Consider the following 53798-nt stretch of genomic DNA (forward strand, 5'->3'; position numbering starts at 1 on the left):
GGACTGCCTATGAAAGTAGGAGGAAGGCGGGGATGACGTCTAGTCAGCATGGTCCTTACGACCTGGGCTACACACGTGCTACAATGGATGGTACAACGCGCAGCCAACTCGCGAGAGTGAGCGAATCGCCAAAAGCCATCCCCAGTTCAGATCGGAGTCTGCAACTCGACTCCGTGAAGTTGGAATCGCTAGTAATCGCGGGTCAGCATACCGCGGTGAATACGTTCCCGGGCCTTGTACACACCGCCCGTCACACCACGGGAGTAAATTGCAGCTCAAACCGCCGGGAGCTGAAAGGCAGGCGTCTAGGCTGTGGTTCATGACTGGGGTGAAGTCGTAACAAGGTAACTGTACCGGAAGGTGCGGTTGGATCACCTCCTTTAACAGGTCACATTCTTCAACACCAGATGCGTTCATAAGCGCCTCAAAACTGTAATGGTTTTGAGGCGCTTTTTTATTGTGTCTTGGTTGTTTGATTCTGGTAAGCAGCGAAATGCTTCCGCCCGTTAGCGAAGCATCTGTTCAGATTCACATATGCCCGAAAGTCTCATCGATACAAACGACACGCGGCAGAACACACACTCGTGCTCTGTCCCCGTACTGTAGTGCGTCAATCACGGTACAAACAAAGGAAGCAGGCAGCCGGGTAGCGGTGAGTCAACATTCCTTCATTCCTCACAACTGGTGGTTCTAGGCGCTCAGAGGCAGCACCAATGCGCGGGCTTTGACACCTTCCCGGCGGGGGTGCAGGGCCAGGGCCAGCATCTGGGTCTCCGGGTGCAGCAGATAGGGCAGCCAGGTGTGATGCAGCGTGTTCATGGCTGCTGGTACGTCCCCAATCGGGCAACCACGCAGGACCAGCACAGCGCGGCTGCCACTGACCGTGACCCACAGGTCTGCCTGGGCCTCGGCGTCCAGGCCGCCCGCCGTGCGGTACTCGAATGGATATGCCTGTCTCAGCAGATGCATGGATCACTGCTCCTCTGGGCCGTGGCCCGCCCTCTTTCCTCTATCCTGTCCTGATTTTGATTGCTTATATCCTACGCAGACTGCGTTCCAGCGTTTGTCCCACCGCCGTTAGAGTTGAGTAGACAGGATCTACAAATGAGGCAGTGGCGCAGGCCGGGCAACCGCGTGAAAATCACCATATGGGCCGCCACCGGACCGTTAGACTGCGCCCATGAGCGGTGTGCCGGTGTCGGAGATGTTGCGCGAGTATCAGGGCTACGTGCTGGCCTACCGCCTGCGCGCCGCCGTGGGTGGGCGGGTTACGCCGGGCGGCGAACAACTGACCCTGCCCGAATACGCCGTTACCCGCATCGAGCGGCAGGATCTGGCCCGTAGCCTGATCAAACAGGGAATGGGTGCCGCGCAGATGCGGCGGCTGGACAGCCTGTCGGACACGTTGATGTTCGGGTTCTGGCTTAATCCTGCCGAGGTGGCCGCCTTTCTGCGCGCCGCCATTGATGAGGGCAGCCACCCGGCGCTGGGCCATCCCGCCGCCTTTGCCGCGTTGCTGACGGCCAGTGAACGCTCGCGGCTGGGCGATAGCGGCGTGCAGCGGGTCTGCGCCCACCATCTGGCCTGCCTGACCCTGGCCGCCCCGATGCTGGACCCGGACGGGTTGTCGCGCGCGTGGCAGCGCATCGAGGACACCACGCCACCGCTGTTTCTGGACGAGCTGGTGGCCACAGGCGCAGCGTAATACGGATTCCGTTTGTAACGTGGAGGAATCGGAACAGCGCCGATCCCTTCACTCCACGCCCGGAACACGTTTTTCTCCTTCTCGCCATCGTCGCGAACAGACGCCCATGAGGACGCTGCTCCTCCCGCTCGGATTACGGGTGTTTTCAACACCTTCTAATCAGAGTCCGTATAAGTCCACAGGCTCAGGCCAAATACACGCGTGGCGTGGGTGAGCCGTTGTTCTGGCAGCTAGACTGACGGTCATGTTGGCTGGCCTGTGGCGAACCCTGCTTCCCCGCGCCTGCCCTGGCTGCGGCGCGCAACTGGGCCGGGAGGTGGGGCTGTGCCATCCGTGCCGGGCTGGGCTGCACGCCCATGTCGAGTCGCACAGTCCACTCCGCTCGCATCCTGGGCCGCATCTGGTCACCCTGGGCCGTTACCGGGGTGTGGGCCGCCGCGCCGTCCGCGCCCTGAAATTCGGCGGGGCGCGTGAGCTGGCCGGGGTACTGGGCGAGGCACTGGCGGCGGGCGTTCCCGCGAACTGGGCCATCGGCGCGGTTATTCCTGTCCCACTGCATCCCTCCCGCCAGCGCCAGCGTGGTTACAACCAGGCCGAATTGCTGGCCCGCGAGGTGGCCCGCTGCCTGGACACTGTCTGCGTGGACGCCCTGAGCCGCACCCGCGCCACACGTCAGCAGGCCCGCCAGCATGCCGCCGGACGCAACGAGATGGCCGGAGCATTCGCGGTCAGACCGGGCAGGCTTCCCCCCGGTCCCCTGCTGCTCGTGGACGATGTGATGACATCCGGGAGTACGCTCATTGCGTGTCAGGACGCCCTATACGCGGCGGGTGCAGGGGAAATTTACGTGGCTGTGATCGCCCGCTGAATCGGGGCAGCCAGATGAGGTCAGGCACAACAGTCAGACAGAGACGTCGATCTGTTCGCGCAGCCACAGCATCAATGCCTGGGCGCTGGCTGGGTTGGTCGCCAGCGGGATGTCATGCACGTCGCACAGGCGCATCAGGGCGCTGACATCCGGTTCGTGGGGCTGGGCGGTCAGAGGATCGCGGAAGAAGAACACCGCCAGCACCCGTTCCTCGGCCAGCCGCGCGCCGATCTGCTGGTCCCCGCCGAGTGGCCCCGACAGCACCCGCTCTACCTCCAGCCCCGTCTGCTTGTGCAGGATGGTCCCGGTGGTCCCTGTCGCCACCAGATGGAAGCGCGAGAGAATGTCGCGGTGGGCCAGCGCGAACATGGCCAGTTCCAGCTTCTTCTTGTCGTGCGCGATCAGGGCCACCTGCCGTGAAGTCGCCGTGGAAATGGGTGCGGTCATGGGCATAGTTTCTCATGGGCTGGACGTGGCGGTGTCTAGAGAAGCGGTATCCAGAGAAGCGGCATAGAAAAACGGAGACCGTCGTGGCCTCCGTACGTTCTGTATTCAATGTCTTCTGTCTTCAATCCACGCGATTCAATCCTCGCGGCTCAGGGCAATTCTTCCTCGAAGGCCGAGACGTCGTCCAGATAGTCCACCATCCAGGCTTTCAGCGCGGCCTTGGTGTAGCCGCCCCGAATGGGCATGGTGCTGTCCAGGTAATACGATCCTTCGTAGACGTAAGCCTGGGTGTAGTAGTTGCCGTTCCAGTCGTTGGTCAGTTCGGTGTCCAGGCTGCCCTCGTCGTCGCTGTAATCCCAGTAGGAGCTGGCCGTGGCGCGCGAGCAGATGCCCGCCTTGCAGCCGCTGAGCCACACGTCTACCTCGTAATCGCCGGTATCCACGGTCATGCTGGGATCGCTGTCGGGGTCGGTGGGATTCATGGTGACCTTGTACCCCGCTTCACGCAGGGCAGCGGCGATGGCGGCGGGGGTGGCCGCCTGGACCTGGGCGTTTGCGCCCGTTACGGGTGCGCCCGCCCCGCCTGCCAGGGCCGCGCCGGAGAGAGACAGCAGAAGCGCGCCAGCCAGAAATATTTTTTTGTTCATACGCTCACAATAGCGGGTCTGCCCCGATCCTATGCAAGAGGGTGGATTTAGCTGATATTAAATAATTCTCATCTTTGATTTATGGAAGATGAGTGGAATGTCAGACCCCGATCCTTCTTCAGTTGATGGCGCAACCCCCCGTGACCCCGCGCTGGTTTCGCCGCCCACGCGCCGCAAACGCACCTTTGGCGTGTATATCGGGCGCTTCGAGCCGCCGCACGCCGCGCACCTGCTGGTCATGCTGGAGGCCTTGAAAAGCGTGCAGAAGCTGATCGTGGTGATCGGCTCGGCCCGCGCGGCGCGCAATCCCAAGAATCCGTTCACCGCCGACGAGCGCCAGGACGTCATCACGGCCATGCTGCTGGAGGCCGGGATCGCCCGCGCGCGGCTGCTGTTCGTGCATGTGCGCGACTACTACTACAACGAGGCGCTGTGGCTTTCCGAGGTGCAGCGTGGCGTGCAGCACTTCACGCGCGGCAGCAGCGACGTGGCCCTGATCGGTCACGTCAAGGACGACAGCAGCTATTACCTGCGCTCGTTTCCGGCCTGGGAGTTCATTCCCAGCCATGTGGTCAGCCCGTTGAGCGCCACCGACGTGCGCCGGGCGTATTTTGGGGGCCATCTGGACACGGTGCGCGACATGGTGCCGCCTGCTGTCCACGCCTTTCTGGACGCCTTTCATGCCACCCCCGAATACGCCGAGCTGCGCGCCGAGTATGACCACCTGCGTGAGTACCGGGCGGCCTGGGCCGATGCCCCTTTTCCGCCCGTGTTCGTGACCGCCGACGCCGTCGTGACGCGTAGCGGTCATGTGCTGCTGGTCAAGCGCGGCGGGATGCCGGGACGGGGCCGTCTCGCCATGCCCGGCGGCTTTCTGGAGCAACACGAGACCCTGCTGGACTGCGCCGTGCGCGAGACCCATGAGGAAACTGGCCTGGGCGCGGGCGTGGACCTGCGGGCCGCCCTGCGCGGCAGCGCCGTCTTCGATTACCCCGAACGCAGCCTGCGCGGGCGCACCGTGACCCACGCCTTCCACTTCGATCTGGGCATCGGCCAGTTGCCACGGCTTCAGGGCGGAAGCGACGCCGCCGATGCGCTGTGGATGCCGCTGGGCGAGGCGCTGTCCTCTCCCGAACTGTTTTTCGAGGACCACCATGCGATCATCGAGAATTTTCTGATGCGTGGCTGAGGTTGGGTTTAACCCGGCGTGTGCTTCAGCGTGCGGCAGAAGAAGGCCAGCAACCGCGCCTCCACCTCGGCCCGGTGGGTGTCGTTGATGTAATGATCGCCGTCCAGTTCGACGAGTTCGCTCTTTGCTCCGGCATGCTGAAGGGCCGCGTGCATCCGCTGGGCCTGCGAGATGGGCACCTCGTCGTCATGGGTGCCGTGCAGATGCAGGAAGGGCGGTGAGTCGACCCCGGCATGGGTCAGCGGACTGGCGAGGGCGGCCCGTTCCCGGCAGTCGGCCAGCGCCGAGCCGAAGAGGGGCAGGGACTGCGGCCCGAAGTGAAACGCCGGATCGAGAAAATCCATCACGCCGCTGACGTTGCCCACCGCCTGCACGCGGGCGGAATGTTCAGCGTCTGGGTCCTCCAGTTCAGCCCCTGCCGCCGTGCCCAGCAGTCCGGCCAGATGCGCCCCGGCGCTGACGCCCCACGCGCCGATGCGCTGTGGATCGATGCCCAGTGCTGAGGCGTGCGCCCTCAGCCAGCGCACCGCCGCCCGCACGTCATGAAGCTGGGCCGGAAAAGTGGCTCCCGGCGCGAGGCGGTACTCCGCACTGACGGTCACGAATCCGGCCCGCGCCAGAAACACATTGGCGGTGGGCCATTTGCCGAACATTACCCACGCCCCGCCGTGCAGGTGCAGGACAGCGGGAACAGGCTCAGGACTTCTGATTCTGGGACGGAGGATATCCAGCTTCAGGCCGTGGGCGCTGAACGGGACATCCTCAAGCAGTTCCAGATCGGGCGGTGGGAACGGCTCCACACCTCTGCCCGGTTACAGCAGGGCGCGGTGATCGGCCAGCAGGCAGCGGTCCTGCACCACGTCGATGCCGCGCGCAGTCAGTTCGCGGGCCACGGCGTCGTTGCGGATGCCCAGTTGCAACCAGACCACTTTCGGCAGCGGGTGCATTGCCAGGATGTCCTCCAGATGGTCCGGCACCTTGTCGCTGCGGCGAAACACATCCACGATATCCACCGGAGTGGCAATTTCAGCCAGCGTCGCCACCGCCTTCTGGCCAAAATAACTCTCGCCGCGCGCCGCCAGCGAGGGATTGACCGGGATGATGCTGTAGCCCTGGCGGTACATGTATTCGGGGACGTAAAAGGCGGGCTTGGCGCTGTCGTGGTGAAAGCCCACCACGGCGATCACCTTGTTTTCGGTCAGGACGCGGACGATCTCCGGGTTGGATTGCACGAGGGTCAAGGCGAAACTCCTTCGGGGGCAGCGAGGTTGGTCTGGTTCAGATCAGCGAAGGCGGCACGAGCGGCCTCCAGTGTGGCATCCAGTTCGGCCCCCGTGTGTGAGGCGCTGACAAAAATACTCTCGAACTGCGAGGGTGCCCAGTAGATGCCGCGTGACAGCAGGCCCTGAAACCACCTGCCGAACCCCTGGGTGTCGCTGCGGGCCGCCTGGGCGTAATCGCGGACCGAACCGTGCGGCGCGCCTTGAAAGAACGGCGTGAGCATGGAGCCGATCTGGTTGACGCTGATCGCCACGCCCGCCCCTGCCGCCAGGGTCTTCAGGCCGTCTGCCAGTTGCGAGGTGTAGCTCTCCAGTCGCCCGTAGATCCCCGCGTCGGCCTCCAGGGTGCGCAGGGTCGCCAGCCCCGCCGCCATCGCCAGCGGATTGCCGCTGAGGGTCCCGGCCTGATACACCGGCCCCTGCGGCGAGACGAAATCCATCACGTCCCCGCGCCCGCCATACGCGCCCACGGGCAGCCCCCCGCCGATGATCTTGCCCCAGCAGGTCAGATCCGGCTTCAAGCCCAGCAGCCCCGTCGCCCCGTTCAGGCTCAGGCGAAAGCCGGTCATCACCTCGTCGGCGATCAGCAGCGCGCCCATTCCCTGGACGCGGTGCAGGGCGGCCAGGAATTCGGGGGTGGGAATCAGCACCCCGGCGTTGCCCACCACCGGCTCGAAGATCACGGCGGCCACCTCTGCGCCGCGCTCGGCCATCAACGTGTCCAGCGCTGCCGGATCGTTGTACTCGCTCACCAGCGTCAGGGCGGCGTATTCCTCGGGCACGCCCGCGCTGCTGGGGGCGGATTCGCCCAAAGCCCCATCCAGGTTGGTCATCAGGCCGCTGCCCGCCTCTACCAGCAGGCCGTCGGCGTGGCCGTGGTAATTGCCCCGGAACTTGACGATCAGCTTGCGGCCAGTAAAACCGCGTGCCAGCCGCAACGCGCTCATGGTGGCCTCGGTGCCGCTACTGGTAAAGCGCACCTTATCCGTGCCCGTCAGCCGCGTGACCAGTTCGGCCAGTTCCACCTCGCGTTCGCCGGGTGCGCCGAAGCTGGTGCCGAATTGCAGGGCGTCTGCAACGGCCTCGCGCACCGCCGGGTGGTTGTGGCCCAGGATCATCGGCCCCCACGAACCGATGTAATCGATGTAACGCGTGCCGTCGGCGTCGGTCAGGTACGCGCCGTGGGCCTCGCGGATGAAGCGCGGCGTGCCGCCCACACTTTTAAAGGCCCGCACCGGGCTGTTCACGCCCCCCGGCGTCACGGCGCGGGCGCGGGCGAAGAGTGCCTCGGACTGCGCGGTTTGAGAAGTCGCCTGGGTCGTGGTCTGGGTCATGCCCAGCACCTTAGCGGAGGTGGGGCGGGACGGGGGAGAGGAAAGAGACACTCGCCCGCCTCACAGCCCCAGCAACCCCACCGCTGCCGTGAGTTCCAGCTCCTTCCTGAAGGGGGCCACCAGTTCCTTCTCGCGGGCGCTGGCCGCCGTCACCGTGCTGTCCAGATTGGGCAACTGGCCGTTCTGGATGGCCTGGGCCGCCTGCGCAAAGTCGATATCGGGCACGCCCAGCGCGCGGTTGACCCCGCTGCGGACCTCGGCGTAACGTCCGGCGCTCATCTTTTCGCGGGCCAGTCCGGCATCCTGTGCGGTCCTGGCCTTGCCGATGCTGCTGCCCGCCTGCCGCAGCACGTTCACCACCTGGAGCAGATTGGGCGTCTGTCCGGCCTGAACCTCGGCCCACACCGATTGCAGCCCGGTGAAGCTCTGGCCCAGCGCGGCGCGCACGTCCCGGCGGATGCGGACAAACTTCTGCACGTCGCTCTGGGTCAGGGGGGCGGCGTTGGCGGTGGGCGTCGTTCCAGCAGTCTGATCCGGTGTTGTCGTCTGGCCCTGCGTCTGGCTCTGTGTCTGCGGCGGGTTCAGTCCGGCCACGAATTCGCGCACAGGCTGGATCACCACGAACCACGCCAGTGCGCCCAGCAGCGCCAGCACCAGCAGCCCGCCGCCGCCACAGCCCAGGCAGCCGCATCCCGGTCCTCGTCTTGGTCTCATGCCCCACTGTACGGGGCCAGGGTCCCGGAAGTTCCCCCTTCAGGGCCGAAAGAGGGCACGGAGGTTGACAAGTCCGCTGTCACAGGCGCTAAATGCGTGCGTTCAGTTCACACAATCCTCAGCCTGCGCCCCTGCCTGTCGCCTTGCCCGCGCCCGGTGCCGGGGGTCAGTGCAACGCCGATTCTACGCCCTGGAGGCCGCATGACTGCACATCAGAATGCCCACGAGAATGCCCACGAGAATGCCCAGACCCGTTCCAGCTTTTCCCGCGCCCAGACCCTGCGCAAGGCGTCCCTGCTGCTGACCGGGCTGACCCTGACCCTGGCGAGCTGCGGCAGCCCAATCGTTGATCCGCCCACGCCACAGCCCCAGACCCGTGAACAGGACACGCGCACCTTCACGGCGGTCACCCCAGCCTTCAAGCCCATTGCTGGCGCGCAACTGTATCAGGGCACCTACGACGGTCTTCAGGGCAAGGCGGGTTACGCCCTAGAGGTTCCGGCCAAGTGGAACGGGCAACTGATCATGTACACCCACGGCTACGCGGGCACAGGCGACAAGCTGAACGTGCAGGAGCCGCCGCTGCGCGCCTACTGGCTGTCGCTGGGCTACGCCTGGGGGGCCAGCAGCTATTCCAGCAACTATTACGACGTGCAGTCTGGCGTGGAGGACACCAACGCCCTGGCCCTGAAATTCCAGACACTGACTGGACAGGCCAAACCCGGCAAATACCTGATCATGGGCGTCAGCATGGGCGGGCATGTGGCCAGCGCGTCGGTGGAGAAAGAAACCCTGGACACCGCGAAGAACAAGGTGACTTACGCGGCGGCCATGCCGGTCTGCGGCGTGCTGGATGAGGAATACGAATTTCAGTGGGTGGGCGATTACACCCTGGCCGCCGCGCAACTGGCCGGGTACGGTGCGCAACAGTACCCGCAGTCCGATTTCCAGAAACTGCTGCCCGATATCCTGTCGGCGCTGTTTACCGATACGTCCGGCCCTCTGTGGCAGGTCAACAATGCCCAGGGCACCAAGCTGCGTGAACTTGCCAAGCAACTGACCGGCGGCGAGCGGCCCGTGTTCAACCTGGGCTTCAGCTCCGCAGGCTTGCAGGGCGCGGTGCTGGGAACCGGCGGCTCGGACGGCACCCTGACTGGCATCCTGGCGAAGAACTTCTACGGCAACATCGGCATCGATTACCGCTGGACCACCGGACCCACCGAAACGGTGGCCGAGAAAGCCTTCAACGACGCCATCCTGCGCGTGAAGGCGGACCCGGACGCCAACCCGGCCCGGCCCGGCGCACTGCGCTGGCTGCCACGCGTCAACGGCGAGATCAATGTGCCAGTGCTGACCATGCACACCACGGGCGACTTCTACGTGCCGTTCAAGCACGAGCAGCTTTACAACAAGGCAGTGGCGGCCAACGGCAAGTCCAATCTATTGGTGCAGCGGGCCATCCGCGCGGCGGGCCACTGTGAATTCGTGGGCGCGGAACTGGCCGAGGGCTTCAACGATCTGGTGAAGTGGGAGGCGGGAGGCGCGAAACCGGCGGGCGACGACGTGACCACCCCCGCCGTGCTGGCCGATCCCAACTATGGCTGCAAGTACACCCGCGAAACCCGGACCGGCGTGGCCGCCTGCACCGTGGCAACCCCCTTGAGCAACTGAAGTTCGGACCCGATGGGAAGGGGGAGGCAGTCGCGTGAGCGGCCCGCCTCCCTCTTCTGTTCGCTTTCTAATGCTGCCAGAGTGCCGTAACCAGCGCGTAACCTTCCTTCAACGTGGCGGTGACCGCTTCACCGTTCGTCTCGTTGCTGATCGTCCAGCCGCTGCCCAGCGGCACGTCTGCGCCGTACAGGGGCCAGCGCACGCCGCCCAGGCTCAGGCCGCGCAGGTCGCTGCATGCCACCACGCTCAGGGTCACGCCGGGGGGCAGAGGCAATGACAGGGGAGAGGCAGGCAGCAGCGGCCAGGCCCACTCGTCGCCGCTGCTGAGGGTAACTGTCAGTCCCTCCCGCGCCAGCCGAACGCCACCCAGCAGCAATGCCGCCGCGTGATCGAAGCGTCCGCCGAAGGCTCCCAGGAAAACCAGTTCGGTGGCCCCACGTTTCAGGGCCAGCCGCACGGCCAGTTCGGCGTCCGTTTCGTTCTTGGCCGCCGGGTGGACCTCGCGCGGGGCGTCCACCGTCACGCCGTCCGAGGAATCGAAGTCGCCTACCCAGGCGTCCACCGCCACGTCCAGTGGGGCCGCGTGGCGTGCGCCGCCGTCTGCCGCCACCACCAGGGCGGGGCGCGGCAGCTTCAGCAGCGCGGGCGTGGGGGTCAGCCGTCCACCGACGAGAATCCAGGCGATCAAGACCGGATTCTACAGCAGTTGTCATAAAAAGACCATTTTTATGACCGAGCGAAGCGAGAGACTTTTGCCGAGCAGGACGGACTTGCAAAGCTGCGAAGCAGAGAATGGAGTCGCCGGAAGTCTCTTTTTCCGGTGACGTAATTCGGAGAACTGCTCTAGTGGATCGGGTCAGCGGTAGTAGTTGGCCGGAATCTTGCTTTGCAGTAACTGCACGGCCTGGGCCAGCATTATGCCCACGGCCTTGTCTACGCCGCTGGACTTGCTGCCGCCCAGACTGAAGCCGCCCAGGGAAAACCCGGCGCTGTTGCTGCTGCTCTTGCCTTCCACTTTGGCGGTAGCAATCACGCGGCCCGTCTTGGAATCCACCACCCGCAGATCGGCTCCGATGGTGCTTTCCTTGCCGCCCAGGCACACGCCCATGAAGCAGCCCTGGCCGCTGGCCGAGTCGGGTTCGTAGCTATTGATGTTGCCGAACACCAGCACGTCCACCGGGCTGAGGGCGGCGGCGGGGTCACTGCCGGTGCCGATAAAGTTGTTCTGCATCAGTTGTGGAACGTTCTCGCGCTCGTAGACGGCAAACGCGCCCGTATCGCTCAGGGCGTTCATCAGCGCGTCGGCCAGCCCGACACCCAGTTCCGAGGTGCAGCGCGCGGCATTGCATTTGAAAATTCCCACCGCGACATTGACCTGCGCGGCGGCGGCTGGTGGGGCGTTCAGGGGTGCGGGCGCAACTGGGGCGGGTGCAACAGGAGGGGGCGCGACAGGCGGCGGAGCGGTCTGGGCCAGGGCCGGGCCAGCCAGCAGCGCGGCGGCGAAGATCAGGTGAAGTGCTTTCATCGGGAGACCTCCAGGGTCATCGGGAAGAGTCGGATAGGAAGAGGTGGCCGGCTCCGTGAAGGGCCATGAGCCGCGCCTGACAGAAGAGAGTTGTGAATGTGCTGGACGGCACGAAGCTGGACGGCACGCAAGGACTAGAACCGAACAGTGATTTCACTGCCGGTCAGCCCGGACACCTGTACGCCCAGCGATTCCAGCAGGGCAGCCAGTTCGGTCACGCTCCCCGTGAATTGCAGTTCGGCCACCGCCCCGGCCTGGTCCACCGAGCGGATGGTGAAGGCCCCCACCGTGCTGCTGCCCCGCAGCCGCGTGCCCAGGGCGTTGAGTTGCGCGAAGGTGACGGGCGGCCCCGCGCGCATGACATAGGCGCGCGGGGCGGTGGTTCCAGCGCCCTGCAAGGCCCCGATGATCTTGCCGGGCAGCAGCGCCCCCGCCGCCTTGCCCACGTTCATCAGGGCCGTTTTGCCGGCCACGGCGTCGGTGGCCCCCGCCGCGCTGCCCTGGAACGCCTGCGTACTCAGCACCTGCCCGCTGGCGAGGTCGATGACCTTGACCTCCAGCCGGGCGGTGTAGCCGCGCAGGCCCCCCGCCACCGCGCCGTATTCCTCGGCGAAGGCTTCCCCGGTGACCAGCAGGTCGGCGTTCAGACGGGTCCGCAGCTCTGCCAGGGCCTGGGCATTCAGGCTGGGGCTGCCGCGCACGATTTCCCGCGTGGCGTTCAGCACCTGTTGCGAGGCGTCCACCAGCCGCAGCCCCGACTCCACCAGGGACCGTCCGATCTCGGTCTCGGCGGCGGGATCGGGGACCGGGCGGCGCAGGATGACCTCTGGAATGATCACCGCGATCCGGGTCTGCGCCAGCCCAGGCTGGGCACGCAGCACGGCCCGCTCGACCAGCCCCCTGGCCGCGCTGATCTCGACGGTCATGGTCACGCCGCCGGCCCCGGTTCCCTCCCGCACCACGCGGCCCAGCCGGACCTCGTTTCTGGGAATGGCGGCCACCGTCTGGGTATAAGCCGGGGTGCCGGGCGTCAGCACGCGGGCCACCAGTGCCTCGATGCCCTTGCCGATGGCCTGGCCGTAAGCAGCGTCACGGGTGGGGCCACTGACCTGAACTTCCAGAACGGTGGTATCGGTGGCTGCCGTCTGGGCCAGGGAACTCGTCCCCAGCGCCAGGGCGGATATGGTCATGACATGGGCAATGCTGGCCTTCAAATGAACCTCCTATGAATCTGTGGTGATAACCCACAGCATAGCGGCCCAAGGGTCAGTTCACTCTTTCCAGCCGCAGGATGTTGTTTAGACCGTGCGTGACTGAACCGGGTTCAACTTTGACCGGGTTCAACCTTGTCGGTCATCCATCACTTCCCGCACCCGCGCCTCAGCCACAGCCAGCCGCAGGGTCTGGCCGTCGATCATGCCCACTTCCCGCGCGCTCAGGTTCAGGGTCAGCGGCCCCAGCGGATGCGCCACCGTGACTGTCTCGCCCGCCTCCGTGGCGTGGCGGGAGATCAGCGTGAAGATGTCTCCCTGGCCCAATCGAACGGCGTTCTCGGGAACCAGCAGGGCCTGACCCCCCTCGCGCCCCAGCACGTTCGCCCAGCCCAGAAAGGCAGCCACCCAGGCGGTTGCGGGCTGATCAAAGACCGTGCGTGCTGCGCCCGTCTGCACCAGTTGCCCGGCGCGCATCACGGCCACCTGCCCGGCCAGCGCCAGCGCCTCCCGCTGATCGTGCGTGACCAGCAGCACGCCCGCGCCGACGCGCCTGAACAGCTCGCGCAGATCGTTGCGTAATTCGGCGCGCAGGCGCTCATCCAGATTGCTCAGGGGTTCGTCCAGCAGCAGCAGGGGCGAATTTGTGGCCAATGCGCGGGCCAGCGCCACCCGCTGCGCCTGCCCGCCAGACAGTTGGGCGGGTTTACGCGCCGCCAGTTCTGGCAGGTTGACCAGCACCAGCGCTTCCTGCGCCCGCCCGTGCGCCTCGCCCCGCGCCGCGCCGCGCATGCGGGGGCCGTAGGCCACGTTGTCCAGCACGCTCAGATGCGGGAACAGGGCGTAATCCTGAAACACCAGCCCGATATGCCGCGCCTCTGGTGGCAGGGCGGTCACGTCGCGCCCGCCCACCTCCACCCGCCCTGTATCCGGGCGTTCCAGGCCCGCCACCATCCGCAGCACGGTGCTTTTGCCGCAGCCGCTGGGGCCGAGCAGGGCCAGTGTTTCGCCTGCCTGCACGGTCAGGGACACGTCCTGCACGGCGCGGGTGGAGCCGAAGGACTTGGCGAGGTGGTGGGTGGTGAGGGCGGCGGAGAGGGTCAATTCTAGTTCTCCGCTTCCTCTTCCTCTGCTTCCCAGAGTGGCCCGCCCCATTCTCTACCTCTCGGTCTCCATTCGGGAATATCCTCGTAACGCAACGGTTCTTCAGGGATTCCAGCCAGGAGTTCGTCGATGGTCATATCGGGAGTGAAATCCGATTGTGGGACGTTCATACCTGATTCTCTCACGTCACCTCTCCTTCCCCGCCGTCTAGCACCGTAAACGCCGTTGCCGACAGCAGCAGCAGCACCGTGGCCAGCGCACACGCCTCGCCCAGATTGCGTTCGCCGGGGCGGCCCAGACGTTCGTACAGGCCCACGCTGAGGGTGGCCCACTCCGGGCGGGTCAGCACCAGGGTTGCGCCGAACTCGCCCAGCACGGTGGCGAGGGCCAGCGCCGCGCCGCCGCGCAGGGCGGGCAGCGTCAGCGGCAGCGTGACCGTGCGTTGAACGGCCAGCGGGCCAGCTCCAAGTGTGCGGGCGGCCTCAAATAAACGGGGCGGCAGGGCGCGCAATGCAGGCAACACCGAGCGCACCACCAGCGGCAGCGCCAGCAGCGTGTACGCCGCGATCAGCATGGGCAGTGTGGCCGCCAGCGCCGGGTACGCCAGCAGGTAGCCCACCGCCAGCGACACGGGCGAGACCATCAGTGGCAGCAGCGAAATCAGGTCCAGCACCCGCGAACGCGCCAGCCACGCGCCCAGCGCGTACAAACTGCCCAGCACGGTTGCGCCCACCAGCGCCATCGCCCCGAAGCGCAGGGTGTTGCCCAGCAGCAGTGGGGTGTCCGGGTCCGCGAAAATGCCCTGCCAGTACAGCAATGTCGGCCCGCCCGAACCCAGCAGTCCGCGCGCCACCACCGCCAGCAGAGGTGCGAAGCAGATCAGTAGCGTTACGGCCCCCAGCCCCAGAATCCCGGCCAGCACGCCGCCCCGCGCCGGGGGCAGACCGGAGGACGGCACGCCTGCCCCGCCGCGCGTTAAACCTGTGTAGGCCCACGTCGCCACCAGTGTCAGCAGCAGTTGCCCGGCGATCAGGGCGCTGGCCTCCGAAAGGCGCAGTTGCAGGGCGGTCAGGGTGTAGATCTCCACCTCCAGCGTCGCGTACTGTTCGCCGCCCAGCGCCAGCGGCAGCCCGAAGCTGAGGGCAGAGTACAGAAAGACCAGCACCATGCCCGCCGCCAGCCCCGGCAGCGCCAGCGGCAGCGCCACACCCAGCGCCGCCCGCCAGCCGCTTGCGCCCAGCGTCCGCGCCGCGCCGATCAGATGCGGCGGCACGCGCGAGAAGCCGCCGTAGGACAGCCGGATCATCACCGGTAGGTTAAAGAAGAGGTTGCCCAGAATGATCAGCGCGGGCGTGTCGCTGATGTCCACCCCCGTCAGTGTGGTCAGCCAGCCGCGTGGCCCCAGCAGCGCCGAGAGGCCCAGCACCGCCACCAGGGTGGGTGTCACGAAGGGCAGCAGCAGCAGCCGCAGGAACAGTCCCTTGCCCGGAATGTCGGCCCGCGACAGCAGATACGCCAGCGGCGCACCGATCAGCAGCGCCAGCGGCGCCGTTCCGCCCGCCTGCGTCAGCGTCCAGCCCAGGCGGCCCAGGAAGTACGGATCGCGCCACACGCCCAGATTGACGCCGCCCTCGGCCAGCGTGCGCCCCAGCGGCACGGCCAGCAGCAGCACCGTGAAGATCAGTGCAGGCAGCGCCAGCAGCCAGCCGGACAGGCGGGAGGGGGTCATGGGGGTGATGGTAGATGGTGGATGGGTGATGGTCAAAGGTGGATGGCCCAAGGTCTAAACGCCAGAAGACCGCGTACCGTCTCTCTCCTTTCCCACACCCCGACAACCCACATCCCACACCCTCCCCCGCGTAGACTCCAGCCATGCTCCAGAACCTCCTTTCCCGTCTGGACGATTCCGGCAACCTCATTCCGCGCTACACGCCGCCGCGCTGCCTGCTGGAACGTCAGGCGGTGGGCGGCTGCACCATCTGCCACGATGTCTGCCCCCACAACGCCGTCCTGACCGGGCTGGTGGGCATGTCCATCCAGTTCGATGCCGATGCCTGCACCGGCTGCGGCATCTGCGTGCAGGCGTGTCCCACCGGGGCGCTGGAATACAGCCTCCAGCCCACCCTGCAAAATGTGCGCGATCAGAAGGCCGAGGACGGCGTGGCGGCAGGCGAGGGCGAGGCCAGCCTGACCTGCCCCCAGTCCGGCGCGGGCGGCCCCCAACTGCCCTGCCTGGGCCGCGTGACCCCGGCACTGGTGTCGGCCTCGGGCGCGTGGGGCACGCCGCTCACGCTGATTCACGGCGAGTGTGAAACGTGCCCGGTGGGTGCGCCGGATGTTCCACAGCGCCTGGAAGCTGTGGTGATAGTGGCCCAGCAACTCCGCGCCGCCACAGGCAAACCCGCCCGCGTGACCGTGCGCGCCGCCACCCCAGAGGACACCGAGCGGGCCGTGCGCGTCTCCCGCCGGGGCGCATTCGGGGCGCTGTTCCGGGCGGGCAAGGCGCAACTGGCCCAGAGCATCCCCGAATCGCCCCTGCCCTTCGTGGACTGGAGCGAACCCGAGGAACGCACCCCCGAGGAGTGGAAGTGGCGCAGGCTGACCCTCAAGCCCGCGCCCGCCGCCGACGCTCCGGTTCACTGGCCCGCGCCCGTGGTGGACGACACCTGTATTGACTGTCCGGTGTGCCACAACGTCTGTCCCACCGACGCCATTGACCGCCAGATTCAGGACGACGGCGGCGTGAGCCTGCTGCTGAACCTGTCCGCCTGCACGGGCTGCATGGCCTGTCTGCGCTCCTGCCCGCCCCAGGCCATGCACGAGCAGGCCGACTGGCTGCCTGTCGCCTTCGCCGGGCCGATCCTGCTGCGCGAGGGCGAGAGCGTGATGTAACAGAGGGCGTCAAACGTTCTGAAGGTCCAACTGTCCAACTGCTAAAAAAGCAGGCGTTCAGATTGTTCGGCAGTCTGATCTTTTGACGATTCCACCCCTGTCCACCGTCCCCTCCGCTATCCTGCCTCCTGATGTCGCGTTTTCTGCCCCTGATGTGCCTGCTGCTGTGCGTGGGCGGCGCGCAGGTTCCAGTGGCGCAGGAGGCAGACCTGACTCTGCAACGCGAACCCGGCCTCAGCGCGGGCGTGCAGAAGGTTCTGCGCGGCCTGCCCCCCGGCGTGCGCGCAGGCGTGCTGGTGCAGGACTTGCAGACCGGGCGGGTGTTGCAGACCAGGCTGCCCGATGCGCCTTTTATCCCCGCCAGCGTGACCAAACTGGTGATGGCCTCGGCCATTCTGAACGAGCGCGGCGGCGCGGACGGCTGGTGGAGCGCCGAGTTGACCGTTCCTGCCGCGCAGATCGGGCAGGCGGGCGTGAAGGCCGTGACCCTGCGCGGCAGCGGCGATCCCACCCTGAGCGTGTCGGGCAGCGGGTACAGCCTGCGCGCCCTGGCAAAACAGGCGTATGCGCGCGGCCTGCGCGTGGTGGGTCAGGTGCGGCTGGACGACGCCCGGCTGGATTCGGCCACCTGGAAGGACGCCCCCATCGAGTTGCCCATGACGGCCCTGCGCCTCGCGGAGTGGCATGATGCGCCGCCGCCCAGTGCGGAGTCGGCCCACAGTCGGCTGGGCGCGGCATTGACCGCAGAGCTGCGCCGCGCCGGAATCAGGGTGACATCCGAACAGGTGGGAGGGGCTGCCCCCTTGAAGCCCTACCTCCCACTGCCGCGCACCGACGAGCAGGGCAGGCCGTTGCCCCCCGATCCGGTGGTCCCCGTGGACCGCCGCCCCGAACAGGCGGTGGCCAGTGTGCGGAGTGCGCCTGTGGCGAAGTTTCTGGCCGCCACGCTGCGCCCCAGCGACAACCTGAACGCCGAGGAACTGCTGGGCACGCTGGCCCTGCGCCCTGCCGCGAACGGTACGCTGTCCGGCGGACTGGCGCGCGAACGGGCCTACCTGGGCCGCATCGGCGTGGACCTCAGCGGCGTGGTGCTGGCCGATGGCAGCGGCCTGAGCCGTGAGGACCGCCTGACCCCCCGCGCCCTGGTGGACCTGCTGCGCGTGATGTACGAACTGCCGTATCCGCTGGCGGGCACGCCTGCTGAGGGTTCAGGCTTCCCTGATCAGGTCTACCGCCAGCGTCAGAACGCCTTTATCGAGGCGCTGCCCCAGGGCGGCACAGGGGAGAATGTTCCCGCCCACGACGGACGCGGCGGCACTCTGGCGCGGCGCTTTCTGGGAGCGGGCCTGGATGTGCGGGCCAAGACCGGCACGCTGCCCGGCGTCAGCAGTCTGGCCGGGTATGTCACGGCGAAAAGCGGGCACACCCTGGCGTTCGCCCTGATGATGAACGGCCCCCTGGACACCCCGATCCTGACCCTGCGCGCCCTGCTGGACGAGACCGTGGAAGTGCTGGCGGCGGAGAACTGAGCGGCGAGTAAAATAGACTCATGCGCCCCCTGCCCCTGCCCTTTCCCGACGAATCCGAAGCGCCGCACGTCACTGAACTGCGGTTCGCGGGCAGCGGCGTCACGGTGCGCGGGGCCTTTGAACTCAACGAATTCGCCACCCTGACCCCCGACAACCTGGAATTCCTGCGCCTGTACATCCGCGTGCGCGGCAATTTAAAGGAAGTGGAGCGCGTACTGGGCGTCAGTTACCCCACCGTGCGCGCCCGTTTCGACACCCTGCTGCGCGCCATCGGCTATGAACCCGAACTGGCCGATCCCCAGGCCGAGATTCTGAGCAGCCTGGAACGCGGCGAGATCACCCCGGACGAGGCGGCGCGCAAGCTGCGGCGTTAGTCGGGCTGGGTCACCCGGTTGTCCCAGCCAATGCCCCGCTCTGGCCCTAGACTTGGCGGTATGGAGTCCCGATGAGCGGTCTGGTCTGGCTGGCCCTGGACGGTGTGGGCCACCCCAGTGACGCTCCGCCCGGCAGCGTGTGGGAGGAGGAGTTACCCGCGCTGCGCCCGCTGATTGACGCCGGGGTGGCCCTGGACACCACCCTGGGTGTGCCCGGTCTACCCCAGTCTGGCACCGGCCAGAGCTGCTGGCTGACGGGCGTGGACGCGGTCCGCCTGATGGGCAAGAACGGCATGGGCGAACACTTCGGCCCGCATCCGGGGCCGACGCTGCAACGGCTGCTGCGCCAGTCCAGTCTGCCCGCGCGGCTGGAAGCGGCGGGTCTGCGCGCGGCCCTCGCCAACCATTACGTCCCCCAGTACCTGGAGGCCCAGGCCCGCCGCCCCCGCATGGGCTGTTTTCCCTTCTCGTTCACGGCTGCGGGCCTGCCCCTCAACCCGCCCGCCGTGCCGCCGCTGGGCGCGACGCTGGGCCTGGGCTACCGCGAACCCTGGACACCGGTTCAGACGCTCTCTGAGGTGGCTGGGGTGGGGCGCACGCTGGCAAAAGCTGCCCGCGAACATGACCTGATCGTGGCCGATCTGTGGTTCGGGGACCTGCTGGGCCACCTGGGGCGCGAGGCCGGGCCGTCGCCGGACGTTCGGACGGCAGCTTTCGGATATCTGGCCCGCGTGGACGCCCTGCTGTCCGGGCTGCTGGACGGCGGGGCGAGGGTGGTCATCGGCAGCGATCATGGCAATCTGGAAGACCTGAACACCAAATCCCACACCGTCGCGCGGGTGCCTTTTGCCGGAGCGGGCGTCGATCTGGGCGCGGCAAGGAATGTGGTGGAGGCCGGACAGATCATCGCCGGGTGGTTCGGCCTGGGTTCCGTTGAGAACGGGCAATCCCGCCCACCTCTGCCCCTGACCTGAAAGTTATCCACAATTTTATCCACAGGGCTTGTGGACAAGTTGTGGATAAGCCAGAGGTTCCATAGGTGACAAGCAAGCATTTTATGCGTCCTGTACGATCTTGAGGGCTGTATTGCAGGGCGTTCCACGGCCCTCAAAGTTATCCACAGGCTCCCGTTTCACTGTGGATAACTCAGGGGCTGGTGGCCCGGACGGCCCCGATAAATGCCGCCACTTTTGCCGGATCCTTCACGCCAGGACGGGCTTCAAGCTGGCTGACCGCGTCCACGCAGGCGGGCTGCAAGACACGGATGGCCCCGGCCACGTTCCACGGCCCCAGCCCTCCGGCCAGCCACGCCCCGGCGGGAAACGTTTCACGCAGGCTTTCCCAGTCCAGGGGGACGCCGCCGCCCGGTTGAGGAGCGTCTACCATCAGGGTCACGGTGGGCACACTGGCCCAGACCTCTGCCCTGGCCCCCAGATCGGCAGGGCGCAGCACGCGCAGCACCGGGTAGAAGTCGGCCACCGCGCGCACAAAGATGTCAGAGAGGGGGCCGTGCAGTTGCACCGCCGACATTCGAGCTGCCTCCGCCGTCCGCAGCACCTCGTCCAGGCCCTGATCCAGAAACACGCCCACGCGGCTCACCGCTGGCCCCACGCTCAGGCTGGCTGCCCGCGCTACCTGCGGCGACACCAGCCGCTTGCTGATCGGCGCGAAGATAAAGCCCAGGGCGTCGGCACCAGCCTGCGCGGCCTGCACGGCGTCCTCCACGGAGGTGGTGCCGCAGATTTTGATCCGGGCCGTGGGGTGTGGGGTATGGGGTGTGGGGTCAGCCATTGCGGCCCTCCAGCGCCTCTATCCGGGCTTCCAGATCGCGGTTTTTCTGGAGCAACGCCAGCAGCAGCAGGGCGTAGTGGTCATACAGTTTGGGGCGCTCCATGCGGTAATCGCCCGCCATCCAGCCGTTCAGCAATCTCTCGGCCTCCCGCAGCACCTCGTCGGCGGGCACCTCGCGAAAGCCCCGCTGGCCGATGATCTCGCGGGCAAAGTTCAGTTCACGTTCGGGATCGGGGCGCTCAGACATACCTTCCATTCTGAAGGCTGAAGCTGGAACGCGCACAGCGCGTCGGCAGCGCCCGTGTCAGGTCCGCCCCCGCGTTTACCAGCCCAGGTCCGGCGGGGTCACGATCTGATCGGCGGGCAGATCACTGAACAGGGTGTAGGTCAGGGTGTAGGTGCCGGGAATCACACGGCTGAGCAGAATGGCGTCGCCGTCCACGCGCGGCTGCACGTTCGCCAGACTCGGCCCCTGGAGTTGCAGCGGGCCGCGCACGGCGGGGGTGCTGCCGCCCGTGGGCAGCGGATCGATCAGGCGAACGTTTTCCAGCGTGCTGTCTACGGTGAAGACCAGCGTGACCGCGTAGTTCTGTGCGCCCGCGTTCACATTCTTGGTCAGGCTGGCCCGCGCGCCGTTCTGCACCGTGCGGGTCACGTTCGCCCCGGCTGGACTCTGCACCCGCGCGGTGCCGGTGGTCCGCAGGCCCACGGGGTCCAGCACGGCCTCGGCGGTGTCGCTGCGGCACACGCGCACCGGCAGTTTCAGCCGCAGCGGCTGGCCCCCGCTGAAGTCGCCCGAGGTTTCCAGCGGGTAATCGCTGGTCCAGCCGGTGGGCAGGTTCAGCTTCAGGCGGCCCGGCAGGCGGTATGGGAAGTCGGTGCGGGCGCTGGCGGTCAGTTGCGTCACGTCGCAGGCGTTCACGATGTCGGGGGCGGTGATCAGCGTCACGTCGGTCAGCACCCGGTACTCGATGGTCACCTTGCCCGCCACGCCGTCAGTCACTCGGCCCGGCAACGGCGGCGTGAAGGTGCTGCCCGGAATCGGTGTGGGCTTGACCGGGTAATCGCCGGGCGAGAGCGGCACATTGGCCGGGGTGTTCAGGGTGCGCCCGGCCACCTCGAAGGGCACGCCGGTCAGGGGGATGCGCTGATCGCCGTAGATCGCCACGGCGTCCACCGCCAGTTGCCCTTCCGGTGCGCGGGCCACGAAACGGATCTTGGTGAAGCCCGGCTGGTAGCGCACCTCGCTGGGCGAGACGATGTTCCCGGTCCCCTGCAAGATGCTGGAACTGATCGGCACGTAGCCGGGCGGCAGTTGCGGGCGCACCGCGCTCTCGCCCACCAGCGTGTAGGACGCCCCCGGAATTGGGCGGCCCTGCGGGTCCACCACATCCACCAGCAACTGGTTGTCGATTCTGGCCCCGGTGGGAGGGTTGAAACCGCCCACGCGCGCCGTGACCGGTTGATCATTTAAACGGAACGAGTAGCGCACCGAGTTGCTGTACTGCTTGGTGGTGGGCAGCACCCGGATAAAGACCTGCCACTCGCCCACCATCTCGGGCGTGATGGTAAAGCGGTCCGTGGCGGTCTTGCCGTTGTCGCTGGGCGTCAGGTTCGCGCGCTTGCCTCCCGGCTGTACCACGAAGGTCTCGGCTTCCTGCGGGCCGTCGATGTCGTAGTTCAGGATGCCCACCGTCTTGCCCACCCAGTCGGGCGTGACATTCAGGCGGGCGGCCAGCAACGGCTCGGGCGTGTTGCTGCGGGCGTTGACCGTGAAGTCACTGGTCTCCAGCGCAAACGGCGAGGCTACCCGCAGCGCGTAGGAATTCTTGCCGTCGCCCTTGCTGTTGACCCGCAACGTGTACGTCCCGGCCCCCAGGCCACCCGCAAAAAAACTGTCCCAGGTGTGTGCGCGGTTCTGCCCGTACCTGCGCTCGGCCACCGTGCCGCCGGGGCCGACCAGGGTGAAGGTGGTGGTGAACGCCTCGTTTTTCTTATACAGCTCGTCGCCGAAGTACCCCGCCGCGCGCCGCCCGTCCACGTAATCGGCCAGATTGAAGGTGGGCGAGTAGATCTCCAGCCCCAGCGGCTTCCCGGCGTCCTGCGGCAGCACGCGAATGGTGTAGCTTTCCACGTCCTGAATCCACTTCTCGCCCACCGACACCAGCGGCAGCAGGCCCCCCACCGGGCTGCCCCCCTCGGTCTGGGCCAGGGCCGGAGCAGCGCCCATCAACAGGGCGGCGAGAAGCGTCAGATGGGCAGAGAACCGGCGGGGGAAGACGTTGGGCATGACTGCAAAAAGCATACACGCCCCACCGCACGCGCCGCCGCATGGCCCGCGCTAGCATCAATGTCACCATGCTCTACGCACGCGCCCACGCCCGCACGTCCGCCGCCGCCCTGAGCGGCAACCTTCAGGCCCTGTCCCGCCGCGCCGGGGTGCCGCTGCTGTTGCCCGTCAAGGCCGACGCCTACGGCCACGGGCTGGACATTGTGGCGCGCATCGCCGCCCGGCATCCCGACGTGTGGGGGCTGGCGGTGGCGACGCCGCAGGAGGCCGGAACGCTGGCGGCCCTCAACCCCGGCAAGCCCATCGTGCTGCTCACGCCGCCGCGCCCCGCCGAGGTTCCGGTGCTGGCCGATCTGGGCGTGCGCCTGCCCGTCGCCTCGCTGGCCGAGGCCGAGGCCCTGCCTCCCCACGCCCGCGCGCATCTGAAGATAGACACGGGCATGAACCGCCTGGGTGCGCGTCCCGAGGACGCCGTGCGAATCGGGCAGCGGCTGGCCGAGCGCGGCGTGCTGGAGGGCGCGTACACCCATTTCGCCACCTCCGACGAGCCGGATCTGGAGTTTGCCTGGGAGCAGTTCCGGCGCTTTCAGGGCGTGCTGGCCGAACTGCCTCCCGTGCTGGCACATGCCTCCAACGGCGGCGGCATCCTGAGTCTGGGCAAGCTGCCGGGGATGGGGCTGGCGCGGCCCGGTCTGGCGTCCTACGGCTTTGCACCACCGCACCTGAAAGACGTGCTGCCCCTGACCCCGATCATGACCCTGGACGCCGAGATCACGCACCTGCACACTGCCCGTGCGGGCGAGAGCGTCAGCTACGGCGGGTTGTGGCACGCCCCGCGCGACACCTTGCTGGCGACGGTGGGTTTCGGCTACGCCGACGGCATGCCGCGCAACGCCACGGGTCAGGCGCAGGTCACGGTGGCCGGGGAGCGCCGCGCGGTGGTGGGCCGCATCTGCATGGACCAGTGCATGGTGGACGTGACCGATTTGCAGGTGGAGGTGGGCGATTCCGTGCGTTTCTGGGGACCGGAAGGGATCACGGTGGGCGACGTGGCCGGATGGGGCGGCACCAACGAATATGAAGTGTTGACGGGTCTGGGCGCGCGTGTGGAGCGGCTGGCCGAGGCGTGAGCCTGACCCTGCGTGACCATCTCGCCGCTGCCGTGCAGACTCTGCGTGTGGCGGGGGTGCCCTCGCCGGAAGTGGACGCGCGGGCGCTGGTGCTGCGCGCGCTGAACCTCTCGACCACAGCCTTTCTGCTGCGCGGATCAGCGGAGGTGGCTGGGGCTGACGCTGAACGTCTGGCTGAATTGTTAGGACAACGGGCCGCGCGGGTGCCGCTTCAACACCTGCTGGGAATGGTGGACTGGGGTGGCGTGCAGCTCCGCGTAGACGGGCGGGCGCTGATTCCCAGGCCGGAAACAGAGTGGCTGTTGCATCTGGCGCTGGCCGATCTGGAAGGCGTGACTGTGCCGCGCGTGGTGGATGTCGGCACGGGAACGGGAGCGCTGGCGCTGGGCGTCAAGGCGACGAGGCCAGATGCGGAGGTGCTGGGAGTGGACCTCAGTTGCGAGGCTCTGGCGTTGGCAGGGGAGAACGCGGCGCTGAACGGTCTAGACGTGGCGTTCGTCGAGAGCGATCTGCTGACCGATATGCCCGGCCCCTTCGATCTGATCCTCGCTAACCTCCCGTATCTGCCCGACGCTGACCGCGCCTACGCTGAGCCGGAGGTCAAGCACGATCCTGACCTGGCCCTGTATTCCGGCCCGGATGGTCTGACCCTGGCCCGCCGTCTGATTCCGCAGGCCCATGCCGCTCTGGCCCCGGTGGGCCTGCTCTGGCTGGAACTGGACCCGCGCAACGCTCCCGCCTACGCCGCCGAACTGCGCTCTCAAGGCTGGGCCGCCACGCTGCACGCGGACCTGACGGGCCGGGAACGCTTCGTGCGGGCCGAACGATGGCCCTCACCCTGAAGTGAGACAATGCGCGCCGTATGAGCGACCCGGCCTCCGAACCCAATTCCGCCGCAATTCCACCTAAAAAAGCCCGTGCGCGCGTTCCCAAGACGGTCTGGGACCTGGTTTTTACTTTTGGGATTCCCATTCTGATTCTCAGCCCCAACATTCTGGGCAGCGGCATCAGCGTGGCCGACTTCGTGGGCGGCGAGAAAGCGGGCGGCGTTCCAGGACTGGGTTCGGCCAATGTCCGCGCCTATCTGCTGGCCGCCCTGATTCCAGTGGTCTACGTCCTGTGGGACATCCTTAAAAACAAGAACCTGAGTCCCGTGGCCCTGATCGGCGGGGCGGGGGCAATCTTCGGCGGGGCGCTGGCCTTCTGGTATGTGGACGGTTTCTGGTACGCCATCAAGGACAGCGCGCGGTCTTACCTGACGGGCATCCTGTTTCTGATCAGCGCGGCCACTTCCGTGCCGCTGTTCCGCGTGTTTCTGGACGCCGCCAGCATCGGCGAGAAGCCCGAGGACCGCGCCGCCACCCAGCAGGCCATGCGCGATCCGGGCGTTCACCGGGGGCTGGTGCTGGGGACCATCGTGTTCGCGGTGGTGGACCTGATCGGCGGCGTGGTGAACAGCATCGTCAACTATGACCGCGTGGTTGCCAAATTTGGCAGCGAGGAATTCAACGGTCAGGTGGCCGCCGTGAACGCCATCATGCGGATACCGGGGCTGGTGATCAGTCTGGTGGGCGTCTTCGCCGCCATCTGGTTCGTGCAGCGCGCCGTCAAGGTCCGTTTCGGGCCGGAGGCCAGCTTGCTGGAACCTGCCAAGCTGGCCGCCGCCATGCGCGAACGCGGCGAGGTCCGGGGGGAACAGGCCGGGCCAGCCTGACCCCAACGCTACGAGAGGCCGATGCGCCAGCCGAAGTCAGGGCTGGCGCATCTTCAATCTGGAGTTGGAGCGCTTGCCCGTTCCCGCTCCTCATACACGTCCGCGTATTTCACCCTCAGCGCGTCGGCGCTGGCGCGCGGGACCATCTCGCGGATGTCGCCGCCGTAGCTGGCGATCTCGCGGACCATGCTGCTGGACACGAAACTCCAGCGGGTGGCGGCCATGATGAACACGGTTTCCACCTCGCCAAGCTGGCGGTTCAGGTGCGCGATCTGCAACTCGTACTCGTAGTCGCTGACTGCCCGCAACCCGCGCAGGATGATCCCCTTCTGCTCCTGCGCCATGTAGTCCACCAGCAGCCCGCCGAAGGAATCCACGCCGACGTTGTCCAGGTGCCCGGTGGCGGTCCGCAGGATGTCCAGCCGCTCGTCCAGCGTGAACAGGTGCCGCCCCTGCTTGCGGGCGTTGTGCATCACCGTCACGGTCACGGAGTCGAAGATGCGGCTGGCGCGGGTCAGCACGTCCATGTGCCCGCTGGTGATGGGGTCAAACGATCCGGGAAAGACGGCTTTCATGCGTCCGTTACTTTATCCGCCGCCGCCTGCCTGTGGTAGAGGGTCAGGCTGTTACTGCCGTACTCGCGGACCTCGCGCACGAAGCCGGGATGATCCGGGAGTTCCAGACGGTCCGGGTGCTGGCAGATCAGCAGACCACCCGCCGCCACGATGTCGCTGTCCAGCAGTTGTGCGGTGAGCGCGGGAATATTAGCCTCATACGGCGGATCGCTGAACACGATGTCGAAGCTTCCCAGCCGGGCAAGCAGTTTCTGCGACTCCCCGCGAATGATCCGCACGCGCAATTCCAGCGCGCGGGCGTTCGTTTCCAGTGCCTTGACGGCGCGGGTGTCCTGCTCGATCAGCGTGACCGTGTAGCCCCGGCTGGCCGCCTCCAGTCCGATTGCGCCGCTGCCGCCGTGCAGATCGATAAATGTTCCGTCTGGCGCACGGGCCGCCAGCAGATCGAACAGGCTCTTGCGGATGCGTGCGCCGCTGGGACGGGCACTGTCGGGTACCTTCAGGCTGCGGCCCCGTGCGCTGCCGCCCAGAATCCGCAGGCTCAAAGCAGGCTCCTCGCCGCGCGTCTCATGGCGTCAGATCCCCATACGCCTCAAGCCCGTCCAGCGCCCCCCGCTCCAGCAGCCAGTCTTCCTCCTGCTTCTGGGCCTGCCCGGATTGCACCAGACGGTTCAGCTCGGCCTCCACGCGCTGGGAGACGCGGCGCAGGGGCATCTGGGCTGCGCCCTCCACGCCGCGCCAGCTTAAAAAGCTGCGGTGAAAGGCGGGCAGGGCGTCCAGACCGACGCGGGTTTCCAGTTCGCGCCAGGACAGAGGGGGGGTGTCATCAGTCATCTCGCCTGTTCTACCCTGCCCGGCCCGCCGGGTACAATGGCCCCATGAGCGAACCGCTGCCGCCGGACCCCAGCGACGCAGGCCCCAGCGATGGGCCGGAGCTTCCCGGCATCCTGCCGCAGGAGCTGGAAGCGCTGGGCGGTCAACTGGTCTGGCGCATCGGCAAGGACGAGGTCAGCGACGACGTGATCGTGCGGCTGGGCTACGCCTCGGCCACGCCGCGTTTCGCCCACCTGCCCAGGCTCCGTAGTGCCAACGATGCCGATCTGCTGCTGGCCGTGAACGAGGGGCGCGTGGTGATCGAGTGGGTAGATTGACCCTGCCCGTCCCCCCGGTGACCCCTCTGGTGGCCCTGTGATCATTGAGGCCGGGCGACACTTCACCCTGCATGCCCCCGGTTCCCCCGAGGACACGCTGGCCTTCGTGCGTGACCCGGCCCGCGCCCTGTCGCGCCTGCATTTCCTGCGCGGATTGAATGTCCAGGGCAATCAGGTGCGCGGCGAACTGCTGGTGCCCCTGCCCGTGCTGGGCGAGGCCGATCTGCCTTTCCTGTGCATCCTGGCCCACACCCCCGACGGCGCGACGCTGACGCCCCAGCCCATCGACGGCGAGCGCGCCTGGGTAGAGGTGACCGGACAGGCCCAGGTGATGGAGGGTGCGCAGGCCGCCCAGGGCGGCGAAACGCGGGTGGAGGTGGCCTTCAACTTCCTGTTCCGCGCCCACCTCGCCACCCCCGATGCCCAGGGCTGGGGCGGCGCGGCCTTCGAGAAGATGGTCCGCGCCGCCGCTGGCCGCACGCTGGAACGCGTGACACAGGAGTTGCCCGAGGGCCTGCGCGAGGCGCTGGAAGCAGGCTGAAATTCCTGTCCCAAGCATCAAAAAAAGGGGCAGGCCAATCGGCTCGCCCCTTTCCCGTCTGTCTGAATTGAACGTTACTCTTCGGGAAAGTCCATCGTGCGGGCGTCGCTCCATAGCCCTTCCAGGTCGTAATACTCGCGGGCTTCCTTGGTCATGATATGCACCACGATGCTGCCGAAGGACAGCAGCAGCCAGCGCTCGCTGGGGCCTTCGACGCTGGGGCGCGTCAGCCCGGCTTCCATCGCCTTGATACGGACATTTTCCTGCACGGCGTTGAGCTGCAACCCGGCGGTGGCGGTGCAGATCACGAAGTATTCCAGCGTGCTGCTCACGTCCGAGAGGTCCAGCACGCGCACGTCCTCGGCGCGGCGTTCGCGGGCGGCGTCCACGATGGCGCGGAGCTGGCTCTGGTCCAGTTGGCGGGCAGAAGGTTTGGCGGCGGTGTTCGGCTTGGTGTTCAGGGTCATGGGGTCTCCGTGGGGGGTGGGGTGCTGGGCGCTGGTAAAGCACTGGGCGCAATGGGCGGCGGTGCCTTCAGTTGGGCGTAAGGAAAGAGCGCCGCGAGATGTTCGCGGGCGTCCACACCCAGCAGGATACCAACCTCGCCCGCCTCAACCGGGAAACGCTCACCCTGGAGGCGCGGCATTCCCAGCAGATCGGCCAGCGCGCCCGCGTCGGCCACGTCCTGGTCGGTAAAGACCTGACTGGCCTCGCGGCTGGTGGGGGCCACGCGTACCTGCACCCGCGTGTAGCCCAGAGTGTTCAGGGCGCGTTCCACAGCCCCGCCCAGTCCCGCGCCGCTGGCGTCCACCACGCTGACTTTCACGTTCGGTGTGGGCGAGGTGGGCGTGGGCTGATCGCCCCACAGCTTCCCGAGTTGCTCGCGGTTGACCGCCAGATTGAAGCTGCCGCGAATGGTGTCGGTGGGCAGCGTGGCAAAGCTGAGCTTGAGGTTGGACAGGTACGGGCGCAGCGCCGTGAGCAGTTCGGGATCGGCGTTGGTCTCTACCCCGTTGCCGATGCCGCCCAGAATGGTGGGCAGCGCCGCCAGCCCGCGCGGACTGCGCAGTTTGGCCGCCAGTTGCGCCAGCGCCTGCTTCTGGTGATCGATCCGTCCGTAATCGTCCCCGAAGCCCTTGCGGACGCGCAGGTACAGCACGGCCTGTTTGCCGTCCAGATGGTGCGGTCCCGCCGCCAGCTTCAGATCGACTCCGGCAGCTTTATCCACCCACTCGATCCCGCCTTCCGGCACGGTCACGTCCAGGCCGCCCAGCGCGTCGATCACCCGCTCGGCGTAATCGGTGCGGACCACCACGTAGGAATCTACCCGCTCGCCCACCACCGTTTCCACCGCGCGGGTCAGCGCTTCCGGGCCGCCGGAGCCGTAACGGCTGTTGACCTTCTGAATGCTGGGGCGCTCCTTGGGGTCAAAGGGGCCGACGTTGGTGTCGCGCGGAATGTTCAGCACCCGCACGCGCGAGCCGTCCACCTTGACCAGCATCAGCGTGTCGGTGTTGGGCGGCTCCAGCGCCCCTTTGGGGTTGTCCTGATCCTTGCAGGGCTGGTGGTAATAGCAGTACACGATGTCGCGCCCCGCCAGCAGCACCGTGAACTGCGGCGCGGTCCCGGCACCCAGCGCCAGCCGGGACGCCCCGCCTGCCCCCTGAAGCAGGGCCAGCCCTCCCAGCGACAGCGCCGCCAGACTGAGGCCAAAGGTCTGTGCGGCACGCAGCCGCGCCAGTGGGCGGTTGGGCACGGGCGGTCTGGGTGGGGAAGGAGCCGTCACCGGAAAGCGGGGGTGGCTGCGGGCTGAACCGGAGGGCTATCAACTGGGGGGCTGGCCGCCAGATGGGCGCAGCACGGCAGCGCGTGGTACGAGCGCAGCGTGCGCGGATGCACCGTGATGCCCTTGCCCTGAAGGTAGGTCACCTTGGAGATGATGGCTTTTTCCAGTGCCTTGTTCAGGTCTTGCAGCGCCAGATCACGGATGTCGGCGTTGACCCCACGTCCGGGTTCGGAGACGTCGGCGATGTACACGCACTGGGCCACGGGGTTGCCGCCGCGCGGGCCGGTGGTGTGGTCCTCGACGGCCTCCAGCACCACCAGGTCCGCGTAGCCCCAGCGCTCCAGCAGCGTGCGCCCGGCCCGGCCATGCAGCGCCAGCGGATGCAGCCCATCAATCTCGCATTCCGGCGGTGCGAGGCGCAGCAGCTCGGCGTCCGGCAGGTCACGGGCGATGTCGTGCAGGATGCCTGCCGCATAGGCCCGCCCCACATCCAGCCCGTTGGCCGCCGCGATCCGGGCCGCCAGCTCGGCCACCCGCACGACATGCTCGTAGCGCCGTGGCCTGACCATCAGCCGCACGCGCTCCTCCCACCCGGTCCAGGCAGTGGGATGGGCGTGCTGCGTTAGAACGTGGGCAATCACAAGGACAATCGCCGGGCCTTTTGGCCACTCCTCCACATCATTGGCACACTATACGCCGCTCTGCTGACGGAGAGTTGACCTGAGTGACAGTCTGACTGTGTTCTGGACTCACCCTCGCCTCATAAAAACGCTTTCGTAATGCGCGTTCTGGCCCCTCTTCTCATGTTGGGCCGCACTCTTCTGCGACGTCCGCGTGTTCAGGGCACGCTGACGGGGGTGACCTGCTCCACGCTCAGGCTCACGGTGACATTTTCCAGGGCCTGCGCGCCCGCTGGCAGGTCCAGCCGTACTGGGGCGCTGTAGCTGCCGGGGCGGTAGACCACCGTGCCGCTGATCTCGCGCAGGCGGGCCAGCAGATCGGGAGCGGCCACCACCCGCACGCTGCTGGGCTGGACGCTGCGGGCCGTGACCTTCAACCCTGCGGGCGGGGCGTTCAGGGTCACGGGCAGGGTCTTGATCGGCAGTTCCCCGGTGTCCAGGCGGCGCACCGTGACCGTGGCCGGGTTGGTCTGGAGGCCCTCGACAGGCTGCCCCGCCTCGTCCAGCGCGATCAGCGGCACCTCCCGCTCGGAGGCGGCTCCCAGGCTCTCCGGGCTGGTCACCAGTTTCGAGACCTGCACGATCACCCGTCCGGGGCCAGTGACGCGGGCCTCGGACGGCGTGACCACGTAACGCGGCAGGCTGGCCTCCGGCGGCGTGACCACGCTCAGGACGATGGGCAGCGTGCGGGTCAGTTGCGTGTCCACGAAGCCCTGCACGGTGTCGGGCGATTTGCGGCTGACCGTGGTGCCGTTCGGCGCGGCCACGGCCACGGGCCGGGTAAAGCTGCCCTCGGGCGCGCCGGTCACGTCCACGATGGCCTCGATATTCCCGGCGCGCAGCTCGCGCAGCCGCTCGGGCCGCCCGGAGAGGGTCACGCGCACCGTGCCCGGATTCAGGTCGCTGGTGGCGCGGGTGCCCTCGCCGCGCCCACCCGTCGTGTCGCGCACGGTCACCGGCACGTCGTAGCCCTGCTCCACGTTGGCCCGGCGGTCCGCCGTCGCCACGAACCACAGCGTCACCGCCACCACCACCGCCAGCAGCTTTGGCCCCAGATTGTGGATGCTGCGCCCCCAGGCGTAACGCGGCTCCAGCCAGCGTCGCCAGGAGGGTGGTTCCTGCAAGGGCGAGCTGGAATCGCCGCCGCTCACAAGCTCTCCTTGTGGATCTCGGGGCGGGGTTCAGAGCGGGACCTGCTTTCCGGCCTGACCTCCTCCTCTTCCGGCTCCTGCGCCGTTTCTGGAGATGTGGCCTTGCCCGGCACAGGGGGGCGGCCCGCCGGGTAGTCGTAGACCAGTTCGCGCAGTTGCTCACGCAATTCGGTGCCGTTCAGGTCCGGTCCCAGGCGTCCGGCCAGCGCAATTCGCATGCTGCCGCGCTCCTCGCTGACCACCAGCACCACCGCGTCAGTCAGTTCCGACAGGCCAATCGCGGCGCGGTGGCGGGTGCCGTAACGGCGGTAGGTGCCGTCGGCGGGTTGCAGCGGAAACAGGCAGCCCGCCGCCACCACGCGCGCGCCCAGCAGGATGATGCCGCCGTCGTGCAGCGGCGCGTTGCGGGCAAACAGCGCCTCCAGAAACGGCACGCTGACCAGCGCGTCGATGTTCACCCCCGTCTCGGCGTACTCGCCCAGCGGCGTGCGGCGCTCGATGGCGATCAGCGCGCCGGTCTTGCGCTCGGCCAGTCGTTCCATCGCGCGGGCCAGATCCTGCAAGGCGGCCCCGCTGGCGCTGGCGTCACGCCCACGTGGGCGGCCCACCCGTTCCAGCGCGGCGCGTAACTCTGGCTGAAACAGCACCAGCAGAGCAAAGATGCCCACCGTCCCGGCCCGGCCCAGCAGGAAGCTGAGGGTGGTCAGCCCCAGCAGTTGCGCCGCCACCCACACGCCCGCGAAGACCAGAATCCCGCGCACCACGTTCACCGCCCGCGTTCCAGCCACCAGCAGATACGCCTGATAGATCAGAAACGCCACCACGACAATGTCCAGCACATCCTGGGCACCAATCTGGCCGAACGGGGTAGTCATAAGAGGAACGGCGGACTCCTTAAGAAAAAATTGCGGGCGAGAAGACGGAACAGGCGGGTTGCACGCCTACTATACGGTCTGCCCGCATTTCACTTTTCTGAAGCTCTTTCTGGAGGACCACCCATGAACATCCGTTTTCTCGGCCACAGCACCTTTTTGCTCCAGAGCGGCGATCACCGCCTGCTGATCGATCCGTTTATTACTGGCAATCCCAAATCCCCGGTCACGCTGGAAGAGGCCCTGACCTGGAAACTGAGCGCCGTGCTGATCAGCCACGCGCACGGCGATCACTGGGGCGACGCGCTGGCCTTCGGCAAGGCGGGGACGCCGATCATCGCCACTGCCGAGATCGGGGGCTACGCGCAGAAGCATGGCGCGGTGAATGCTGTCGGAATGAATATTGGCGGCACCTATGCCACCGACTGGGGCAAGCTGACCCTGACTCCTGCGTGGCACAGCAGCTCCTTTCCCGATGGCACCTACGGCGGCATGCCCACCGGACTGGTGATCGAGATGGGCGGCAAGCGGGTCTACTTTGCCGGGGACACCTGCCTGTTTTCCGACATGCGGCTGATCGGGGACCGGGGCCTGGACGCCGCGATTCTGCCCGTGGGCGATCACTACACGATGGGGCCGGAGGAAGCCGCCCGCGCGCTGGAACTGCTGCGCCCGAAAGTCGCCATTCCCATGCACTTCGGCACCATGCCGACCCTGACTGGCGATCCCCACATCTTCAAGCGGGGCGGCGAGGCGCAGGGCGTGGACGTGCGGATTCTGGAGCCGGGGAAAACGACGGAAATCTGAGAAAACTTGTCGCCGTCAGCTTTCCACCAGATGCGACTGCACGGCGATATCCCCGTAAACCTCGGTCTGCTCCACGCTGAATTCGCCCTCCTTGACACCTTCGAGGAGGGCGGCGAAGTAGGTCGCCTGCTCGTTCCAGTTCTGCGCGGGCAGGCCCCGGAAGGTGAAGTGGTGCAGGCGGGTTCCGAAAGCGCGCAGGGCGTGCAGGGCGTCGGCCAGGGTCAGGCGGTCCCGCGAGAGCAGCGGCGTGTCCACCTGCCGCACGGCATTCTGCGCGGCGCGCACCAGTTTTGCCAGACTGCCCGCCGGGTTGCGCGGGCGTTCGCGGCGCGGCAGGTCCAGCGTGACGGGCCGGGCCGCGATCAGGCCCTCGCGTTCGCGGCGGCGGGCCATCAGAAAGCCCACCAGTTCGTCCAGTTCGGCCAGCGCCTCGACGCCTTCCAGCAAAACGTCAAGCAGTTCGTCGGGGGCGTCCTCGTGCCACGCCTCCGGCTCGGGCTGGGGCAGCAGCAGGCGGGCTTTCAGGGCAATGACGGTGGCCAGGGTGGGCAGCAGATCGGGGTGCGCCTCGGCAAAGCTGCCTCCGGTCAACCGCTGCACCCAGGCCAGCACGCCGCGCGTCAGCGTCAGCAGGCCCACTTCCTGCGGCAAGACTCGCCCGGCCCGCAACGCGGAGGCGAGTTCGGCCAGCGTGCCAGCAAAGACCGGCAACTCCACCACGAAGCCGCCAGAGGGCGAGAGGGTCAAGACTCCGCCCTCACAACTTCAGCCCTCACAGCTTCAGAAAGCCCACCTTCTCGCGCACTTCTGCCATCACGGGCGCGGCGATGGCGCGGGCTTCCTTCGCACCCTGTGCCAGCGCGTCGCGGATGTCGTCCGGGTGCTGGGCCAGTTCCGCCGCCCGCTCCTGAATGGGGGAGAGGGCCACTGTCACGCCTTCCATCAGCTTCTTCTTGCAGTCCACGCAGCCGATCCCGGCGCGGCGGCATTCCACATTCACCATCTCAATAATGGGCAGGTCTGAAAACAGCTTGTGGTAATCGAAGATCAGGCACACGTCGGGGTTGCCGGGGTCCGTGCGGCGCACGCGGGCCGGATCGGTGGGGGCGGCGCGCAGCTTCTGCCACACGGCGTCCAGCGGCTCCAGCAGGCCCAGCGTGCTGTTCTCGCCCTTACTCTTGCTCATCTTGCCGTGGCCGTCCACACCGGGAATCCGCAGGGCGTCCTTGTTGTACACCGCTTTGGGTTCGGGGAAGGTCTCGCCGAAGGTGTGGTTGAACCGCCGGGCGATCTCGCGGGTCAGCTCGATGTGCTGGGTCTGATCCTCGCCCACGGGCACGGTGTCGGCCTTGTACAGCAGGATGTCGGCGGCCATCAGCACCGGGTACATCAGCAGCCCGGCTGGAACGCTCTCTAACTGGCCGGCCTTGTCCTTGTACTGGGTCATGCGTTCCAGCTCGCCCACTGGGGTCAGGTTGGTGAAGATCCAGCTCAGCTCCTGATGCTCGGGGACGTGCGACTGCACAAAAAAGACCACCTTGCTGGGGTCCAGACCTACCGCGAAGTTCGCCAGCGCCATTTCAAAGGTGCGCTGGGCCAGCAGTCTGGGATCAAACGCCGCCGGATTGGTCAGCGCGTGCAGGTCCACCACGCAGTAGATGCTGTTCTTGCCGTACTGCTCGCCCAGCGAGACGTAATTGCGCATCGCCCCAAAGTAGTTGCCGATATGGGGCTGACCCGTGGGCTGAATTCCTGAAAAGACACGCGACATAACAGGGGGCATTCTAGCGGGCCGGGGCTGGCCGCTCTGCGGGACTGGCGCAACGGTCTGGACTGGCAGCAACTGGACTGGCAGCAAAAGAAAACAGGCAACCCATTCGCGGGCTGCCTGTTCTGGAAAGAGAAGGGTTCAGGGACTGGCGGGGGTCGCTGGCGTCGTGTCGGTAGCTGGGGGCGTGGTGCTGTCGATGGGGGCAGTATCCGCAGGCGCGGCGTCTGTAGGAGCCGTGTCTGTAGGCGCGGTGTCCGTGGGCGCAGTGTCCGTGGGAGCGGCCCCGGCAGGAGCGGCGGAATCCGGCGTACCGGGCGCGGCGCTATCCGGGGTTGCCGGGGTGGCGGGCGTGCCAGGAGTCGCGGGCGCACCCGGCGCGGGCGTCGTCGGCTTGGGTTCGGCGGCGGCTACGCGCTTGGCCTGGGCAGCCAGCACCTTTTCCAGGTTGTCGGTGGGCTTCAGGGTGGCGACTTCTTTGGTCACGAAAGCCTGTCCGGCCTCGCCCTTCTTGGTGGCCAGCACCTGCGGCTCAATCTGGGCACGCACCGCGCTCAGGGGTTGGGTCACGGCCTGCTTCAGATCGGTGGCGTACAGCACCGAGAAGCGGTCCCCGACTTTCACCACGTCGCTCAGGCTGCCCTCGCCCGCGTCCTTGAGGGTCTTGGCCCCAAAGACGGCGGCTTCCAGTTCGGGACTCAGTTTACTGTCGCCAGCCGTCACAGAACCGCGCTCACTGACGGTGCCCCCGGCCTTGCCCGCTGCCGCCGTGAAATCGCCGCCCTTCCAGTCGGCGCGGAAGGCCAGCGCCTGATTGCGGTCACGGAAGCTGGCCTCGCTGACGGTGGCGCTGGCGGGGATCTCGAACTGCTTCTTGTTCTGATCGTAATACGCCTGCAAGTCGGCGTCGCTGACCTTCACGTCACGCGCGCCGTAGGCGGCCAGACCCTGCGCGATGTTCTGGCGGGTGCCGGTCAGGTCCAGTTTCAGCTTCTCGGCAATGGCGGGCGCAGCGTAGGTCTGGATCAGGCCCTGCGTCACCTGCGGCTTCAGAATCCCGTTGACCAGACCGGCAGCCTGTTCGGGCGGCACCTGCTGAAGCAGAGAGGAGAACTGCTGGTTGCTGACCACGCCTTCCACCACGTCCGAGTACGGTATGTCCTTGCCCGCGACGGTGGCGACGGTGGGGTTCTCGGTCTTCCAGTTGGGGTCGGTGTACACGATCTTGGCATCTTTCTGAAGGCCGTCCAGCCAGCTTTCCAGCGCGGCGTTTTCCTTCTGGGTCTTCAGGGCGGCCATGATGTCGGTTTTGGCCTCATCGAAGGGCTTGGGAGCGGGCGGCAGGAATTTCTCGACCTTCACGATGTAGAACTTGCCGCCGCTGGTGACCACATCGGTCAGGCCGCCATTTGTGAGGGCGAAGGCCGCCGCTCCCACTTCTGCGGGCAGGGCCACCAGGGCCACCGGGCGGGGCACACCGTTCTCTATGGGGCCGAGTGCGCCGCCCCGGTCCTTGTTCTCGGTGCTGTTGGCCGAGGCCAGGGCTGCGAAATCCGCCCCACCCTTGACCTGGGCCAGCAGCGCCGCAGCTTTGGCCTTGTCGGCCACCACGATCTGGCGGCCCTGGATACGGGCGTCGCTCTGGAAGGCTTCAGGGTTCAGGTCGTAGTACAGCTTCGCCTCGGCGTCGGTGGGGACGGGGGCGGCCTTCTTGATTTCCTCTACCTTGCGCTGAACGGCAAGCTGCTCGCCCACCGACTCGCGGTATCCGGCGTCGGTCAGACCCGCACTTTGCAGGGCGTCGGTCCACGCCTTGTTGTCCTTGAAGTTGTTGGCCTCACGGACCTTGGTGACCTCGGCGTTCACGTCGTTGCGGCTGACCTTGATGTCCTGGGCCGCCGCCGTGACCAGCGCCTGCTGAATCTGGCTGGCCACCACCACGGTCTTGAAATCGTCGCCCAGCACGCCCGTGTCGGTGCTGCTCAGAACCTGGTTGCCCCGGCGGGCCTGATCCAGTTCCTCGGCGGTGATGGTCTTCCCGTTGACGGTCAGGGCGGGCGTGCCAGTCGTCTTGTTGCCGCTAAACAGCCCGGCGATATTGGGGGTGAACTGGTAGGCCATGCCGACCACCAGAAGCAGGGCCAGCACGATCAGCATGACGTTGGTGACTTTCTTTCGGTTCACTTGATCTCCTTAAATATTGGTGCTAGCGTACATGCCCTGCATGCACTCGTAGCTCAGGTGGATAGAGCGTTGGCCTCCGAAGCCAAAGGCCACTGGTTCAAGTCCAGTCGAGTGCACCACGTCCAGAAATTCGCCACCCTGCGGGGTGGTTTTTTCGTGGCCCAGGTTTGTTGAGCGCAGATTTGTTCGGCGCAGGGGTCCAGCAAAGACAGGTCCAGCAAACACACGCGCAAGAGTCTAGCATGCAAGGTTAAACGGGCGTGAAGCCGCGAAGTGCGTTGTGGGGCCTGTTTTTGGCCGCCTTCATTCATCTGGAGGACAGGTGGCAGCCCCGCCCTGTACGCTGGAAGGCATGAGCGATCCCACCTCCGGTTCCAACGTTCCGTCCAGCGGTCTGCTGGGTCTGCTGCCCCGTCTGCCCGGCAGTTACGATGGCCCCCAGACGCCCGAAACGGCCCCCTACGCCCTGGTCGGCGTGGGCGAGGGCACGCTGGCCGCCCACCTGCTGCAAGCGCTGGCCCTACCCAGCCTGACCCGCACCGGAACCCAGTTCGTCCTGAGCAGTCCCGACGCTGGGGCCGCCGCCACCGATTACGCCGATCTGGCTGAAGTGGCCGGGGCCACCGCCCGCCGCATCAGCACCGGGGGCCGCCCCGACGAGATCGATGTGCTGGTGCCGGGGGGGCCGCTCTCTACCTATCACTTCGCACAGGCGGTGGCCTACGCCAGCGGTCACGCCGAGGAAGCCCAGGCCGCCGACGCCGCGCTGACCGATCTGGCCGCCCGCTGCTCCCCGAATATCGAAGAGAACAACCCCGCCCGCGATCTGGCCTGGAGCCTGTGGGGCCGCACGCCGCTGCTGCTGGCGGCCAGCGACGCCGACGCCCTGCCGCACGCGTGGCAGCAACTGCTGGCCCGCACCGGCAAGACGCTGGCCGTACCGCTGCTGGGTGACATTCTGCCCCTGGCCAGTGGGGCTTTCGACGCCCGCCACGAGCAGGGCGACGCCAAGGTGGCCCTGATCCTGGGCGATACCGATCCGGCCCTGCTGCTGGCCCGCGAGATTCTGGATTCGCGCATCGACGAGATCATCCACGTTCCGGCCCCGAACGGCGCGCAGGGCTATCCCGCCGCGCTGGCGCTGTGGTATTTCGGCGCGTGGGTGGCTGCTTATCTGGCCGAGCGTTACGGGGCCGAACCGGCAGACCCTGTCGTGCTGGCCCGCGCCCAGGCGGGTCTGAGCGGCGAGGGCGGCAGCGAGGCCACGGGCGACCTGCGCCTGAGTGCCCCCCGCGACGACCTGCGCCGCACCCGCGTGGAAGAGGATCTGCCCGGCTGGGAGGGTGACGGGGATGACGACGATTCCGACGACGACGTGGACGGTTTCGAGGACCCGGATGACCGCGAGGAGGACTGAGCAGAGCGCTCTTTTCTGCGGACAGGCACTGCGGCGAGGCGGCATTGAGTTCGCGCCTCTCCCGCTCCGCCTCCTGAAAGCGTTTCCTGGAGCGAGTTCAGCCATTTCCTGAAGGCGGGTGTGTTCCACGTCAGGGCGCTATCATGCGAGACGTGCGGCTGCTGTTGATCTCTGACATCCACGCCAACAACACTGCACTCGGGGCGGTGCTGAAGGACGCGTCCTCGCGCCGTTACGATCAGGTGATCCACCTGGGTGACGCGCTGGGCTACGGCCCCAATCCGCGTGAGGTGCTGGACGTGCTGCGTGATCTGGACGCCGTCTGCATCATGGGCAACCACGATCAGATGCTGCTGGAATATGTGGACGGCAAGCGGGCCACCCGCGACAGCGTGGTCTCGCTGGCCTTGCGCTGGCAGATCGAGCGTTTATCTGAGCGCGATATCGGCTGGGTCCGCACCTGGCGCGACGGCATCGACGACCCGGATGTGGGCGCGCGTTACCGCCACGGCACCCCGGTCAGTCTGGACGACTACACCGATTCGGTGGCGGCGGCCCGTGAGGTCTTCGGGCAGTGGCAGGGTCGCCTGGGCTTCGTGGGCCACACCCACGTTCCCGCCGTATATGCCACCCTGAACGCCCCCACTGGCGAGTGGATCAAGGGCCAACTGTTCCACGACGGCGGCAGTTACATGGTCCCGCCCACCACCCGCGTGATCCTCAACCCCGGCAGCGTGGGCCAGCCGCGCGACGGCAATCCCAGGGCCAGTTACGCCATCTACGACACGGCCCGCTCTCACTTCGAGGTTTTCCGCGTGGCCTACGACATCCCCCGCGCCCAGGAAGCCTCATTGGAGGCTGGGCTGCCGCAGGTGCTGGCGGCGCGGCTGGCGGTGGGGAAGTGAGGGGTGTGGGCTGTGGGTCGTGGGCTGTGGGGCAGAGATTTTGCCGTCTCCTGAGCGTTGCGAATGCCTCCTTTGGGGAAATTGATCTGACCCGCCCTATCACCGTCTTTTCCTACAACCCACAACCCACACCCCACAGCCCGGCATGATCCTGCACGCCTCCCTGATCGAACAGGCCGACGCCTTTAGCGGCAACGCGCTGCTGCTGACCGGTCCGGCGCGGGTGGGCAAACTGGCCGTGGCCTGGGCCATCGCGGCGGCCCAGAACTGCCAGGGGGCGCGCGGCATGGACGGCGAGGCGTGCGGGGTGTGCCGCTCGTGTCTGGCGCTGGCGGCGGGGGCGCACCCGGACGTGCTGCTGGTGGAGCCGCGCGCCACCACCGCCACCGGCAAGGCGGCGCGGCGCAAACTGATTCCCATCGGCGCGGTGCTGCGGGAGCGCGACAAGACCCGCGAGTACGAGACGCACATCTATGAATTTCTGGAGGTTCGGCCCAGCTTTGCCCGCCGCGTGGTGATCGTGGGCGGCGCGGAACACCTGGGGCCGGAGGCCGCCAACGCCCTGCTCAAGCTGGTGGAGGAACCCCCGCACCGCGCCCTGTTCCTGTTTCTGGCCGAGGACCGCCGTTCGGTGCTGCCCACCATCGTCAGCCGCAGCGCCCGTCTGGGGGTGGCTCCGCTGCCCGATCACACCATCGAGTCGGCGCTGATCCGCTCCGGGCACGAGGCCGACGCCGAACTGGTGGCCTTTGCCGCCGGACGCGCGGGCGTGCTGGCCGATCTGGACGGCGTGCGCGGCGCGCTGGAAGACGCCCGCGAGCTGGACAACTCGCTGGGCGTGGGCCTGCTGAGCGCGCTGGAAGCCGCCGAACGGCTGGAAAAGCGCTTCGATCCGGCGTGGCACCCCGAAGCGTTGCGCTTCACCTGGCGGCAGCGCCCCGCCCACGAGCGAGCCCGTGCCGACACCGCACTGGACGCCCTGCAAAGCGCGCTGGAAGCCTACGCCAGCCCCAGCCTCAGCTTCCAGGTGTTCGCCCTGAACGTGCGCGAGGCGTTCGGCCTGAGCTGAAGGCGGGGAAGCCAGTTGTTTCTCAGCCTGGAGTCGGGGGCCGGGGCTTGCTGACCTGCTGGCGTCCGGTCATGGCGCGGCCCAGCGTGACCTCGTCGGCGTACTCCAGCGCGCCGCCCACCGGCAGGCCATAGGCAATCCGGCTGACGGTTGCGCCCAGCGGCTCCAGCAGGCGCTGAAGGTAGAACGCGGTGGCGTCGCCCTCCACCGTGGTCCCGGTGGCCAGAATCACTTCCTGACCGTCGGTGACGCGCGGCAGCAGCGGCTTGATGTGAAGCTGCTCGGGACCCACGCCGTTCATGGGACTTAATACGCCGTGCAGGACGTGGTACAGGCCCCGGTACTCGCCGCTGCGCTCGATGGCGATCACGTCGCCGGGTTCCTCCACCACGCAGATGATGGCCTGATCGCGCGCCGGATCGCTGCACACGTCGCAGACCTCGGCGTCGGTGATGTTGAAACAGACCGGGCAACTGTGCAGATCGCGCTTGGCCGACAGTAGCGATCCGGCCAGCCGCTCGATGTCCTCACGCGGTTGCTCGAACAGGTAGAAGGCCAGCCGCTGCGCGCTCTTGGGGCCAATCCCCGGCAGGCGCGACAGCTCGCGGATCAGCGCGACGAGGGAAGGGGGGTATTTCATGGGCGGTATCCGGTAACGGTTGATGGTTGATGGTTGATGGACACTGACCGCTCACCCTCTTTTCCCACGACCCACAACCCACAGCCCACAGCCCCACAGCCCACAACCCTCTTCAAAATCCGGGAATTCCCAGCCCGCGCGTGGCGTCCTGCTGGAGCGCGTCGGCCTTGGCGCTGGCGTCCTGCACGGCCACCAGGATCAGGTCTTCCAGGGCTTCCACGTCGCTGGGGTCCACCGCCTCGGGCTTGATCTTCAGGGCCGTGACCTTGCCGTGGCCGTTCATGGTGACCGTGACCAGACCGCTGGCGCTGCCTTCCACCGACTTGGCGGCCAGTTCTTCCTGAATTTTGGCGGCGGCTCCCTGGGCCTGTTGCATCTGCTTCATCAGCTTCTTCATATCCATAGTGCTGTCCATTCTAGCCGGGGTGGGTGGCAGAGGAAGGTGGCTTGATTCGGCTGGAGATTGGGTTGGATGGGGGGCCAGCGTTTGGGCCTTGATCCGCCTTTGCCCACGCGCAGGCGGCGTATGTTGGGGGCAATGTTGGTAGACCAGTTGGGACGGCCCCTGCGAGACCTGCGGATCAGCGTGACGGACCGCTGCAATCTGCGCTGCACCTATTGCATGCCCGCCGGGATCTTCGGCCCCGACTACGCCTTTTTGCCCCGCGCCGAACTCCTGAGCTTCGAGGAAATCGAGCGGCTGGCCCGCACTTTCGTCGATCTGGGCGTGCAGAAACTGCGGATTACGGGCGGCGAACCCACGCTGCGCCGCGATCTGCCCGAGCTGATCTCACGCCTCGCAAAGATCGAGGGCGTGCAGGACATCGCCCTGACCACCAATGGCCTGCTGCTGCCCCGCATGTCGGCGGACCTGCGCGCGGCGGGTCTGGACCGCGTGACGGTCAGCATCGACAGCCTCGATCCAGAGGTCTTCGGGCGCATGAACGGCCTGGGAACGCACCCGCAAAAGGTGCTGGACGGCATCGAGGCCGCGCTGACGGCGGGCCTGGGCGTCAAGATCAACACGGTGGTGCAGCGCGGCGTCAACGAGGACGGCTTGCGAAATCTGTGGCTGGCCCTGCGCGACAGGGCGGTGTTGCGCTTTATCGAATTTATGGACGTGGGCAACCACAACGGCTGGAATCTGGATAGCGTGGTGCCCTCCCGCGAGGTGCTGGCCCGCCTGAGCGCGGACGGCACCGGGGCGGAATTTGAGGCCCTGAATCCCAATTACACTGGGGAGGTGGCGGCCCGGCACGTCAGCGCGGACGGCCATGAGGTGGGGCTGATTTCCTCGGTCAGCGCGCCGTTCTGCGGCGATTGTTCGCGGGCGCGCATCTCGGCGGTGGGCGTGCTGTACACCTGTTTATTTGCCGGAAGCGGCACCGATCTGCGTGCCCCACTGCGCGCCGGGGCCGACGACGAGGCGATGCGTACCCTGGTTTCGGAAGTCTGGAGTGCGCGCACAGACCGCTACAGCGAGGAACGCGGAGAGATCACGCGCGGGCAGAAGGACCGGCAGAAAGTCGAGATGTCGCACATCGGCGGCTAGCGGCAGACTGCTGTGGGCGGGTGTCCCCCAGAGCGTTGCGAAATTTTTTGACCCGGTCAATGGGGCGCTGCCGAGGTTCCGTATTACAGGTCTGTTTTCTCGTCTGGAACGCTGTTTCTGGCTCAACTGCCGTTTTATTGCTTCTCTCCCAGTACAGCCATTCACCACCCGAACTGGAGAATGGAAGGTCTTCCGGGTGTAGCCTTTTCATGAGGCACTGTCCAGACAAGCTTGTGTACCTCGGACACTAACCATAAGATAGGCTCAAGCTCTCGCCTGTGTATAAAAATGCACGCGCGGAGTGCCCCGGAGGGATGCATGGCGAAATACCCGCTGATCAAATCGACCTTGAAAGACCGGCTGCTGGGTGGCCACTATGTCGAGGGCCTGCCGCTGCCCAGCGAGCCGCAACTGGCCCGCGAATTCGAGGTCTCGCGCATGACCGCCCGCCGCGCCATCGACGAACTGGAGCGCGAGGGTTACGTGTACCGCGTGCAGGGCGCGGGCACCTTTCCCACCGGCAAACGCTTCCGGCAGGGCACCTTTCGGGTCAGACCTTTCAAGGAATGGGCGCGCCACCCCGATCACCGCACCACCGTCCTGCGCGCCATGCAGATCGAGGCCACGCCCGAGATTGCCATCGTGCTGCAAATCCAGGCGGGCGATCCGGTGATTTTCGTCCACCGTCTGCGGAATGCCGGGGACGAGGCGCTGGTGATCGAGAAACGCTACGTGAACGCCGCGCTGGCTCCCGGCCTGCTGGACCAGAACCTGAACGCCGAGAGCATCCACGAAACGATGGTCAGCATGGGCGTCCCGATGGCCCGCGTCGAGCAGAATCTGGAAGCCGTCAACCTGCGCCAGGAAGAGGCGGACCTGTTGCGCGTGCCGCTGGGCACTGCTGCCTTTCTGCTACGCCGCACCACCTACAGCGGCACCAAACGCGCCAGCTATGTCAACTACTGGGTTCGCGGAGACCGCTACGCCTTCCAGGATACCTTCGAGCCGTGAGCGCAACGGTGAACGGCGGCGAGGAGTTGATCTCCCGCCGCCGTTCTCTTTGACCCTTGACCTTGAAAAGACCTGAACCGAAAAAACCGCCCCCGATCAGGAGGCGGTCTTTCTTATGGTCTGATCTTCAGGCGGCTTTGTTGTTGCGCGCGCCCTGGGCCGCGTCCACCAGTGCCTTGAAGGCTTCGGGTTCGCGGGCGGCGATGTCGGCCAGCACCTTGCGGTTCAGCTCGATCCCGGCCAGTTTCAGGCCACCGATGAAGGTGGAGTAGTTCATGCCGTGCAGGCGTGCGCCCGCGTTGATGCGCTGAATCCACAGGCGGCGGAAGTCGCGCTTCTTGTTGCGGCGATCCCGGTACTCGTAGGTGGCGGCGTTCAGCAGGGTCTGGAAGGCGTTGCGGTACTGGCGGCTACGTGAACCCCAGAAACCCTTGGCGCGCTTCAGCACCTTCTTGTGGCGGCGGCGGCGGACGATGCCGGTCTTGACGCGAGGCATTATTTGCCACCCTTATAGGGCAGCGCTTTTTTCATGCGCGCCCATTCGCTATGGGCCAGCACGAAGCCCTTGCCCTTGCCGCGAATCTCGTCGCCGCTCTTGCCGGTGTTCTGGTGGCGCTTGCCGCTTTTAAACGCCATCACCTTGCCGGTGCCGGTGATCTTGATCCGGCGCACGGCGCTCTTGAGTGTCTTCATCTTGGGCATGGTTGGCCCTCCTGTTTAGTCCGCTCACATCGGCATTGACCGCGCTTGCGTCTGGGGTTCGGGCCGCTCAGGCTTTTGCTGCGTGAATGAACACCGCTGCGCCTGTGCCGTTGGTCTGCCCTGCCCCACTTGACCAAGAGAAGACTATACGCGAGTCGGGGACGGCGGGGCAAGAGGGAACGCTGTTTCCTGACGAACTGCATCCGCTACCTCTGATGTCCGGGTTTCAATTCTCCAGTATCTGCCGCCCCAGCGCCGTGTAAGCCGTGTCGTCCGTGGGTGGATGCGTCAGGCCCGCGCGGGCGTCGCGCAGCAGTTTTTCCAGGGGCAGGGCCGCGCTCAGGGCCGCGCCGCCCGCCGTGCGCGAGGCCAGATCGGTGGCGAACACTGCCGCATTCGCTGCATGGGCTTTGGCCGCGCCGATGCCAGGAACGGAGGTGGCGCTGGGGTCCGCGTCCCAGCGGGCTGCCGATTCCAGCAGCAACGCGCGGGCAGCGTGCAGTGCGCCAGCCGTGCGCCCCACGTTTTCCTGAATGCGCGGCAGGGTGGCAATCGGTGCGCCCAAAGCAGTGGGTACGCGCACGCGGGCGTAGGCGCTGATGGCGTCCAGCGCGGCAAATCCCACCCCAAGGTAGGTGGCGGCGATGGCGGTCCAGAACCACGCGCTGCTGGCGGGCTGGCCGGGAGCGGGCGGTGCGTGCAGCGTGGTGGGCGCGTCCGTGAACACCACGTCGTGGCTGCCGCTGCCGCGCAGGGCCAGCGCCCCCTGCCACGTTTCCTCGATCTGGACGCCAGGACCGTGCAGGTCCACCCAGTAACGGCCCACCTGCCCATCAGGCGTGGTGGCAGTGACCAGCGCCCAGTGCAGCGCCCGCACCCCGGTGGACCATGTTTTGCGGCCCGTGATCTGCCAGCCGCCGCCCTCGAAGCTCTCGCCCTGCGGCGCGGCGTGCGTCTGTGGCAGCCCTCCGCGCGAGGGGCTGCCCAGTTCGGGTTCGCTGGCCAGGGCGTTCAGGAGTTCGCCGCGCACTCCGGCCTCGGCCACCACTTTCAGCAGCGGCTCCGGCAGGGTCCGGCCCTGAAACGCCGCCCCGGTCACCTGCCCGTGCATCGCCAGGATCAGGGCCAGACTGGCATCCGCCGCGCCCAGCGTCAGTTGTGCCCGCGCGAACTGCGAGAGATTGGCTCCCAGCCCTCCCCGGTCTTCAGGAACGGCCAGACGGGTGTAGCCGCTCCCGGAAAGGGCGGCTGCGGCCCCCGGCGTCACGTCCTGCGCCGCCTCGCATTCGGCGGCGTGCTGGCGGATGGCGTCGGCGGCGCGGCCCACCACCTCGGCCTGTGCGGGGGTCAGTTCGGCGGGCGGGGGAGAGGAGGTCACGCCGTACAGGGTAAAGGCTGGGCGCTGACCTGAATTGTTTCTCAGCGTTCGGTGGGGCCGGTTACGCTGACCAGCACGCCCCGATATTCGCCGGGGGTGATCAGGCCCATCGCCATCGCGTGCCCGGCAGCGTTCAGGCTGTCGGCGGCCAGCACCAGATCGACGCCCGCGCGGGCCAGTTCGCCGCGCAGCTTCAGCACGGTCTCGTCCTGAAAAGCACCCGTGATATCGCGGATATACACGGCCAGCACGCGGCCCGCGTATTTGCGGACCACCTCGGAGTAGATCAGGGCGTCCTGCTCGCCGCTGTCTCCGATCAGGACGAATTTCAGGTCGGGGAAGCGCTCGAACAGGCGGTCGATGACGCCGTGTTTGTGGCCGCCGTGTTCGGCCAGCAGGCCCGCGCCCCAGCTCCGCAGGAACATCGGCCCCAGCGGAATGCGGCGGTAGTCCAGAAACTGCCACAGCAGATCGAAGAAGTTCCAGGGGCTGCTGGACACGTAAAAGACCGGATTGCGGCCCTCGCCCTCGCGGGCCAGCGCGCGGTACAGCGCCCCCACGCCGGGAAAGGGAGAGCGGGTGCGGGCGTTGCCGGTCAATGCCGTGACCAGCATGCGCGGCAGACTGGTCACGTCCGACTGGATCACGGTGTCGTCCAGATCGCTGATCACGCCGAAACGGGCCTGACCGATGACCTGCACGCGGGCGCGGGTCTGGCCCTCCTTGCCCTCGATGCTCAGTGCGGCTTCATGCCAGCCGCCCGGCAGCGGGCTAAGAGGGGTAAAATTCAGCGTGAAATAGCCGTTCTCGTTGCTGACCGCACAGGCATTGATGCCGTCCAGCACGCCGTTGACCCTGACGCCGCCTACCTCGCGCGAGAACAGGCGGCGCATGCTGTTGAGAAAGTTGCGCCAGCGCCGGTCTCCGGTGGCAGGGGGCGACATGGTGCGCGGCAGCAGCACGCGGCCCGTCAGCTCGACGCCGTGTGGGGTTCCCCAGCCCACGTAGGGCTGGAGCAGCAGTTTCCCCCGTGCCCGGCGCGGCTGCACGTAACTGCTGATGGCCCGGTCCGCCGCCAGGACCGCGCGCTCCACGGCGGGCAGCGCCAGCTTGAAGGCCGTCTTGACGGGATTCACAGGGGCAGTCTACGGGTCCGCGCAGGCCGGAGGTCTGCCCCGCCCTTCACCGTTCACCGCAGTCGTCGGTGGTCTTTAGAGCAGTTCTCCGAATTACGTCACCGGAAAAACAGACTTCCGGCGACTCCATTCTCTGCTTCGCAGCTTTGCAATTCCGTCCTGCTCGACAAAAGTCTCTCGCCGTCTTGGGCAGAACAGACGCCCTTGACTGGGACAGCTCGAAGAGAGGACGCTTGCCCGCTTTGCTCGGTCATAAAAATGGTCTTTTTATGACAACTGCTTTAGTGGACTCGCACGCCCTTGGTCAGCGGCTGCTTGCGGACCCAGGTGATGAAACGCTGGATTTCCTCGCGCTCCAGCATGGCTTCCACCGTGTTCAGCTCGTTTGCCAGTTCCGAATTGCTGAAGGTCTTCTGGAGGTAGCCCTGGCAGGCCGCGCACATCCGCACGGTGGGAATGTCGCCGGGTTTGACGCCCTGCCGCCGTCCCTGGGATTTGGGAACCAGATGGTGATCGGTCATGCTGGGGGCCTCGCGCCCGCACAGCACGCAGGGATCGGCGGCTTTGGGCGGGGCGTACCAACTGGGATCGGGTGTTTTGCGGGCCATGCCCATCAGCATAGGGTGAGCGGAAGTCGGCAATGGTTATCCGGGCAGAGGCTATTTCTTCTTTTCCTGCACGGCTTTGAGGTTGGGGCAGATCAATTCGCCGCGCAGGGTCAGGGCTTCCACCACGGGCCGGGGGAGCATGGGGCCGTCCACCTGACTCCTTGCGCCCAGCCGCAGCGGACCCTCGGGGGTGGTCAGGATCGCCTCTGAACGCAGGCGCACGGCGCGTTCCACGCAGGCGGCGTCCATGAAATCCAGCACCACCGCCCGCTTGAAAATCCCGTCCGAGATGGTCAGCGTGACCGGGCGCGGCGGGTAGTCGGCCAGCGTCCGCGCCGAACGCGCCTGCACACTGAGCGCTCCAGTCATGGCCGCCATCAGCGGTAGCAGTGCGGCCAGCCCCCACACGATGCCCGCCCGCGCGACTGGGCGGGCCAGCAGCGCCAGCAACACGCCCGCGAAGGCCAGGGTCAGCAGCAGATACAGGACGCTCATCGGGGGACAGTGTAGCCGCCCGGCGCGAGAAGGCGGGCCGGGATGTTCGCCCGCCCGCCGCCCGTCCATTTCCGTTTTAGCCCGGTGTGATCTGGAAGCCGCGCAGCGCTTTGGGGCCGGGAATCGGGATGGGTCTACGCCAGGGTGTGCCGCAGACGAAACCGTCGTCGAAATCGGCGTGCTGGCCCCCGCCACGGCCCAGATAGGTCACGGTGGTGCCCTTTTCCAGCGTTCCAGTAAGCTGCTCGACTGCCTTTTCAGCCGACGAGAGCAGCTTTTCTGCCAGAGCGCTGGCCCCCTCCATTTTCAGGCGGCTCAGCGCATTCACGCCCTCCAGCATGTGCCGGACTTCCGGGGTCCACGGTGGGATCCGCCTGACCCCGTCTGCTGTGATGATCAGCCCCCCGCCGTCGCCGCCCCCGAACAGAATGACGTGCTGCATCTTGTTCCTCCTTCCTTTTCAAGCCGCACCCGTTGGCCGGATGTGACCTGAGCTTAGGCAGAGGGGCATGACCGGACCATGATCAATCTCAGCTCTATTTCAGCGCCTGCCGCTGCGCCTCGTCCAGCGCCGCCTTCGCGCTCTGCCTGCCATTGGTGGCCCCATCGATGGCAGTTTCCAGCAGGCGGGTCCAGCCCTCGTAGTCGGGGACCGGGGGGCGCGGCACGGCGCGGTTGAGCTGGGCGTGGGCGACGCGCAGTTGCGGGTTCCTGGCGTACCAGCCGTCCAGCAGCGGCGTGACTGCCTTGCGGGGCGGGGCGTAGGCGGTGACCTGCACCCAGTTCGCCAGCCGCGCCGGATCGTTCAGGAATTGCCAGAAGGCCAGCGCCCCGGCCTGCGCCGCCGCCGTGTTGCCGCGCGGCACGCTCAATGTGGCCCCACCCAGCAGCACGGTGCAGGCCCCGGCTTTCTCGCAGGGAAAGGGCGCGATGCCCAGGTCAAAAAACGGCAGCTTGCGGGCGTCGGTCCAGTTGGCGACGCTGGCCAGGACAAACACGTTCTGCCCGCGCGCAAAGTCGAAGGCGGCGCGCGTGGCGTCGTTCAGGGTGCGCGGCTGGGCGGTCTTCGCGGCGCTCATGCGGGCCAGTTGGGTCAGGGCGTCCACGGCGTCGGGGCTGTTCAGGGCCGGTTTTGTGCCGTCCACCAGCGAGCCGCCGCGCGACAGCACATTGGCCTCGAAGGTCCAGGCATCCGCCACGGCCACCAGCGGGCGTTTGGAGCCGCCCGCGAGTTTCGTAGCGGCGGCCTCCAGTTCGGTCCAGGTGGTTGGGGCCTTGACTCCGGCCCGTTTCAAGGCCCCGGCGTTGTACATCAGCACCGGCACGCTGACATTCCACGGCAGACCGTAGAACTTGCCGCCCAGTTGCCCAGATTTCCAGACCGCCGGGTAAAAGTCCCCCGTCAGGCTGTCTGGCAGCGCGTCCACGGCTCTGGTCAGGTCCAGCAGTTGCCCGCCTGCGGCCAGCGCCGGAAACTGCGTGAACTCCACCTGCGCCAGCGCCGGGGGCTTCCCGGCCCTGATCGCGGCGTCCAGCTTGGGCTGCATCTCGCGGTAGTTGCCCTGCGAGACTGGCACGATCTCGTAGGCGCTCTGCGACTTGTTGAAGGCCGCCGCGTAGCCGCCCACCGTGTCCTGCACGCCAGTCATGGCATGCCAGAACTCCAGGCGCATCGGCGCGGCATGGGCGGCACCGACAAGGAGCAGGGCAGACAGGGGGGTAAGGAGGCGCACCCCCGGAGTCTAGTCGCTGGGTCTGACGGCAACTTGAAGACCGGGTTCCCTGCGCGGACGCCCACTCCCAGCAAACCCTGAGCAAACCCGCAGCCCCGCCGCAGCCCGCTAGACTGCCGCCATGCGTCTGCGCCGTCTTCTGCTTCCCATCGCCGCTGGAACCGCCGTGTGGTATCTGCGCAGCGTCTACCGTTTCCGCGATCCCGTGCGCGTGCCGCCGACTGGGGCGGGCGTGGTCCTCAGCCCCGCAGACGGCGTGGTCAGTTTCGTGCGGCGCATCGAGGACGGCAAGATTCAGAGCGACGCGCTGAACGCGGCCCTGAAGGTAGGGGACCTGCTGGGCAGTGCGGCGGCGGCGCAGAACGGCTGGCTGATGGGCATCTTTGTCGGGCCGCTGGACGTGCATTACGTGTATCAGCCGCTGGCCGGACAGATCACGGAGGTGCAGCACACCGCCAGCCGCAGCGACGTGGCCCTGCTCGGCCCCGGCGAGGCGCTGTCCATGCTGGCCGGGCAGCCCACCGATCTGCTGGGCGGGCGCGGCACGCTGGAAAACGAGCGGCTGAGCTTTGTGACACAGGGTTTTGTAACACAGGGAGAAGCGGGTCAGGTCACCATGACCCTGGTGGCCCCCGGCGCAGGTCTGAAGGCCACCTCCTACCTCAAGGGGGGCGATGAGGCCAGCGCTGGACACAAGGCCGCCTTTCTGGCCGAGGGTGGACTGGTGATGCTGTGCCTGGGTGCCGAACTGACCCCGCAGGTGAGCGTGGGCGAACGCGTCGTGGGTGTGCAGACCGTCATTGCCGCGAACGTCTGACCATCAGATGGTTTGACGTTGACACCGCCACCCACGCGCTAGACTTCCGCGCTGGCCCGTTAGACTGGGGCCATAAGGAAGGAAAACGCCGTGCCCTCATCCGCATCATCTAAAAACGCAGCCGCCCAGAACAGTGATCGCCATCCGCCCGAGCGGGTAGGCGAGCGTCTGGTGGCGGACCGCAAGGTGCGGGCGGTGGCCGGGGCGGGCAGTTACGACACCGAACTGGCCTGGGCGGGCAGCCAGCCCACCTTCGTGACCTTCGAGCGCGATCTGCTGTCCCCGCAGACCGAGATTCGCGCGGGCGTGAGCGTGGAGCGTTTTCCCTTCGAGAAACTGGAGGCGTGGCGTGACTGGGATACGGCCCGCGCCGAGGCCCCGCTGGCCCTGCTGGCCACCAGCCGGGTGCTGTATGACCCCACCGGTAATTACGGGCGCATCCAGCGGACGCTGTGGAACCTGAGTGCGTCTCTGCGGGCCGCCTATCGCGCCGAGCTGCTCAATCTGGCCGCCGAGGGATTGACCGCCGCCCGCGCCGCCCACACCGGGCCGGGCCACGGCGTACAGGAGCAACTGCTGGCCCTGGCCGACGCCCGCGAGATCGCCCTGAACCTGCTGTATCCGGCCCTGCTGACCCATATCCACCAGTGGCCCGAATTCGAGGTCCGGCTGCCCCACGCGTGGCGGGCGGCGGCGGGCCTGCGCTTTCCCAAGTCCATTTACCGCCTGGAACAGCTCTACGCTTTTGGCGGTCAGGAGGAAGCCCGCCGGGCGCTGCTGGCCACGCGCGGGCTGGGGCTGCTGGCTCAGGAACGCCGCGCCCGTACTGCCTACACGGCGGGTTATTACGACGGCGCGCTGCGTTACCTGCGTGATGAAACGGCCCGCACCCACCGCGACGATCTGGCCCGCTGGTCCAGCCTGTCGAGCGCCCGCCGCGAGAAGCTGGGCACCCTGCTGGGCGTGACCCGCGCCCCCCTCGGCCCCGCCGCGCTGAATCTGGCCGAGGAATTGCTGGAAGCGGTGCGGGATGGGGAATAGGGGATGTGAGCAGAGGTAGGGGAAGGCTGGAGCGTCTGCTCTCCGGCCTTTCTCCATTTGAGCGGGCGCAATACGGCGTGCCCTCTGGGTGTTACACTCCTCTCTGACAGGCACCCGCCTGCAAATTTCCCCCCTCTCTCGGCAGTCCTGTGAGGCTGCGCCCGCCCCGTGAGGCAGGAGAAGGAGTTCCCTATGAACACGCCCGAATTGAGCCGTCAGCAAGCGCTGAGCGGCGTTTTTTTTGTGCCCGACTTTCTTTCTGGACTGAGAGCCATGCTGTGAGCGGCCCCAAGGCGATCATTCTCAGCAACGACGAGACGCGCCGCGCCCTGACCCGCATTGCCCACGAGATCGTGGAACGCAATAAGGGCGCGCAGAATCTGGCGTTGATCGGCATCCACACGCGCGGCATTCCGCTGGCCACCCGTCTGGCCGCCAAACTCTCCGAGCTGGAGGGCGTGGACGTGCCCACCGGCATGCTGGACATCACCCTCTACCGCGACGATCTGAGCGAGGTGGCGCACCAGCCGATCATCCGCGAGACGAAGGTGCCCTTCGACATCTCGCAGCGCCGCGTGATTCTGGTGGATGACGTGCTGTACACCGGGCGCACCGTGCGGGCCGCGCTGGACGCGCTGATCGATCTGGGCCGCCCGGCTGGAATCCAACTGGCCGTGCTGGTGGACCGGGGGCACCGCGAGTTGCCCATCCGCGCCGATTACGTGGGCAAGAACCTCCCCACGGCCAGCAGCGAAGTGGTGAAGGTCAAGTTGCACGAAACCGACGGCGTGGACAGCGTGGAGCTGTGGGATCTGAGCGAGCTGAAGGCGGAGTTGCGATGACCGCCGCCCCTGTCTCTGCCACGGCCCGGCCCCGGCATCTGCTGGACTTTCAGGACTGGTCCCCCGAACGCCTGACGGCCATCCTGGACAACGCCGACACCATGTTGCAGGTGCTGGACCGCCCGGTCAAAAAAGTGCCCGCGCTGCAAGGGTTGACCGTCTGCAACGCCTTTTTCGAGAATTCCACCCGCACCCGCACCAGCTTCGAGCTGGCCGCGCGCCGCATGAGCGCGGACGTGCTGACCTTCGCCGCCGGAAGCAGCAGCGTCAGCAAGGGCGAGAGTCTGCGCGACACGGTGGAGGTGCTGACCGCCTACAAGGTGGACGCCTACATCGTGCGCCACCACGCCGCCGGAGCCGCACATCTGGTGGCGCGTTACAGTGGCAAACCCGTGATCAATGCTGGCGATGGCCGCCGCGCCCACCCCACCCAGGCGCTGCTGGACGCCTATACGGTGCGCCAGGAATTCGGCAGTCTGGAGGGCAAGCGGGTGGCGATCATCGGCGACGTGCGCCACAGCCGTGTGGCCCGCAGCAACGCCGAACTGCTGCCCATGCTGGGGGCCGAAGTCGTGCTGTGCGGCCCGGCCACCCTGCTCCCCTCCGATCTGGCCGCGCTGCCGGGCGTCACGCTGACCAGCGACCCGAAGGAAGCGGTGCGCGGCGCACACGCGGTCATGGCCCTGCGCCTGCAAAAAGAGCGCATGGGCGGCGGCTTTCTGGGCAGCTTGCAGGAATACGCCGACACGTATCAGGTCAACGAGACGCTGATGGCGGAGGCCGAGAGCGGCGCAATCGTTCTGCACCCCGGCCCCATGAACCGCGATCTGGAAATCAGCGGCGAGGCGGCAGACGGCCCGCGCAGCCGCATCTTGCAACAGGTGGAAAATGGACAGGCGATCCGAATGAGCGTGCTGTATCACCTTTTGGTGGGGCGGGACTGAGTGCAAAGTTCATGAACGAAGATGGGACAAAGCCAGACATCTGGAAGTTGCCCGGCCAGTGGCACTTCGATGACACCCATCACGGCGTCTTTTTGATTGCTCCAGAGTCTTGCATAGATGCCAATCCATATTTCCTCTCCAACTTCTCGTTAAGCGAACTAATGACTTATATTTCCGCTGATCACGAGTCATGGCATTGGAAAGTCATAGGAGATTTCGGCACCTCATCTGAAGCGCTTTTTGAGGACTCCAGGACAGAAAAGGTCTACCTGTATGAATGGCTGAATTATCCGAATGATCAGGCATGGATAGCTGATAGCCGCGCGCACCTACTGGAAAGGCTAATTTCTTTGGATAAAGACGAGAGTTATCTGAACTTGTTCGAGTGAAAGTGAGGGGTGGCAATATCAGCAATCGAAAGACATTTAAGGAATTTCTGAGGGGCCGGGATCAAATAAAACTCTCTGCTCTTGTGTCCGCCCTTTTCCTCTGCGCCTGCCAGCCCACCCAAACCCAGACCGCAGTTCCACCCACGGTCACAGTCCAGACCCCCGAACAGGCCGAAGCCCGCGCCTATC

General features: G+C 66.8%; 62 protein-coding genes, 1 tRNA gene and 1 rRNA gene (1 of these 64 running past the window's edge). 27 read left to right on the forward strand and 37 right to left on the reverse strand.

The window, feature by feature from the left end:
• Positions 1–382: ribosomal RNA gene (locus BOO71_RS19100) — 16S ribosomal RNA — on the forward strand; the annotation flags it as partial.
• 308 nt (positions 383–690) lie between these two features.
• Here BOO71_RS19100 and BOO71_RS19105 read toward each other — a convergent pair.
• Positions 691–969, reverse strand: a complete 279-nt coding sequence (locus BOO71_RS19105; protein ID WP_075835058.1) for a hypothetical protein — start codon at positions 967–969, stop codon at positions 691–693.
• A 211-nt stretch (positions 970–1180) separates the two neighbouring features.
• Here BOO71_RS19105 and BOO71_RS19110 point away from each other — a divergent pair, with 211 nt between their 5' ends.
• Both BOO71_RS19110 and BOO71_RS19115 read left to right on the forward strand, forming a co-directional pair.
• Positions 1181–1705, forward strand: coding sequence for a hypothetical protein (locus tag BOO71_RS19110; protein ID WP_075835060.1), 525 nt, complete (start codon positions 1181–1183; stop codon positions 1703–1705).
• Positions 1706–1949: 244 nt separating this feature from the next.
• A complete protein-coding gene (locus BOO71_RS19115) occupies positions 1950–2573 on the forward strand; it encodes a ComF family protein (RefSeq protein WP_075835062.1) in 624 nt (207 codons plus the stop codon).
• 33 nt (positions 2574–2606) lie between these two features.
• Here BOO71_RS19115 and BOO71_RS19120 read toward each other — a convergent pair whose 3' ends face one another.
• Both BOO71_RS19120 and BOO71_RS19125 read right to left on the reverse strand, forming a co-directional pair.
• Complete coding sequence (locus BOO71_RS19120; protein ID WP_075835162.1) at positions 2607–3020, reverse strand: methylglyoxal synthase; 414 nt, start codon at positions 3018–3020, stop codon at positions 2607–2609.
• A gap of 149 nt (positions 3021–3169) precedes the next feature.
• Positions 3170–3667, reverse strand: a complete 498-nt coding sequence (locus BOO71_RS19125) for a YbjN domain-containing protein (protein ID WP_075835064.1) — start codon at positions 3665–3667, stop codon at positions 3170–3172.
• A 97-nt stretch (positions 3668–3764) separates the two neighbouring features.
• On the opposite strand from BOO71_RS19125, the gene BOO71_RS19130 reads away from it, so the two are divergent.
• Positions 3765–4856 (forward strand): bifunctional nicotinamide-nucleotide adenylyltransferase/Nudix hydroxylase, encoded by a 1092-nt coding sequence (locus BOO71_RS19130; protein WP_254843218.1) that lies wholly within the window; start codon positions 3765–3767, stop codon positions 4854–4856.
• Positions 4857–4864: 8 nt separating this feature from the next.
• Here the strand turns inward: BOO71_RS19130 and BOO71_RS19135 are convergent, their stop codons facing one another.
• The 4 genes from BOO71_RS19135 to BOO71_RS19150 are packed head-to-tail and all read right to left on the reverse strand — an operon-like array spanning position 4865 to position 8184.
• Positions 4865–5656, reverse strand: a complete 792-nt coding sequence (locus BOO71_RS19135; protein WP_075835068.1) for an alpha/beta hydrolase — start codon at positions 5654–5656, stop codon at positions 4865–4867.
• Between the two features lie 12 nt (positions 5657–5668).
• Positions 5669–6097, reverse strand: coding sequence for a CoA-binding protein (locus BOO71_RS19140; RefSeq protein WP_075835070.1), 429 nt, complete (start codon positions 6095–6097; stop codon positions 5669–5671).
• Positions 6094–7470: a glutamate-1-semialdehyde 2,1-aminomutase gene (hemL, locus tag BOO71_RS19145; protein WP_075835072.1), complete on the reverse strand. Its 1377-nt coding sequence runs from the start codon at positions 7468–7470 to the stop codon at positions 6094–6096. The genes BOO71_RS19140 and hemL overlap by 4 nt, the downstream gene beginning before the upstream one ends.
• A gap of 60 nt (positions 7471–7530) precedes the next feature.
• Positions 7531–8184, reverse strand: a complete 654-nt coding sequence (locus tag BOO71_RS19150) for a hypothetical protein (RefSeq protein ID WP_075835074.1) — start codon at positions 8182–8184, stop codon at positions 7531–7533.
• Positions 8185–8385: 201 nt separating this feature from the next.
• On the opposite strand from BOO71_RS19150, the gene BOO71_RS19155 reads away from it, so the two are divergent.
• Positions 8386–9855, forward strand: a complete 1470-nt coding sequence (locus BOO71_RS19155; protein WP_254843219.1) for an alpha/beta hydrolase — start codon at positions 8386–8388, stop codon at positions 9853–9855.
• A 67-nt stretch (positions 9856–9922) separates the two neighbouring features.
• Here BOO71_RS19155 and BOO71_RS19160 read toward each other — a convergent pair whose 3' ends face one another.
• The 6 genes from BOO71_RS19160 to BOO71_RS19180 all read right to left on the reverse strand — a co-directional run bounded on the left by BOO71_RS19160 (position 9923) and on the right by BOO71_RS19180 (position 15424).
• Positions 9923–10543, reverse strand: coding sequence for a thiamine diphosphokinase (locus BOO71_RS19160; RefSeq protein ID WP_075835076.1), 621 nt, complete (start codon positions 10541–10543; stop codon positions 9923–9925).
• Between the two features lie 168 nt (positions 10544–10711).
• Positions 10712–11380: a CsgG/HfaB family protein gene (locus tag BOO71_RS19165; RefSeq protein ID WP_075835078.1), complete on the reverse strand. Its 669-nt coding sequence runs from the start codon at positions 11378–11380 to the stop codon at positions 10712–10714.
• A gap of 134 nt (positions 11381–11514) precedes the next feature.
• Positions 11515–12570, reverse strand: coding sequence for a hypothetical protein (locus tag BOO71_RS19170; RefSeq protein ID WP_075835166.1), 1056 nt, complete (start codon positions 12568–12570; stop codon positions 11515–11517).
• A gap of 150 nt (positions 12571–12720) precedes the next feature.
• On the reverse strand, positions 12721–13695 hold the full coding sequence (locus BOO71_RS19175; protein WP_075835080.1) for an ABC transporter ATP-binding protein: 975 nt from the start codon (positions 13693–13695) through the stop codon (positions 12721–12723).
• A 2-nt stretch (positions 13696–13697) separates the two neighbouring features.
• Positions 13698–13832 carry a hypothetical protein gene (locus tag BOO71_RS29100; RefSeq protein WP_303046749.1) on the reverse strand — a complete coding sequence of 45 codons (135 nt, stop codon included), beginning with the start codon at positions 13830–13832 and terminating at the stop codon, positions 13698–13700.
• Between the two features lie 44 nt (positions 13833–13876).
• Complete coding sequence (locus BOO71_RS19180; RefSeq protein ID WP_075835168.1) at positions 13877–15424, reverse strand: ABC transporter permease; 1548 nt, start codon at positions 15422–15424, stop codon at positions 13877–13879.
• Positions 15425–15567: 143 nt separating this feature from the next.
• Here BOO71_RS19180 and BOO71_RS19185 point away from each other — a divergent pair, with 143 nt between their 5' ends.
• The 4 genes from BOO71_RS19185 to BOO71_RS19200 all read left to right on the forward strand — a co-directional run bounded on the left by BOO71_RS19185 (position 15568) and on the right by BOO71_RS19200 (position 19464).
• Entirely contained in the window at positions 15568–16587 is a 1020-nt protein-coding gene (locus tag BOO71_RS19185) for a 4Fe-4S binding protein (RefSeq protein ID WP_075835082.1), read from the forward strand.
• A 131-nt stretch (positions 16588–16718) separates the two neighbouring features.
• A complete protein-coding gene (locus BOO71_RS19190; protein WP_075835084.1) occupies positions 16719–18116 on the forward strand; it encodes a D-alanyl-D-alanine carboxypeptidase/D-alanyl-D-alanine-endopeptidase in 1398 nt (465 codons plus the stop codon).
• A 20-nt stretch (positions 18117–18136) separates the two neighbouring features.
• Entirely contained in the window at positions 18137–18490 is a 354-nt protein-coding gene (locus BOO71_RS19195; protein ID WP_075835086.1) for a DUF2089 domain-containing protein, read from the forward strand.
• A gap of 71 nt (positions 18491–18561) precedes the next feature.
• The gene (locus BOO71_RS19200) at positions 18562–19464 is read left to right on the forward strand and encodes a metalloenzyme domain protein (RefSeq protein ID WP_075835088.1); all 903 of its coding nucleotides are present in this window, start codon (positions 18562–18564) and stop codon (positions 19462–19464) included.
• Between the two features lie 172 nt (positions 19465–19636).
• On the opposite strand, the gene BOO71_RS19205 is transcribed toward BOO71_RS19200, so the two are convergent.
• The 3 genes from BOO71_RS19205 to BOO71_RS19215 all read right to left on the reverse strand — a co-directional run bounded on the left by BOO71_RS19205 (position 19637) and on the right by BOO71_RS19215 (position 22571).
• The gene (locus BOO71_RS19205) at positions 19637–20281 is read right to left on the reverse strand and encodes a phosphoribosylanthranilate isomerase (RefSeq protein WP_075835090.1); all 645 of its coding nucleotides are present in this window, start codon (positions 20279–20281) and stop codon (positions 19637–19639) included.
• On the reverse strand, positions 20274–20528 hold the full coding sequence (locus BOO71_RS19210; protein WP_075835092.1) for a hypothetical protein: 255 nt from the start codon (positions 20526–20528) through the stop codon (positions 20274–20276). Before BOO71_RS19210 ends, BOO71_RS19205 begins: the two co-directional genes overlap by 8 nt.
• A gap of 75 nt (positions 20529–20603) precedes the next feature.
• Positions 20604–22571: a hypothetical protein gene (locus BOO71_RS19215; RefSeq protein WP_139323057.1), complete on the reverse strand. Its 1968-nt coding sequence runs from the start codon at positions 22569–22571 to the stop codon at positions 20604–20606.
• A 41-nt stretch (positions 22572–22612) separates the two neighbouring features.
• Between BOO71_RS19215 and alr the strand changes: the two genes are divergently transcribed.
• From alr to BOO71_RS19230, 3 genes are read left to right on the forward strand one after another with little or no spacing between them, the layout of a single operon-like run.
• Entirely contained in the window at positions 22613–23701 is a 1089-nt protein-coding gene (alr, locus tag BOO71_RS19220) for an alanine racemase (protein ID WP_139323058.1), read from the forward strand.
• A 2-nt stretch (positions 23702–23703) separates the two neighbouring features.
• A complete protein-coding gene (gene prmC / locus BOO71_RS19225) occupies positions 23704–24543 on the forward strand; it encodes a peptide chain release factor N(5)-glutamine methyltransferase (RefSeq protein WP_075835172.1) in 840 nt (279 codons plus the stop codon).
• Positions 24544–24563: 20 nt separating this feature from the next.
• Positions 24564–25415, forward strand: a complete 852-nt coding sequence (locus tag BOO71_RS19230) for a VC0807 family protein (RefSeq protein WP_075835095.1) — start codon at positions 24564–24566, stop codon at positions 25413–25415.
• A gap of 53 nt (positions 25416–25468) precedes the next feature.
• Here the strand turns inward: BOO71_RS19230 and coaD are convergent, their stop codons facing one another.
• The 3 genes from coaD to BOO71_RS19245 are packed head-to-tail and all read right to left on the reverse strand — an operon-like array spanning position 25469 to position 26824.
• Complete coding sequence (gene coaD, locus BOO71_RS19235) at positions 25469–25990, reverse strand: pantetheine-phosphate adenylyltransferase (RefSeq protein ID WP_075835097.1); 522 nt, start codon at positions 25988–25990, stop codon at positions 25469–25471.
• On the reverse strand, positions 25987–26535 hold the full coding sequence (locus BOO71_RS19240) for an RsmD family RNA methyltransferase (protein ID WP_075835099.1): 549 nt from the start codon (positions 26533–26535) through the stop codon (positions 25987–25989). The genes coaD and BOO71_RS19240 overlap by 4 nt, the downstream gene beginning before the upstream one ends.
• 22 nt (positions 26536–26557) lie before the next feature.
• Positions 26558–26824: a hypothetical protein gene (locus BOO71_RS19245; RefSeq protein ID WP_075835101.1), complete on the reverse strand. Its 267-nt coding sequence runs from the start codon at positions 26822–26824 to the stop codon at positions 26558–26560.
• A gap of 44 nt (positions 26825–26868) precedes the next feature.
• Between BOO71_RS19245 and BOO71_RS19250 the strand changes: the two genes are divergently transcribed.
• Together BOO71_RS19250 and BOO71_RS19255 are read left to right on the forward strand one after the other, a co-directional pair.
• Entirely contained in the window at positions 26869–27141 is a 273-nt protein-coding gene (locus BOO71_RS19250; RefSeq protein ID WP_075835103.1) for a DUF3248 domain-containing protein, read from the forward strand.
• Positions 27142–27178: 37 nt separating this feature from the next.
• On the forward strand, positions 27179–27682 hold the full coding sequence (locus BOO71_RS19255; protein WP_075835105.1) for a DUF3809 domain-containing protein: 504 nt from the start codon (positions 27179–27181) through the stop codon (positions 27680–27682).
• A 74-nt stretch (positions 27683–27756) separates the two neighbouring features.
• Here the strand turns inward: BOO71_RS19255 and rsfS are convergent, their stop codons facing one another.
• From rsfS to cdaA, 5 genes are all read right to left on the reverse strand, one after another.
• Positions 27757–28149 (reverse strand): ribosome silencing factor, encoded by a 393-nt coding sequence (rsfS, locus tag BOO71_RS19260; protein WP_075835107.1) that lies wholly within the window; start codon positions 28147–28149, stop codon positions 27757–27759.
• Positions 28146–29438, reverse strand: a complete 1293-nt coding sequence (locus BOO71_RS19265) for an LCP family protein (RefSeq protein ID WP_254843220.1) — start codon at positions 29436–29438, stop codon at positions 28146–28148. Before BOO71_RS19265 ends, rsfS begins: the two co-directional genes overlap by 4 nt.
• A 26-nt stretch (positions 29439–29464) precedes the next feature.
• Positions 29465–30037, reverse strand: a complete 573-nt coding sequence (yqeK, locus tag BOO71_RS19270) for a bis(5'-nucleosyl)-tetraphosphatase (symmetrical) YqeK (RefSeq protein WP_083653658.1) — start codon at positions 30035–30037, stop codon at positions 29465–29467.
• 269 nt (positions 30038–30306) lie between these two features.
• Positions 30307–31299, reverse strand: a complete 993-nt coding sequence (locus BOO71_RS19275) for a CdaR family protein (protein ID WP_254843221.1) — start codon at positions 31297–31299, stop codon at positions 30307–30309.
• Complete coding sequence (cdaA, locus tag BOO71_RS19280; protein ID WP_075835111.1) at positions 31296–32174, reverse strand: diadenylate cyclase CdaA; 879 nt, start codon at positions 32172–32174, stop codon at positions 31296–31298. The genes BOO71_RS19275 and cdaA overlap by 4 nt, the downstream gene beginning before the upstream one ends.
• 123 nt (positions 32175–32297) lie before the next feature.
• Between cdaA and BOO71_RS19285 the strand changes: the two genes are divergently transcribed.
• Positions 32298–32978, forward strand: coding sequence for a metal-dependent hydrolase (locus tag BOO71_RS19285; protein ID WP_075835113.1), 681 nt, complete (start codon positions 32298–32300; stop codon positions 32976–32978).
• 15 nt (positions 32979–32993) lie between these two features.
• On the opposite strand, the gene BOO71_RS19290 is transcribed toward BOO71_RS19285, so the two are convergent.
• The 3 genes from BOO71_RS19290 to BOO71_RS19300 all read right to left on the reverse strand — a co-directional run bounded on the left by BOO71_RS19290 (position 32994) and on the right by BOO71_RS19300 (position 36930).
• A complete protein-coding gene (locus BOO71_RS19290; protein ID WP_083653657.1) occupies positions 32994–33725 on the reverse strand; it encodes a segregation and condensation protein A in 732 nt (243 codons plus the stop codon).
• A 25-nt stretch (positions 33726–33750) separates the two neighbouring features.
• Positions 33751–34749 (reverse strand): tryptophan--tRNA ligase, encoded by a 999-nt coding sequence (trpS, locus tag BOO71_RS19295; RefSeq protein ID WP_075835115.1) that lies wholly within the window; start codon positions 34747–34749, stop codon positions 33751–33753.
• A gap of 138 nt (positions 34750–34887) precedes the next feature.
• Positions 34888–36930 (reverse strand): peptidylprolyl isomerase, encoded by a 2043-nt coding sequence (locus tag BOO71_RS19300; RefSeq protein ID WP_075835117.1) that lies wholly within the window; start codon positions 36928–36930, stop codon positions 34888–34890.
• Between the two features lie 42 nt (positions 36931–36972).
• Here BOO71_RS19300 and BOO71_RS19305 point away from each other — a divergent pair.
• From BOO71_RS19305 to BOO71_RS19320, 4 genes are all read left to right on the forward strand, one after another.
• Positions 36973–37049, forward strand: a tRNA-Arg gene (locus BOO71_RS19305).
• Positions 37050–37282: 233 nt separating this feature from the next.
• Positions 37283–38347, forward strand: a complete 1065-nt coding sequence (locus tag BOO71_RS19310; RefSeq protein ID WP_075835119.1) for an SIS domain-containing protein — start codon at positions 37283–37285, stop codon at positions 38345–38347.
• A gap of 143 nt (positions 38348–38490) precedes the next feature.
• The gene (locus BOO71_RS19315) at positions 38491–39252 is read left to right on the forward strand and encodes a metallophosphoesterase family protein (protein WP_075835121.1); all 762 of its coding nucleotides are present in this window, start codon (positions 38491–38493) and stop codon (positions 39250–39252) included.
• 145 nt (positions 39253–39397) lie between these two features.
• The gene (locus BOO71_RS19320) at positions 39398–40321 is read left to right on the forward strand and encodes a DNA polymerase III (protein ID WP_075835123.1); all 924 of its coding nucleotides are present in this window, start codon (positions 39398–39400) and stop codon (positions 40319–40321) included.
• A gap of 22 nt (positions 40322–40343) precedes the next feature.
• On the opposite strand, the gene recR is transcribed toward BOO71_RS19320, so the two are convergent.
• A complete protein-coding gene (recR, locus tag BOO71_RS19325; protein ID WP_075835125.1) occupies positions 40344–40961 on the reverse strand; it encodes a recombination mediator RecR in 618 nt (205 codons plus the stop codon).
• Positions 40962–41073: 112 nt separating this feature from the next.
• Positions 41074–41364 (reverse strand): YbaB/EbfC family nucleoid-associated protein, encoded by a 291-nt coding sequence (locus BOO71_RS19330; protein ID WP_075835127.1) that lies wholly within the window; start codon positions 41362–41364, stop codon positions 41074–41076.
• Positions 41365–41499: 135 nt separating this feature from the next.
• Here BOO71_RS19330 and moaA point away from each other — a divergent pair, with 135 nt between their 5' ends.
• Positions 41500–42513 (forward strand): GTP 3',8-cyclase MoaA, encoded by a 1014-nt coding sequence (moaA, locus tag BOO71_RS19335; RefSeq protein WP_075835129.1) that lies wholly within the window; start codon positions 41500–41502, stop codon positions 42511–42513.
• Positions 42514–42831: 318 nt separating this feature from the next.
• On the forward strand, positions 42832–43524 hold the full coding sequence (locus BOO71_RS19340) for a GntR family transcriptional regulator (RefSeq protein WP_029482793.1): 693 nt from the start codon (positions 42832–42834) through the stop codon (positions 43522–43524).
• A 127-nt stretch (positions 43525–43651) separates the two neighbouring features.
• Here BOO71_RS19340 and rplT read toward each other — a convergent pair whose 3' ends face one another.
• The 8 genes from rplT to BOO71_RS19380 form a co-directional block, all read right to left on the reverse strand.
• Complete coding sequence (gene rplT / locus BOO71_RS19345; protein ID WP_029482792.1) at positions 43652–44020, reverse strand: 50S ribosomal protein L20; 369 nt, start codon at positions 44018–44020, stop codon at positions 43652–43654.
• Positions 44020–44226, reverse strand: coding sequence for a 50S ribosomal protein L35 (gene rpmI / locus BOO71_RS19350; RefSeq protein ID WP_029482791.1), 207 nt, complete (start codon positions 44224–44226; stop codon positions 44020–44022). Before rpmI ends, rplT begins: the two co-directional genes overlap by 1 nt.
• A gap of 226 nt (positions 44227–44452) precedes the next feature.
• Entirely contained in the window at positions 44453–45604 is a 1152-nt protein-coding gene (locus BOO71_RS19355) for an acyl-CoA dehydrogenase family protein (RefSeq protein WP_075835131.1), read from the reverse strand.
• 41 nt (positions 45605–45645) lie between these two features.
• On the reverse strand, positions 45646–46740 hold the full coding sequence (locus tag BOO71_RS19360) for an App1 family protein (RefSeq protein WP_075835133.1): 1095 nt from the start codon (positions 46738–46740) through the stop codon (positions 45646–45648).
• Positions 46741–47021: 281 nt separating this feature from the next.
• Entirely contained in the window at positions 47022–47348 is a 327-nt protein-coding gene (locus BOO71_RS19365; protein ID WP_029482788.1) for a hypothetical protein, read from the reverse strand.
• A gap of 51 nt (positions 47349–47399) precedes the next feature.
• Positions 47400–47843, reverse strand: a complete 444-nt coding sequence (locus BOO71_RS19370) for a hypothetical protein (RefSeq protein ID WP_075835135.1) — start codon at positions 47841–47843, stop codon at positions 47400–47402.
• Between the two features lie 76 nt (positions 47844–47919).
• On the reverse strand, positions 47920–48285 hold the full coding sequence (locus BOO71_RS19375) for a hypothetical protein (RefSeq protein ID WP_075835137.1): 366 nt from the start codon (positions 48283–48285) through the stop codon (positions 47920–47922).
• Positions 48286–48379: 94 nt separating this feature from the next.
• The gene (locus tag BOO71_RS19380) at positions 48380–49576 is read right to left on the reverse strand and encodes an ABC transporter substrate-binding protein (protein ID WP_254843222.1); all 1197 of its coding nucleotides are present in this window, start codon (positions 49574–49576) and stop codon (positions 48380–48382) included.
• Between the two features lie 121 nt (positions 49577–49697).
• Here BOO71_RS19380 and BOO71_RS19385 point away from each other — a divergent pair, with 121 nt between their 5' ends.
• The 6 genes from BOO71_RS19385 to BOO71_RS19410 all read left to right on the forward strand — a co-directional run.
• Positions 49698–50393 (forward strand): phosphatidylserine decarboxylase, encoded by a 696-nt coding sequence (locus BOO71_RS19385; RefSeq protein WP_075835141.1) that lies wholly within the window; start codon positions 49698–49700, stop codon positions 50391–50393.
• 90 nt (positions 50394–50483) lie between these two features.
• Positions 50484–51434 (forward strand): hypothetical protein, encoded by a 951-nt coding sequence (locus BOO71_RS19390; RefSeq protein WP_075835143.1) that lies wholly within the window; start codon positions 50484–50486, stop codon positions 51432–51434.
• A gap of 278 nt (positions 51435–51712) precedes the next feature.
• Complete coding sequence (pyrR, locus tag BOO71_RS19395; RefSeq protein ID WP_075835145.1) at positions 51713–52276, forward strand: bifunctional pyr operon transcriptional regulator/uracil phosphoribosyltransferase PyrR; 564 nt, start codon at positions 51713–51715, stop codon at positions 52274–52276.
• Positions 52273–53220 carry an aspartate carbamoyltransferase catalytic subunit gene (locus BOO71_RS19400; RefSeq protein ID WP_075835147.1) on the forward strand — a complete coding sequence of 316 codons (948 nt, stop codon included), beginning with the start codon at positions 52273–52275 and terminating at the stop codon, positions 53218–53220. Before pyrR ends, BOO71_RS19400 begins: the two co-directional genes overlap by 4 nt.
• Before the next feature lie 11 nt (positions 53221–53231).
• Entirely contained in the window at positions 53232–53609 is a 378-nt protein-coding gene (locus BOO71_RS19405) for a hypothetical protein (RefSeq protein ID WP_075835149.1), read from the forward strand.
• An 83-nt stretch (positions 53610–53692) separates the two neighbouring features.
• Positions 53693–53798, forward strand: the beginning of a protein-coding gene (locus tag BOO71_RS19410) for a hypothetical protein (protein ID WP_075835152.1). 254 nt of this gene lie beyond the right edge of the window; the window shows 106 of its 360 coding nt (coding positions 1–106); its start codon is at positions 53693–53695; the stop codon falls past the right edge of the window.

It is taken from the genome of Deinococcus marmoris (assembly GCF_001949125.1).
In the GTDB taxonomy this organism is placed as follows: Bacteria; Deinococcota; Deinococci; order Deinococcales; family Deinococcaceae; genus Deinococcus; species Deinococcus marmoris_A.

What these genes read in the sequence shown, in the direction of transcription:
- BOO71_RS19155 (WP_254843219.1), top strand. Translation starts at nt 8,386, where the DNA reads ATGACTGCACATCAGAATGCCCACGAGAATGCCCACGAGAATGCCCAG.
- coaD (WP_075835097.1), bottom strand. Translation starts at nt 25,990, where the DNA reads ATGAAAGCCGTCTTTCCCGGATCGTTTGACCCCATCACCAGCGGGCAC.
- moaA (WP_075835129.1), top strand. Translation starts at nt 41,500, where the DNA reads ATGTTGGTAGACCAGTTGGGACGGCCCCTGCGAGACCTGCGGATCAGC.
- BOO71_RS19385 (WP_075835141.1), top strand. Translation starts at nt 49,698, where the DNA reads ATGCGTCTGCGCCGTCTTCTGCTTCCCATCGCCGCTGGAACCGCCGTG.
- BOO71_RS19330 (WP_075835127.1), bottom strand. Translation starts at nt 41,364, where the DNA reads ATGGATATGAAGAAGCTGATGAAGCAGATGCAACAGGCCCAGGGAGCC.
- BOO71_RS19370 (WP_075835135.1), bottom strand. Translation starts at nt 47,843, where the DNA reads ATGAGCGTCCTGTATCTGCTGCTGACCCTGGCCTTCGCGGGCGTGTTG.
- BOO71_RS19120 (WP_075835162.1), bottom strand. Translation starts at nt 3,020, where the DNA reads ATGACCGCACCCATTTCCACGGCGACTTCACGGCAGGTGGCCCTGATC.
- BOO71_RS19195 (WP_075835086.1), top strand. Translation starts at nt 18,137, where the DNA reads ATGCGCCCCCTGCCCCTGCCCTTTCCCGACGAATCCGAAGCGCCGCAC.
- BOO71_RS19130 (WP_254843218.1), top strand. Translation starts at nt 3,765, where the DNA reads ATGTCAGACCCCGATCCTTCTTCAGTTGATGGCGCAACCCCCCGTGAC.
- BOO71_RS19115 (WP_075835062.1), top strand. Translation starts at nt 1,950, where the DNA reads ATGTTGGCTGGCCTGTGGCGAACCCTGCTTCCCCGCGCCTGCCCTGGC.
- BOO71_RS19230 (WP_075835095.1), top strand. Translation starts at nt 24,564, where the DNA reads ATGAGCGACCCGGCCTCCGAACCCAATTCCGCCGCAATTCCACCTAAA.
- BOO71_RS19105 (WP_075835058.1), bottom strand. Translation starts at nt 969, where the DNA reads ATGCATCTGCTGAGACAGGCATATCCATTCGAGTACCGCACGGCGGGC.
- BOO71_RS19365 (WP_029482788.1), bottom strand. Translation starts at nt 47,348, where the DNA reads ATGGCCCGCAAAACACCCGATCCCAGTTGGTACGCCCCGCCCAAAGCC.
- hemL (WP_075835072.1), bottom strand. Translation starts at nt 7,470, where the DNA reads ATGACCCAGACCACGACCCAGGCGACTTCTCAAACCGCGCAGTCCGAG.
- BOO71_RS19165 (WP_075835078.1), bottom strand. Translation starts at nt 11,380, where the DNA reads ATGAAAGCACTTCACCTGATCTTCGCCGCCGCGCTGCTGGCTGGCCCG.
- yqeK (WP_083653658.1), bottom strand. Translation starts at nt 30,037, where the DNA reads ATGGTCAGGCCACGGCGCTACGAGCATGTCGTGCGGGTGGCCGAGCTG.
- BOO71_RS19110 (WP_075835060.1), top strand. Translation starts at nt 1,181, where the DNA reads ATGAGCGGTGTGCCGGTGTCGGAGATGTTGCGCGAGTATCAGGGCTAC.
- BOO71_RS19405 (WP_075835149.1), top strand. Translation starts at nt 53,232, where the DNA reads ATGAACGAAGATGGGACAAAGCCAGACATCTGGAAGTTGCCCGGCCAG.
- BOO71_RS19205 (WP_075835090.1), bottom strand. Translation starts at nt 20,281, where the DNA reads ATGGCTGACCCCACACCCCATACCCCACACCCCACGGCCCGGATCAAA.
- BOO71_RS19245 (WP_075835101.1), bottom strand. Translation starts at nt 26,824, where the DNA reads ATGACTGATGACACCCCCCCTCTGTCCTGGCGCGAACTGGAAACCCGC.
- BOO71_RS19200 (WP_075835088.1), top strand. Translation starts at nt 18,562, where the DNA reads ATGAGCGGTCTGGTCTGGCTGGCCCTGGACGGTGTGGGCCACCCCAGT.
- trpS (WP_075835115.1), bottom strand. Translation starts at nt 34,749, where the DNA reads ATGTCGCGTGTCTTTTCAGGAATTCAGCCCACGGGTCAGCCCCATATC.
- BOO71_RS19180 (WP_075835168.1), bottom strand. Translation starts at nt 15,424, where the DNA reads ATGACCCCCTCCCGCCTGTCCGGCTGGCTGCTGGCGCTGCCTGCACTG.
- BOO71_RS19340 (WP_029482793.1), top strand. Translation starts at nt 42,832, where the DNA reads ATGGCGAAATACCCGCTGATCAAATCGACCTTGAAAGACCGGCTGCTG.
- rplT (WP_029482792.1), bottom strand. Translation starts at nt 44,020, where the DNA reads ATGCCTCGCGTCAAGACCGGCATCGTCCGCCGCCGCCGCCACAAGAAG.
- BOO71_RS19190 (WP_075835084.1), top strand. Translation starts at nt 16,719, where the DNA reads ATGTCGCGTTTTCTGCCCCTGATGTGCCTGCTGCTGTGCGTGGGCGGC.
- cdaA (WP_075835111.1), bottom strand. Translation starts at nt 32,174, where the DNA reads ATGACTACCCCGTTCGGCCAGATTGGTGCCCAGGATGTGCTGGACATT.
- BOO71_RS19150 (WP_075835074.1), bottom strand. Translation starts at nt 8,184, where the DNA reads ATGAGACCAAGACGAGGACCGGGATGCGGCTGCCTGGGCTGTGGCGGC.
- BOO71_RS19185 (WP_075835082.1), top strand. Translation starts at nt 15,568, where the DNA reads ATGCTCCAGAACCTCCTTTCCCGTCTGGACGATTCCGGCAACCTCATT.
- BOO71_RS19250 (WP_075835103.1), top strand. Translation starts at nt 26,869, where the DNA reads ATGAGCGAACCGCTGCCGCCGGACCCCAGCGACGCAGGCCCCAGCGAT.
- BOO71_RS29100 (WP_303046749.1), bottom strand. Translation starts at nt 13,832, where the DNA reads ATGACCATCGACGAACTCCTGGCTGGAATCCCTGAAGAACCGTTGCGT.
- BOO71_RS19125 (WP_075835064.1), bottom strand. Translation starts at nt 3,667, where the DNA reads ATGAACAAAAAAATATTTCTGGCTGGCGCGCTTCTGCTGTCTCTCTCC.
- recR (WP_075835125.1), bottom strand. Translation starts at nt 40,961, where the DNA reads ATGAAATACCCCCCTTCCCTCGTCGCGCTGATCCGCGAGCTGTCGCGC.
- BOO71_RS19285 (WP_075835113.1), top strand. Translation starts at nt 32,298, where the DNA reads ATGAACATCCGTTTTCTCGGCCACAGCACCTTTTTGCTCCAGAGCGGC.
- BOO71_RS19400 (WP_075835147.1), top strand. Translation starts at nt 52,273, where the DNA reads ATGACCGCCGCCCCTGTCTCTGCCACGGCCCGGCCCCGGCATCTGCTG.
- rsfS (WP_075835107.1), bottom strand. Translation starts at nt 28,149, where the DNA reads ATGACCCTGAACACCAAGCCGAACACCGCCGCCAAACCTTCTGCCCGC.
- alr (WP_139323058.1), top strand. Translation starts at nt 22,613, where the DNA reads ATGGCCCGCGCTAGCATCAATGTCACCATGCTCTACGCACGCGCCCAC.
- BOO71_RS19375 (WP_075835137.1), bottom strand. Translation starts at nt 48,285, where the DNA reads ATGCAGCACGTCATTCTGTTCGGGGGCGGCGACGGCGGGGGGCTGATC.
- rpmI (WP_029482791.1), bottom strand. Translation starts at nt 44,226, where the DNA reads ATGCCCAAGATGAAGACACTCAAGAGCGCCGTGCGCCGGATCAAGATC.
- BOO71_RS19215 (WP_139323057.1), bottom strand. Translation starts at nt 22,571, where the DNA reads ATGCCCAACGTCTTCCCCCGCCGGTTCTCTGCCCATCTGACGCTTCTC.
- BOO71_RS19320 (WP_075835123.1), top strand. Translation starts at nt 39,398, where the DNA reads ATGATCCTGCACGCCTCCCTGATCGAACAGGCCGACGCCTTTAGCGGC.
- BOO71_RS19310 (WP_075835119.1), top strand. Translation starts at nt 37,283, where the DNA reads ATGAGCGATCCCACCTCCGGTTCCAACGTTCCGTCCAGCGGTCTGCTG.
- BOO71_RS19210 (WP_075835092.1), bottom strand. Translation starts at nt 20,528, where the DNA reads ATGTCTGAGCGCCCCGATCCCGAACGTGAACTGAACTTTGCCCGCGAG.
- BOO71_RS19315 (WP_075835121.1), top strand. Translation starts at nt 38,491, where the DNA reads ATGCGAGACGTGCGGCTGCTGTTGATCTCTGACATCCACGCCAACAAC.
- BOO71_RS19170 (WP_075835166.1), bottom strand. Translation starts at nt 12,570, where the DNA reads ATGACCATATCCGCCCTGGCGCTGGGGACGAGTTCCCTGGCCCAGACG.